58 protein-coding genes and 1 pseudogene (2 of these 59 running past the window's edge) are annotated in these 54,837 nt (G+C 64.8%); 33 read left to right on the forward strand and 26 right to left on the reverse strand.

The genetic code is table 11. The annotated features are described in order from the left end of the window. The 6 genes from U873_RS0128300 to U873_RS0128325 form a co-directional block, all read left to right on the forward strand. Positions 1–121, forward strand: the end of a protein-coding gene (locus U873_RS0128300; RefSeq protein WP_025131448.1) for an aldehyde dehydrogenase family protein. 1,331 nt of this gene lie to the left of the window's left edge; only the last 121 of its 1,452 coding nucleotides appear in the window; its start codon lies beyond the left edge, outside the window; the stop codon is at positions 119–121. Next, a complete protein-coding gene (locus tag U873_RS0128305) occupies positions 118–1,167 on the forward strand; it encodes a membrane dipeptidase (protein WP_025131449.1) in 1,050 nt (349 codons plus the stop codon). Before U873_RS0128300 ends, U873_RS0128305 begins: the two co-directional genes overlap by 4 nt. Before the next feature lie 122 nt (positions 1,168–1,289). Continuing rightward, positions 1,290–2,849 carry a BCCT family transporter gene (locus U873_RS0128310; RefSeq protein WP_025131450.1) on the forward strand — a complete coding sequence of 520 codons (1,560 nt, stop codon included), beginning with the start codon at positions 1,290–1,292 and terminating at the stop codon, positions 2,847–2,849. Then, on the forward strand, positions 2,850–4,544 hold the full coding sequence (locus U873_RS0128315; protein ID WP_025131451.1) for a hypothetical protein: 1,695 nt from the start codon (positions 2,850–2,852) through the stop codon (positions 4,542–4,544). It abuts the gene before it with no gap. Further along, positions 4,525–5,178: a DUF3726 domain-containing protein gene (locus U873_RS0128320; protein WP_025131452.1), complete on the forward strand. Its 654-nt coding sequence runs from the start codon at positions 4,525–4,527 to the stop codon at positions 5,176–5,178. Before U873_RS0128315 ends, U873_RS0128320 begins: the two co-directional genes overlap by 20 nt. A 31-nt stretch (positions 5,179–5,209) precedes the next feature. Continuing rightward, positions 5,210–5,569 carry a RidA family protein gene (locus tag U873_RS0128325; protein WP_025131453.1) on the forward strand — a complete coding sequence of 120 codons (360 nt, stop codon included), beginning with the start codon at positions 5,210–5,212 and terminating at the stop codon, positions 5,567–5,569. 1 nt (position 5,570) lies between these two features. Here U873_RS0128325 and U873_RS0128330 read toward each other — a convergent pair whose 3' ends face one another. The 3 genes from U873_RS0128330 to U873_RS0128340 form a co-directional block, all read right to left on the reverse strand. After that, complete coding sequence (locus tag U873_RS0128330; RefSeq protein WP_025131454.1) at positions 5,571–6,050, reverse strand: GNAT family N-acetyltransferase; 480 nt, start codon at positions 6,048–6,050, stop codon at positions 5,571–5,573. Between the two features lie 70 nt (positions 6,051–6,120). Continuing rightward, positions 6,121–7,761: a glycosyltransferase family 39 protein gene (locus U873_RS0128335; protein ID WP_025131455.1), complete on the reverse strand. Its 1,641-nt coding sequence runs from the start codon at positions 7,759–7,761 to the stop codon at positions 6,121–6,123. Between the two features lie 201 nt (positions 7,762–7,962). Further along, positions 7,963–8,847, reverse strand: a complete 885-nt coding sequence (locus U873_RS0128340; RefSeq protein ID WP_025131456.1) for an EamA family transporter — start codon at positions 8,845–8,847, stop codon at positions 7,963–7,965. Between the two features lie 115 nt (positions 8,848–8,962). On the opposite strand from U873_RS0128340, the gene U873_RS0128345 reads away from it, so the two are divergent. After that, the gene (locus U873_RS0128345) at positions 8,963–9,745 is read left to right on the forward strand and encodes a helix-turn-helix domain-containing protein (RefSeq protein ID WP_025131457.1); all 783 of its coding nucleotides are present in this window, start codon (positions 8,963–8,965) and stop codon (positions 9,743–9,745) included. 26 nt (positions 9,746–9,771) lie between these two features. Here the strand turns inward: U873_RS0128345 and U873_RS0128350 are convergent, their stop codons facing one another. Both U873_RS0128350 and U873_RS37020 read right to left on the reverse strand, forming a co-directional pair. Further along, positions 9,772–10,089 carry a hypothetical protein gene (locus U873_RS0128350; protein WP_011059155.1) on the reverse strand — a complete coding sequence of 106 codons (318 nt, stop codon included), beginning with the start codon at positions 10,087–10,089 and terminating at the stop codon, positions 9,772–9,774. A gap of 5 nt (positions 10,090–10,094) precedes the next feature. Continuing rightward, entirely contained in the window at positions 10,095–10,256 is a 162-nt protein-coding gene (locus U873_RS37020; RefSeq protein WP_177330324.1) for a hypothetical protein, read from the reverse strand. A 197-nt stretch (positions 10,257–10,453) separates the two neighbouring features. Between U873_RS37020 and U873_RS0128360 the strand changes: the two genes are divergently transcribed. Together U873_RS0128360 and U873_RS0128365 are read left to right on the forward strand one after the other, a co-directional pair. Beyond that, positions 10,454–10,924, forward strand: coding sequence for a hypothetical protein (locus U873_RS0128360; RefSeq protein WP_029978717.1), 471 nt, complete (start codon positions 10,454–10,456; stop codon positions 10,922–10,924). 85 nt (positions 10,925–11,009) lie between these two features. Next, positions 11,010–11,492, forward strand: coding sequence for a hypothetical protein (locus U873_RS0128365; protein WP_029978720.1), 483 nt, complete (start codon positions 11,010–11,012; stop codon positions 11,490–11,492). A 173-nt stretch (positions 11,493–11,665) separates the two neighbouring features. Here the strand turns inward: U873_RS0128365 and U873_RS0128370 are convergent, their stop codons facing one another. Further along, positions 11,666–12,700, reverse strand: a complete 1,035-nt coding sequence (locus U873_RS0128370) for a zinc-binding alcohol dehydrogenase family protein (protein WP_025131459.1) — start codon at positions 12,698–12,700, stop codon at positions 11,666–11,668. A gap of 106 nt (positions 12,701–12,806) precedes the next feature. On the opposite strand from U873_RS0128370, the gene U873_RS0128375 reads away from it, so the two are divergent. From U873_RS0128375 to U873_RS0128385, 3 genes are all read left to right on the forward strand, one after another. Continuing rightward, positions 12,807–13,160, forward strand: a complete 354-nt coding sequence (locus U873_RS0128375; protein WP_025131460.1) for a helix-turn-helix domain-containing protein — start codon at positions 12,807–12,809, stop codon at positions 13,158–13,160. 31 nt (positions 13,161–13,191) lie between these two features. Continuing rightward, positions 13,192–13,557 carry a hypothetical protein gene (locus tag U873_RS0128380; protein ID WP_177330325.1) on the forward strand — a complete coding sequence of 122 codons (366 nt, stop codon included), beginning with the start codon at positions 13,192–13,194 and terminating at the stop codon, positions 13,555–13,557. A 131-nt stretch (positions 13,558–13,688) separates the two neighbouring features. Beyond that, positions 13,689–15,155, forward strand: coding sequence for a glycosyltransferase family 39 protein (locus U873_RS0128385; RefSeq protein WP_025131462.1), 1,467 nt, complete (start codon positions 13,689–13,691; stop codon positions 15,153–15,155). A 76-nt stretch (positions 15,156–15,231) separates the two neighbouring features. On the opposite strand, the gene U873_RS0128390 is transcribed toward U873_RS0128385, so the two are convergent. Beyond that, on the reverse strand, positions 15,232–15,567 hold the full coding sequence (locus U873_RS0128390; protein ID WP_025131463.1) for a hypothetical protein: 336 nt from the start codon (positions 15,565–15,567) through the stop codon (positions 15,232–15,234). Between the two features lie 180 nt (positions 15,568–15,747). Between U873_RS0128390 and U873_RS0128395 the strand changes: the two genes are divergently transcribed. Further along, on the forward strand, positions 15,748–16,392 hold the full coding sequence (locus tag U873_RS0128395) for a hypothetical protein (protein ID WP_177330326.1): 645 nt from the start codon (positions 15,748–15,750) through the stop codon (positions 16,390–16,392). Positions 16,393–16,439: 47 nt separating this feature from the next. Here the strand turns inward: U873_RS0128395 and U873_RS0128400 are convergent, their stop codons facing one another. Continuing rightward, positions 16,440–16,997, reverse strand: a complete 558-nt coding sequence (locus tag U873_RS0128400) for a pesticin C-terminus-like muramidase (protein WP_025131465.1) — start codon at positions 16,995–16,997, stop codon at positions 16,440–16,442. 168 nt (positions 16,998–17,165) lie between these two features. Here U873_RS0128400 and U873_RS0128405 point away from each other — a divergent pair, with 168 nt between their 5' ends. From U873_RS0128405 to U873_RS0128415, 3 genes are all read left to right on the forward strand, one after another. Then, positions 17,166–17,549, forward strand: a complete 384-nt coding sequence (locus U873_RS0128405; protein WP_025131466.1) for a hypothetical protein — start codon at positions 17,166–17,168, stop codon at positions 17,547–17,549. 82 nt (positions 17,550–17,631) lie between these two features. Continuing rightward, positions 17,632–18,291 carry a DUF2589 domain-containing protein gene (locus U873_RS0128410; RefSeq protein WP_025131467.1) on the forward strand — a complete coding sequence of 220 codons (660 nt, stop codon included), beginning with the start codon at positions 17,632–17,634 and terminating at the stop codon, positions 18,289–18,291. An 81-nt stretch (positions 18,292–18,372) separates the two neighbouring features. Next, complete coding sequence (locus U873_RS0128415; protein WP_025131468.1) at positions 18,373–18,957, forward strand: DUF2589 domain-containing protein; 585 nt, start codon at positions 18,373–18,375, stop codon at positions 18,955–18,957. Positions 18,958–19,017: 60 nt separating this feature from the next. Here the strand turns inward: U873_RS0128415 and U873_RS0128420 are convergent, their stop codons facing one another. Beyond that, positions 19,018–19,653 (reverse strand): histidine phosphatase family protein, encoded by a 636-nt coding sequence (locus tag U873_RS0128420; RefSeq protein WP_051586118.1) that lies wholly within the window; start codon positions 19,651–19,653, stop codon positions 19,018–19,020. A 78-nt stretch (positions 19,654–19,731) separates the two neighbouring features. Here U873_RS0128420 and U873_RS36800 point away from each other — a divergent pair, with 78 nt between their 5' ends. From U873_RS36800 to U873_RS0128430, 4 genes and pseudogenes are all read left to right on the forward strand, one after another. Continuing rightward, positions 19,732–20,064 (forward strand): hypothetical protein, encoded by a 333-nt coding sequence (locus U873_RS36800; RefSeq protein WP_157838129.1) that lies wholly within the window; start codon positions 19,732–19,734, stop codon positions 20,062–20,064. A gap of 127 nt (positions 20,065–20,191) precedes the next feature. Then, a pseudogene (locus U873_RS37745) lies at positions 20,192–21,070 on the forward strand (methyl-accepting chemotaxis protein); the annotation flags it as partial. Positions 21,071–21,271: 201 nt separating this feature from the next. After that, positions 21,272–21,976, forward strand: a complete 705-nt coding sequence (locus U873_RS37750) for a methyl-accepting chemotaxis protein (RefSeq protein ID WP_371261360.1) — start codon at positions 21,272–21,274, stop codon at positions 21,974–21,976. 294 nt (positions 21,977–22,270) lie between these two features. Further along, entirely contained in the window at positions 22,271–23,299 is a 1,029-nt protein-coding gene (locus U873_RS0128430) for an AraC family transcriptional regulator (RefSeq protein WP_025131471.1), read from the forward strand. 6 nt (positions 23,300–23,305) lie between these two features. Here the strand turns inward: U873_RS0128430 and U873_RS0128435 are convergent, their stop codons facing one another. From U873_RS0128435 to U873_RS0128470, 8 genes are all read right to left on the reverse strand, one after another. Beyond that, entirely contained in the window at positions 23,306–23,674 is a 369-nt protein-coding gene (locus U873_RS0128435) for a glyoxalase superfamily protein (RefSeq protein ID WP_025131472.1), read from the reverse strand. Positions 23,675–23,790: 116 nt separating this feature from the next. Then, complete coding sequence (locus U873_RS0128440) at positions 23,791–25,257, reverse strand: amidohydrolase family protein (protein ID WP_025131473.1); 1,467 nt, start codon at positions 25,255–25,257, stop codon at positions 23,791–23,793. A gap of 1 nt (position 25,258) precedes the next feature. Continuing rightward, positions 25,259–26,119 carry a MurR/RpiR family transcriptional regulator gene (locus U873_RS0128445; protein WP_025131474.1) on the reverse strand — a complete coding sequence of 287 codons (861 nt, stop codon included), beginning with the start codon at positions 26,117–26,119 and terminating at the stop codon, positions 25,259–25,261. Then, positions 26,120–27,469 (reverse strand): gluconate:H+ symporter, encoded by a 1,350-nt coding sequence (locus tag U873_RS0128450; RefSeq protein ID WP_025131475.1) that lies wholly within the window; start codon positions 27,467–27,469, stop codon positions 26,120–26,122. It lies immediately after the preceding gene. Between the two features lie 204 nt (positions 27,470–27,673). Then, positions 27,674–29,119: a SulP family inorganic anion transporter gene (locus U873_RS0128455; protein ID WP_025131476.1), complete on the reverse strand. Its 1,446-nt coding sequence runs from the start codon at positions 29,117–29,119 to the stop codon at positions 27,674–27,676. Positions 29,120–29,382: 263 nt separating this feature from the next. After that, positions 29,383–31,050, reverse strand: coding sequence for a gamma-glutamyltransferase (gene ggt / locus U873_RS0128460; protein WP_025131477.1), 1,668 nt, complete (start codon positions 31,048–31,050; stop codon positions 29,383–29,385). 621 nt (positions 31,051–31,671) lie between these two features. Then, entirely contained in the window at positions 31,672–32,583 is a 912-nt protein-coding gene (locus U873_RS0128465; protein ID WP_025131478.1) for a LysR family transcriptional regulator, read from the reverse strand. 169 nt (positions 32,584–32,752) lie between these two features. Further along, a complete protein-coding gene (locus tag U873_RS0128470; RefSeq protein WP_025131479.1) occupies positions 32,753–33,343 on the reverse strand; it encodes an NAD(P)H-dependent oxidoreductase in 591 nt (196 codons plus the stop codon). A 204-nt stretch (positions 33,344–33,547) separates the two neighbouring features. Between U873_RS0128470 and U873_RS0128475 the strand changes: the two genes are divergently transcribed. Then, positions 33,548–33,862, forward strand: coding sequence for a putative quinol monooxygenase (locus U873_RS0128475; RefSeq protein WP_025131480.1), 315 nt, complete (start codon positions 33,548–33,550; stop codon positions 33,860–33,862). On the opposite strand, the gene U873_RS0128480 is transcribed toward U873_RS0128475, so the two are convergent. Next, on the reverse strand, positions 33,852–34,616 hold the full coding sequence (locus tag U873_RS0128480) for a sulfite exporter TauE/SafE family protein (RefSeq protein WP_025131481.1): 765 nt from the start codon (positions 34,614–34,616) through the stop codon (positions 33,852–33,854). The genes U873_RS0128475 and U873_RS0128480 overlap by 11 nt on opposite strands. Positions 34,617–34,830: 214 nt before the next feature. On the opposite strand from U873_RS0128480, the gene U873_RS0128485 reads away from it, so the two are divergent. The 3 genes from U873_RS0128485 (at position 34,831) to U873_RS0128495 (ending at position 36,785) form a co-directional block, all read left to right on the forward strand. After that, entirely contained in the window at positions 34,831–35,712 is an 882-nt protein-coding gene (locus U873_RS0128485) for a LysR substrate-binding domain-containing protein (RefSeq protein WP_025131482.1), read from the forward strand. A 56-nt stretch (positions 35,713–35,768) separates the two neighbouring features. Continuing rightward, positions 35,769–36,344: an NAD(P)H-dependent oxidoreductase gene (locus U873_RS0128490; protein WP_025131483.1), complete on the forward strand. Its 576-nt coding sequence runs from the start codon at positions 35,769–35,771 to the stop codon at positions 36,342–36,344. 69 nt (positions 36,345–36,413) lie between these two features. Beyond that, positions 36,414–36,785: a MerR family transcriptional regulator gene (locus U873_RS0128495; protein ID WP_025131484.1), complete on the forward strand. Its 372-nt coding sequence runs from the start codon at positions 36,414–36,416 to the stop codon at positions 36,783–36,785. A 21-nt stretch (positions 36,786–36,806) separates the two neighbouring features. Here U873_RS0128495 and U873_RS0128500 read toward each other — a convergent pair whose 3' ends face one another. Continuing rightward, complete coding sequence (locus U873_RS0128500; RefSeq protein ID WP_371261359.1) at positions 36,807–38,261, reverse strand: amino acid permease; 1,455 nt, start codon at positions 38,259–38,261, stop codon at positions 36,807–36,809. Positions 38,262–38,334: 73 nt separating this feature from the next. Then, positions 38,335–39,585 (reverse strand): kynureninase, encoded by a 1,251-nt coding sequence (gene kynU, locus U873_RS0128505; RefSeq protein ID WP_025131486.1) that lies wholly within the window; start codon positions 39,583–39,585, stop codon positions 38,335–38,337. A gap of 188 nt (positions 39,586–39,773) precedes the next feature. Here kynU and U873_RS0128510 point away from each other — a divergent pair, with 188 nt between their 5' ends. Beyond that, complete coding sequence (locus U873_RS0128510) at positions 39,774–40,247, forward strand: Lrp/AsnC family transcriptional regulator (protein ID WP_025131487.1); 474 nt, start codon at positions 39,774–39,776, stop codon at positions 40,245–40,247. A 16-nt stretch (positions 40,248–40,263) separates the two neighbouring features. Here U873_RS0128510 and U873_RS0128515 read toward each other — a convergent pair whose 3' ends face one another. Next, the gene (locus tag U873_RS0128515) at positions 40,264–41,277 is read right to left on the reverse strand and encodes an AraC family transcriptional regulator (protein WP_025131488.1); all 1,014 of its coding nucleotides are present in this window, start codon (positions 41,275–41,277) and stop codon (positions 40,264–40,266) included. A gap of 369 nt (positions 41,278–41,646) precedes the next feature. On the opposite strand from U873_RS0128515, the gene antA reads away from it, so the two are divergent. The 5 genes from antA (at position 41,647) to U873_RS0128540 (ending at position 47,443) form a co-directional block, all read left to right on the forward strand. Then, positions 41,647–43,035 (forward strand): anthranilate 1,2-dioxygenase large subunit, encoded by a 1,389-nt coding sequence (gene antA, locus U873_RS0128520; protein ID WP_025131489.1) that lies wholly within the window; start codon positions 41,647–41,649, stop codon positions 43,033–43,035. Positions 43,036–43,037: 2 nt separating this feature from the next. Beyond that, the gene (gene antB, locus U873_RS0128525; RefSeq protein ID WP_025131490.1) at positions 43,038–43,529 is read left to right on the forward strand and encodes an anthranilate 1,2-dioxygenase small subunit; all 492 of its coding nucleotides are present in this window, start codon (positions 43,038–43,040) and stop codon (positions 43,527–43,529) included. A 17-nt stretch (positions 43,530–43,546) separates the two neighbouring features. Further along, the gene (gene antC, locus U873_RS0128530) at positions 43,547–44,569 is read left to right on the forward strand and encodes an anthranilate 1,2-dioxygenase electron transfer component AntC (RefSeq protein WP_025131491.1); all 1,023 of its coding nucleotides are present in this window, start codon (positions 43,547–43,549) and stop codon (positions 44,567–44,569) included. A gap of 78 nt (positions 44,570–44,647) precedes the next feature. Continuing rightward, complete coding sequence (locus U873_RS0128535; RefSeq protein ID WP_025131492.1) at positions 44,648–46,048, forward strand: amino acid permease; 1,401 nt, start codon at positions 44,648–44,650, stop codon at positions 46,046–46,048. 186 nt (positions 46,049–46,234) lie between these two features. Continuing rightward, entirely contained in the window at positions 46,235–47,443 is a 1,209-nt protein-coding gene (locus U873_RS0128540; RefSeq protein ID WP_025131493.1) for a benzoate/H(+) symporter BenE family transporter, read from the forward strand. 47 nt (positions 47,444–47,490) lie between these two features. Here U873_RS0128540 and U873_RS0128545 read toward each other — a convergent pair whose 3' ends face one another. From U873_RS0128545 to kynB, 3 genes are all read right to left on the reverse strand, one after another. Further along, the gene (locus tag U873_RS0128545; RefSeq protein ID WP_025131494.1) at positions 47,491–48,990 is read right to left on the reverse strand and encodes a PLP-dependent aminotransferase family protein; all 1,500 of its coding nucleotides are present in this window, start codon (positions 48,988–48,990) and stop codon (positions 47,491–47,493) included. Between the two features lie 248 nt (positions 48,991–49,238). Further along, positions 49,239–50,090 carry a tryptophan 2,3-dioxygenase gene (kynA, locus tag U873_RS0128550; protein WP_025131495.1) on the reverse strand — a complete coding sequence of 284 codons (852 nt, stop codon included), beginning with the start codon at positions 50,088–50,090 and terminating at the stop codon, positions 49,239–49,241. Between the two features lie 105 nt (positions 50,091–50,195). Further along, on the reverse strand, positions 50,196–50,837 hold the full coding sequence (gene kynB, locus U873_RS0128555) for an arylformamidase (RefSeq protein WP_029978724.1): 642 nt from the start codon (positions 50,835–50,837) through the stop codon (positions 50,196–50,198). 297 nt (positions 50,838–51,134) lie between these two features. On the opposite strand from kynB, the gene U873_RS0128560 reads away from it, so the two are divergent. From U873_RS0128560 to U873_RS0128570, 3 genes are all read left to right on the forward strand, one after another. After that, positions 51,135–51,479, forward strand: coding sequence for a cupin domain-containing protein (locus tag U873_RS0128560; RefSeq protein ID WP_011059115.1), 345 nt, complete (start codon positions 51,135–51,137; stop codon positions 51,477–51,479). 125 nt (positions 51,480–51,604) lie between these two features. After that, positions 51,605–52,090: an antitoxin Xre/MbcA/ParS toxin-binding domain-containing protein gene (locus U873_RS0128565; protein ID WP_025131496.1), complete on the forward strand. Its 486-nt coding sequence runs from the start codon at positions 51,605–51,607 to the stop codon at positions 52,088–52,090. Then, positions 52,087–52,605 carry an RES family NAD+ phosphorylase gene (locus tag U873_RS0128570; RefSeq protein ID WP_025131497.1) on the forward strand — a complete coding sequence of 173 codons (519 nt, stop codon included), beginning with the start codon at positions 52,087–52,089 and terminating at the stop codon, positions 52,603–52,605. Before U873_RS0128565 ends, U873_RS0128570 begins: the two co-directional genes overlap by 4 nt. Positions 52,606–52,841: 236 nt before the next feature. On the opposite strand, the gene mmsB is transcribed toward U873_RS0128570, so the two are convergent. Together mmsB and U873_RS0128580 are read right to left on the reverse strand one after the other, a co-directional pair. Beyond that, positions 52,842–53,729: a 3-hydroxyisobutyrate dehydrogenase gene (gene mmsB / locus U873_RS0128575; protein ID WP_025131498.1), complete on the reverse strand. Its 888-nt coding sequence runs from the start codon at positions 53,727–53,729 to the stop codon at positions 52,842–52,844. Between the two features lie 10 nt (positions 53,730–53,739). After that, positions 53,740–54,837: the 3' portion of a CoA-acylating methylmalonate-semialdehyde dehydrogenase gene (locus tag U873_RS0128580; protein ID WP_025131499.1), read on the reverse strand. The gene runs 429 nt beyond the window's last position; only the last 1,098 of its 1,527 coding nucleotides appear in the window; its start codon lies off the right edge, out of view — the gene reads right to left on this strand; the stop codon is at positions 53,740–53,742.

Here is a 54,837-nt window from a genome sequence, read left to right on the forward strand (position 1 = left end):
CCACGTGCCCTTCGGCGGTCGTGGCGACTCCAGCTACGGCCCGCGCGAGCAAGGACGCTCGGCGGTAGAGTTCTACACCCATGTGAAGACCGGCTACATCGCCGCCGGGGCACCGCTATGAGCCTGCCCCAGACCTTCGCCGGCCGCGGCCCGCGCATCGACGCCATGCAGTACGACAACTGGTCGGAAAAGGTCTTCCAGCAGATGCGCGAAGGCGGCGTCGATGCGGTGCACGTGACCATCGCCTACCACGAGACCTTCCGCGAAATGGTGGCCAATATCGAAGCCTGGAACCGCAGGTTCCAGCGCTACTCGCACCTGATCCTGCACGGCAAGTGGGCCAGCGATATCGCCCTGGCGCGGCAGACCGGGCGCACCGCGATCTTCTTCGGTTTCCAGAACCCCTCGCCCATCGAGGACGACATCGGCCTGGTGGAAGTGGTGCACAGCCTCGGCGCGCGCTTCATGCAGCTGACCTACAACAACCAGTCGCTGCTGGCCACCGGTTGCTATGAACAGGAAGACCCGGGGCTGACCCGCATGGGCAAGCAGGTGGTGCGGGAGATGAACCGGGTCGGCCTGGTGGTGGACATGTCCCACTCCGCCGAGCGCTCGACCCTGGAGGCCATCGAGCACTCCGAACGCCCGATCGCCATCACCCACGCCAACCCGGCGTTCTGGCACGCGGCGCTGCGCAACAAATCGAACACCGTGCTCAAGGCCCTGGGCCAGAGCGGCGGCATGTTCGGTTTCTCGCTGTACCCGCACCACCTCAAGGACAAGAGCGCCTGCAGCGTGCAGAGCTTCTGCGACATGATCGCGCGCACCGCCGAGCTGATGGGCGTCGAGCACCTGGGCCTGGGGTCCGACCTGTGCCAGGACCAGCCCAACAGCGTGGTGGACTGGATGCGCGTCGGCCGCTGGACCCTGGACGTCGACTACGGCGAAGGCTCCAAGGCGCAGCCGGGCTTCCCCGACCAACCGACCTGGTTCCGCGACAACCGCGACTTCCACAACATCGAGTCGGGCCTGCACAGCGTGGGTTTCAGCGCCCAGGAAGTCGGCGCCATCATGGGCGGCAACTGGCTGCGCTTCTTCGAGAACAACTTCATCCCGGCCAAGGCCCAGGCAGGTGCCGCCGTCCACCCTCACGAGATCGCGGTCTGAGGCCCCCGACTGTTTCCTGATTGTCCTGACGTCCGGCCTGAACAGGGTCATCGCCATGCACTAACAACAACAAATGCGCCCATAACAATTATTAGCGATCGACAACGCAACACGGAGGCACCATGGAAATTCCAGGCGAAATCAAAGCGGGGATCGACACCCGCTCGCTGCACAGCCGCGCCGATGGAACCCTCGACTGGTCGATTTTCTGGATCAGCGGAGGTTTCTTCCTGCTGTTCCTGGTCATTGCCCTGATAGACCTGAACACCCTTTCCAGCCTGATCGGCCACGCCTTCACCTGGAGCACCCACTACTTCGGGCTGTACTGGCAGGTGCTGATGCTGGCGACCTTCGGCGCCAGCCTGTACATCGGCTTCACCCGCCTGGGCCGGGTACGCCTGGGCGGCGTCGGGTCCAAGCCCAGCATCAGCACCTTCAACTGGGTGTCGATGATCATGTGCGCCCTGCTGGCCGGAGGCGGCGCCTTCTGGGCCGCCGCCGAACCGATGATGCATTTCATCGCCCCACCGCCGTACTTCGGCGCCGTAGCCAAGACCGACGCCGCCGGCGTGGCGGCGCTGTCCCAGTCGTTCCTGCACTGGGGCTTCATGGCCTGGGCAGTGCTCGGCAGCCTGCTGACCGTGGTCTACATGTACCTGCACCACGAAAAGAACCTGCCGCTGATGCCGCGCACCCTGCTCTATCCGCTGCTGGGCGAGCGCGCCCTCAAGGGCCCGATCGCGGTGTTCGCCGATGCCTCGGCGATCATCGCGGTGGTGGCCGGCACCATTGGCCCGGTGGGCTTTCTCGGCCTGCAGATTGCCTTTGTCCTGCACTCGGTGTGGGGCGTGCCCAACACCATCATGGTCCAGGCCATGGTGATTCTCTCGGTGACGGTGATCTACACCCTGTCCTGCGTGGTGGGCCTGGGCGGCCTGCGCCTGGTGAGCAAGGTCCACGTATGGCTGATGCTGGGCCTGGCGGCGTTCCTGTTCATCTTCGGCCCCACCCTGTTCCTCAGCGAAACCCTGGCCCAGAGCCTGGCGGTGCACGTCACCAGCTTCTTCCAGACCGCCCTGTACCGCGACGACAACGCCTGGCTCAACAGCTGGACCCTGTTCTACTGGGGCTGGTTCATCGGCTACGCGCCGATGATGGGCATCTACGTGGCCAAAGTCTCCCGCGGGCGCAGCATCCGCGAAGTGATCACCCTGATGTCGGTGGCCGCACCGCTGATCACCATGCTCTGGTTCACCCTGGTGGGCGGCACCGGGATCGGTATCGAATTGCAGTCGCCGGGCAGTGTGATCAGCCACGGCGTGCAGCCTGAAGCGCTGCTGCTCGGGGTGGCCCAGTCGATGCCGCTGCCCAACCTGATTTCGGCGCTGTTCCTGTTCCTCAGCTTCTTTTCGGTGGTCACCAGCGCCGGCTCCATGTCCTACACCGTGGCCATGGCCATCAGCAGCAACCACGACGAATCCCCGGCCTGGCTGCGGGTGTTCTGGGGTGCCGGCATGGGCCTGGTGGGGGCGACCCTGATCACCCTCGGTGAGGGCGGCATCAGTGCCTTGCAGTCGTTTATCGTGATCACGGCGGTGCCGGTGTCGCTGCTGATCCTCCCGGCCGTCTGGGACGCGATCCGCATCGCCCGGCAAATGGCCCGCGAACAGGGGGTGCTCTGAATGAACCTGCGACCACCCGCCAGCGTGATGAAGGCGGCGCGCCTGGGGGCCTTCCACCAGTCCCGGCTGTCGTTCATGCGCCAATTGCTGCGCCGCCTCAAGGCGGAAAACTGGCAGTTCCAGCGCCCGCTGTGGACCCTCGACAGCCAGGGCGTGGGCCGCGCGGTGTACACCGCCACCGGCCCCGAGCGCAGCTACAGCCTGGTGGCCTTCGCCCATGACCTGGACCCGGCACTGCGCTCGGACCGGGTGATTGCCACCGCCTGGGACGCCACCTTCGCCCTGTTCGACGGCATCCCCGATGCCGCCGACCTGGACCGCCTGGAGGCCAATGTGCCGAAGCAGGAAGCCGGGCGCATTTCCTCCCGCGAGCTGTGCATGGCCCGGGCCAACCGCTCGGTGCGGCTGTTCGAACATGTGATCGAGGCCCTGGCCGCCGGCCACCAGCCGCAGCGCGAATTCATCGACGAAGTCGGCTACCTGATGCGCACCACCGCGGTCTACGGCAGCGGCAAGTTCGGCGCCGCCGACCGCGAAAGCATTGCCGATCGCGCCGAACTGGCGGCGCCCTTCCAGGCGGAAATGCTCACCGTGTTCCTGATCCGCGCCTTCACCCTAGACCTGGTGGAACACCTGGCCCAGGCCCGGGCGCCCCAGCAGGCGGTGACCCTGGAGCCGGAGTTGCGCCGGCGCCTGGGCATCGGCAACTCCACGGGCCTGGGCATGGCGCCGTTCCTGCTCAACCATCCGGTGCTGCTGAACAACTGGGTGCAGGCCCGGGAAACGGCTCTGCAACGGGTGCGCGCCGTGCGCCAGCCAACGGCCGGAGAACGTCAGCTGTTCGTCGAGTTCCTCGCCCGGGCCCAGGCCGGCATCGGCCACTGGCATTCCGAACACGAACTGCAACACGGCCGCATCCTGCAACTGCAAGGCGACCTGCAACGCCTGCAGCAACGCATCGCCAGCGGCGTCCTGGAACAGGACTCCCCCTGGGACCAACTCTATCGCTGGGCCGAGGGCGCGCTGTCGCTGGAAGCCCAGGAGTGCCTGGTGTCGCTGCTGCTGGAACCCTACGGGCACCTGGTGGATGAGCTGGGCGCCGGCATGCAGGCCGATGAGCAAGCCAGCTTCAGCCTCGACGGCAGCATGAGCATCGGCCGCCTGCGGCAGATACTCGACGAACACTATGCCTGGGTCGCGGCCATCGACTTTTCCAGCGAAGCCAGCCGGGCGCTGTTCTGGTACGTCTCCGAGGAAAAACTCGAACCGCGGATCGGCCAGCGCTTTGCCGAGCCCGGGCAGGACCTGGAACAGCCCCTGGCAGTGGCCCGGGACATCGCCCAGTTGCAGGCCGCCCTGCCGGGCTGGAGCGACTCGCAAAGCGTCGCCAGCTTCCTCCTGCGGCATCCGGAACACCGCCACAGCCTGCGCCGGGTGCAACTGGCGCCAGCGTTCCCCTACGCCGACATCCAGGACAACCTGATCGACCAGGCGCTGCTGCCCATCGACCTGCTGCGCTGCAAGCTGTCGTTCTTCGGCGCCACCCACTTCGACCCGCGCTCGGATCGCTGGGTGCGCATCACCCTCTACCAGAACGCGCCCTTCCCCCATGAACTGGGGCGGGTGGCGGCAGACGACTGGTCCTACCCCAACCTCGACAGCCAGGAGCAGCGCCGTGCATGCCTCGTTGAATGAAATCGAAAGCCTGTGCAAGAAAGCCGCCCGCGGTGCCGGGCTGTCCTGGGGCCTGGCGGAGGAAGCCGGCAAGGCCGCGCGCTGGCTCTCGGCCCACGGCCTCGACGGCCCGGGGCTGCTGGCCACGCAGTTGCAGCAGAATGACGGCTGTGCCTACCAGCAACTGGCCCCCGATGTCAGCGCCGAGCCCTGGCAGGTGCCAGGGCATGCCCTGTGCCCGCTGATCGCCGGGGCGACCCTGAGCGATCACGCCCACCTGCTGCGCAGCAACGGTCGCATCGAGCTCCGGCAGGTGGCGCACCCGCAATTGCTGCTGCCCTTTGCCAGCGCCACCGCGCGCCAGCTCGGCCTGTGGCTGGAACTGTCCTGGGACGGCTGCAGCCTGAAGTTTTCCCCCACGGGCGAAGCCTGGCTGATGCACCCGCAGAACCTTGGCGCCGCCACCGCCGCCCGGGTGCGCTGCGCCTGTGTGGCTCCTGCTGGCGCCCTCGGCAAGCCTCTGGCGGGCAGCATTCCGGACCTGGGCGACAGCCCCCAGCACGACCTCGACCACCTCGCCGCCCGCACCTACGTGCCGGCCTCCGACGCCTCGCGCCTGCTGGGCGCCGGTGCCGGCCTGAGCGACAACAACTGACCTTTCCACCCTTGAACCCATGGACCTCGACATGACCTCACCCATCCAGCGAATCGGCACCACACCACGCTTCAGCGAAGCCGTGATCCACAACCAGACCGTCTACCTGGCCGGCCAGGTTTCGCAATTGATCGAAGGGGATATCCGCGCCCAGACCCAGGACGTGCTGCAACAGATCGACGCCGTGCTGGCCAGGGCCGGCACCGACAAGGGCCACCTGCTCAGCGCGCAGATCTGGCTCAAGGACATGGCCGATTACCCGGCCATGAATCAGCTCTGGGATGCCTGGCTGGAAGGCGTCCAGGCACCGGTGCGGGCCTGCGTGCAGGCGCCGATGGCCAAGCCCCACTACCGCATCGAAGTGTTGGTGATTGCGGCGCAAAAGGCCTGAATCAGGCCGACCCTGGCCCGGTCGCTGCGGCCACCAGGGTCCGCTCCATGATCAGCGTCAGCTCCTCGCCTTCGTAGTGCTCGCGTACCCGGACAAAGCCCAGGCGCGCATAAAAGCCTTCGGCGGTGACCGACGAGGGCACCACCAGCGAGGTCAAGCCCGAATCCAGCGCCGCCTGCTCGACCGCCGCCATCAGTTGTCGGCCCAGGCCATGGCCGTGGTGCGCCGGGTCGACAAACACCGAACGCACCGCACGTCCATCGAGGCTGGCGGTGCCCAGCAATTCCCCGCCCACCAGGACGACGAACATCTGCCGGCGCTGCATCAGCTGGCGCACGGCATCCGCGGTGAAACTGGCCTTGACCCGCTCGATCACACTGGCGGGGTAATCCTGGGCATTGCTGGTGAGCAGGGCCGCCAGGATCACCTGGCTGACCCGTGCAGCATCGGCCGCTACGGCCGGACGAACCTGACACTCCATGACCACTCCCTGGTTTTCGCGCTGATGACAGTGGCCAAAAATACGGCCCGCCTCGCTCGCTGCCAAGGACTTACTGCAACTGGAACACCAGGCAGGGATTGTCATTGAGCCGCCCTTCGAACACTGGCAGCTGGTTCTCCAGGGAGGTGTTATCCAGCAGCCCCCGATCCTTGCGCGCGATGATCACCCAGGAATCATGGGGCAGCGCATCCAGGTGCCCGGGGTCGTCGCCGCTGACGAACAGCGGCTGCTCGTCGTGGTCCAGGTTCATCATGTAGCGCACCGCCCAGGTGTCCTGGCCGAGGTTGAAGAACACCAGCGGCCCGGGGCTCGCCTGGCGCAACTGCTCCACCTGGGAGACGAAGGCCCTGGTGTCGAACTGCAGGTCCTTGGCCGGGTCCACCACTGCCACCAGCAGCGTCCATTGCGCTGCCAGGGCCAGAGCGCTGAGCAGCACCAGGCGCCGCCCGAAACTGCCCAGGGTCTTGCGCCAGCCATACAGCGCCAGCAGCTGCAGCACGACAAAGATTGCGATCAGCAACGGCATGGACACCGGCGGCCAGTAACCATGCTTGTGCCAGCTGTGGCGCAAGACGAACAGCACCAGGATGCACAGCCCCGGCAGCAATCCCACCAGCCACAGGTAGGCGCTGCGCACCTTGCCCAGCCAACCCCGCCCCAAGAGCAAACCATAGGCCGCCACCGCAGCGAACATCGGCACCATGGGCAGGATGTAATAGGCCCGCTTGAAGTGCGGCACCGACAGCCCCAGCAGGATCATCAGGCCACAAGCCCCCAACCGCAGCACCAGGCGCAGTTGCGGGTTCACATGGCGTTGCGCCCACTGCCGGCGCAATACCCAGAGCGTCGCCAGGGCCAGGGGCACCACCGGGAAGTAGCGGTACAGCGCCAGCTGGAAGTAGAAGTAGAACGGCTCGCCGCTTTCATCCAGGCGCCCGACCACCTGCATGTTGTAGACCTGGCGGACGAAATCGTCGCCACCGCTGATGTAGGCCAGTTGCATCAGCAGCCACCAGCAGCCGGCCAGCAATATCAGGCCACTGGCGCCATAGGCGAGCACCCGTTTGATCAGGGTCCGGCGTGCCTCACGGGTGCGGCTGTCCCCCAGCAGCCAGTAGGTGCAGGCCACCCCGCAGACTTCCACCAGCCCCAGGGGCCCGCGAATGGCAAAGGCCAGCACCAGCAGTGGCAGCACCGCCCACAGCCGCCACCGGGCGCCCGACTGTTCACCGCTGTGCAGCAGGTAGAAGGTACCCAGGCACAGCAAGGACACCATCTGGTCCAGGCACACCGAGCGGGACTTGTCCAACAGCTGGCTGGTCAGCGCCGTGAGCAATACCGCGAGCAACGCCCAGGTCCGCCCCGAAGGCGCCAGCAGGCGATACAGCAAGGCCAGCACCCCTGCCGAGGCCAACGCGGTGGGCAGGATATTGGCCAGGTGATTGGGGGCACCAAAGGCCTGGGCGAACAGGTAGCTGAAGAAGGTCGCGGTGCCCGGGTAGTCCGGGTAGGGCTGGCCGTAGGTGGTGGGAAACAGGCTGGCACCGTGGCGGAACATCTCCTGCAGAAACAGCGCCCAGCGACCGTCGAAGCCTTGGGGCTGCTCGTCCCAGATGCCAAAGGTGAACAGCAGCAGGGCCACCAGGTAAATGCCCCAGGCCTCAATCCCGAAACGCGTTTCTCGAACCATCTTCGCCCCACCAGAAAGCGCCGCACCCAAGGCGAGGCATAAGGCTGAACATGTTGCGCGCGCAGCCCCTGAACGGTGCCTGAACAGGGATAAAAAACCCGCACCGCGCAGCCGACTGTCGTCGCTGCCGAGCCCGCAAGGCTGGGCAAAGGCCCGCATGGCCTTGCCTGGCGGCCACAAGATCCCTGCCTGCGGCAGCGGCTACAGGGCACCACGACGCGGGAAAGGAAAACGGCGCCAGTCGAACTGCCCCACCGCCAGTGCCAGCAGGATCAGGCCCATGGAAATGCCATCCTCCACACTCACCCGCTGCCCCAGGATCAGCACCGAACCGGCCATGCCGAACACCGGGATCAGCAGCGACAGGGGCGCCACCCGAGAGACCGGATACTCACGCAGCAACAGGTTCCAGCCCCAGTAACAGAAGTGCGTTGCGGCATAGACCTGAAACATCAGCGACAAGCCCGCGCTGGCGGACACTTGCCCGGCCAGTTGCAGAAACGGCGCCGCACCATGGCTTATCCAGGTCAATGCCAGCAGGGGCAACGGCGCAAACAGGCTGGCCCAGACCACGAAGGCGAACACCTGCCGCACCCCGCAGCGCTTGATGATGATGTTGCCCACACTCCAGCTGAACGCACTCACCAGCAGCAGGGCGTAACCCAGGCTGGTGGCGTGCCCGGGGCTGTCGCCGATGATCCGCAGCAGACCCCACAGGGCGATGGCCGTGGCCAGCACCTGTTGCAGGCGCAGGCGCTCGCCGAACAGCAGCACGCCCCAGCCCAGGGAGAAAAAGGCGCTGAACTGAATCAACAACGCCGCCGTACCCGGCGCCACACCCTGATCGATCCCGAGGTTGATCAGCGCCCACATGGCCACGCCGAAAATCAGCCCGTAGGCCGCCAGCCAGCCGAACGCCACCGGCGGGCGCGGCACCAGGAACACCCAGGGCAGCGCCGCCAGGGTGAAACGCAGGGCGGTGAGCAGCAACGGATCGATACTGGCCAGGCCGAGTTTGGTGATGGGAAAGTTCAAGCCCCACAAGGCCGTCACCAGCAAGGCCAGGAACAGGTGTTTTTTCTGCATGTCGCGCGGTCCAGGACAGGCGGCCACGGGCAAATCCCCGGCCGGGGCCGAACTATCGCCCCAGCGGGGCATGGCCCGCTTGCAGTATCAGGTCAACTATCAGTAGATTCGGGCCATGCAGCCTATCGATATCGATCCTTACGAAAATACCCCCCGGGATGTGGTGGTCACCGCCGTCGACTACCCCGACGGCCTGTACTTCGCCGAGCACCAGCACCGGCGCGGGCAATTCGCCTATGCGGCCACCGGGGTGATCAGCGTCTTCAGCGACCAGGGCAACTGGGTGGTGCCGCCGCAGCGGGCCATCTGGGTGCCGGCCGAAGTGCCCCATGCCATGCACATGAGCGGGCCGGTGACCATGCTCAACACCTATGTGCGGCCCCGGGCGGCCAAGCGCCTGGGCCTGCCGGAGCACTGCCAGGTGCAGGAGGTGTCCGAGCTGCTGCGCCAGTTGCTGCTGCGGGCCACGACCATTCCGGCGCTCTACGCTCCGGACAGCGTGCAGGGCCAGGTGATGAACCTGCTGCTGCATGAAGTCGCCGCCATGCCGGCCCTGGCCCTCAATGCTCCACTACCGGACGAGCCACGGCTGGCCAGGGCCTGCCGCGAGGCGCTGGAGCAACCGTCGCTGGAGTTGGGAATCGATGAAATGGCCGAGCGCGCCGGCATGAGCCGCCGCACCTTCACCCGGCTGTTCCGCCAGCACACCGGCATCAGCTTCGTCGAATGGCGCCAGCAGGCCTGCCTGTTGGCGGCGGTGGTGCGCCTGGGTCATGGCGAGGCCGTGACCCGGGTCGCCAGCGACCTCGGCTACAGCAGCCCGAGTGCATTCAGCAGTGTGTTTCGCAAGGTATTGGGCGAGACGCCCAGCCGCTACTTTGCCCGGGCCCGGGCCTGAAGGACCCGAGCCTGAGCGAGGCCGTGCTAGAGGAACACGGCGGACAACATCCCCAGCGCACCGAGGCAGAAGCCGATCAAGGCACCGCGCCCGGGCGCCTGCTGGAACAGCGCCCAGATCACCAGCGGCTCCAGGAGCAGCAGCGACGTCACCGAGACCACGGTAATGATCCAGATGTCACCCACCGCCACATAGCCCAGCCAGTAGGCCGCCAGCAGGCAGATACCGCCCAGGCACATGATCAGCACCGGCAACGCCAGTTCGGCACCCGAGGTGTTGCCGGAATGGGCCAGCCGCGCCACCACCACTTCACTGTAGATGGCGCAGAACTCGCCCAGCACCATCAGCCCTACAGCAGAAACTCCGAGTAATTCTTTGGACATGTGACAAACCCCTTGGTATTGAGAGCCCGATTTTTCAGCTCCCAGGCATTGATCGCTCCGCTGACGGAGCCTGAATCACGATGCGCAGGGGTATGAGGCAACTCGGTCATAGTCAGGAACTTGAACATGTCCATCTCCTTCTGGGTGGGGGTGCAAACAGGGCCCGTGGACTGCCGATGGGCCGCAGCCTGTATAAGGGATTTCCTGTCACGGCGTCATCCCCCCTGAATACTCACCGCGAAAAAACCACGCAAACTCCACAATCAAACAGCCTGCCTGCCGATAGCCTGGGCCCGGTCATCCTCAGCTAGAAGCCATTGCCACCATGTCCCAGCCGTCCACACCTCTTCGTACCGTTCAGCCCGCTGACTGGGTCGCCACCTATTTCATCAGCGTCGCGACGCTGGCCGTGGTCCTGACGCTGTTGATCAACCTGATAGTGCAGCTCAGCAGCCGGGACCCGTGGAGCGAGCTGGCCAGCGCGCTGACTTTCAGCGTGGTGGTGCTGTTAGTGAGCGTGGTGGTCATAGGCGTCGTTGCCGCCCTGCCCTGCATCCTGTTCTTCTGGCTGGCCCAGCGTTTCACCTGGCGCCACCTGTGGATCTACCTGGTGGGCGGAGCCCTGGCGGCCCTGCCCGCCATTCCCATGGTGGTGAGCCTGTCTCCCGGCTTTTTCAACCTCCCGCACGGCGTCAACATCCTTGAGCGCTATTTGCCGCTGGCCCACTTGTTCGCTGGTTGCGGGGCCTTTCTGGGAGCGATGTTCTGGTGGCTCAGCGGGCGGCACCTGCGCTGACTCCCTCCTGTAGGAACCGGCTTGCCGGCGAAGCAAGCGCCCACGATCCCAGCCTTGTCACTCACCTCAAGAAGCGATGTCTCCCATGCCCGCAAAAACTCCAGCCCTTCGCACCGTGCAACCTAAAGACTGGTTTGCCGCCTACTTCATTGGCGCCACGGCCCTGGCCATGGTCCTGGCGGTACTGCTGATGCTGGGGATGCTGACCAGCGCCGGGGCGCTGCGCTGGGCCATCGTCCCCCAGGTGCTGTTCGTGGGCCTGGTGACCCTGATCGCAAGTGGTGTGCTGATCGGCATTGTCACGGCGCTGCCCTGTGCCCTGTTCTTCTGGCTGGCCCAGCGCTTTGCCTGGCGTAATGTGCTGATCTATCTGTTCTGCGGTGCACTGGCGGCGATGCCGACCATTCCCGTGGTGGCAAGCCTGGCCCCGTCGAGCTTCTATTCCGATCCAGCCGAGGAAGAACCCGAAGGGCTGTCGCGCTACTTGCCGCTGGCGCCATTGTTCGGCTGCTCGGGGGCCTTTCTGGGAGGTATCTTCTGGTGGCGCAGCGGGCGCCACTTGCGCTGATCAGCCCTCCCTGCCACCCCTGACGTCGGCGCCGGCTTGCCGGCGAAGAGGCCCGCCGGCCCGGTGCCAGACGGGATGACGCCTTCGCTGGCAAGCCAGCTCCTACCAAGCCAGCTGCTACCCAGCCTGCGCCCACCAAGCCAGCACCCAATCAATGCCGACCCAGCCAGCGCTTACAAGGAGGCGCTGGGCTGGTCGGCGCGGGCCACTACCACCTTGCCCAGCAAACCGCCCTGCTCGACGCGAGCATGGGCCCGGTGCAGGTTGTCGACAGTGAAGGGGCTGAACACCTCGCTCAAGGTGCTGCGAATCAGGCCCTGGTCCAGCAACTGCGCCAGCCGGTTGAGGATGTGGTGCTGCTCGATCATGTCCGGGGTCTGGAACAGCGCGCGGGTGAATACCATCTCCCAGTGCAGGGACACGCTCTTGGCCTTGAGCGGCACCGCATCGAAGCAGTCGTGATCGTCGATCAGCGCGATATGGCCATGGGGCACGATGATCTGGGCCTGCTCGGCATAGTGCCGTTCGGTGTGGCTCAGGGCGGCAATGTGGGTCACCGGCGGCAGGTCGAGGGCGGCCAGTTGTTCCACCAGCGAACGGGAATGGTCCAGCACCTGATGGGCCCCCAGGTCCAGGCACCACTGGCGGCTGTCCGGCCGCGAAGCTGTGGCGATGACGGTCATGCCGGTCAGCCTGCGGGCCAGCTGGATCAGCACCGAGCCCACGCCACCGGCACCGCCGACAACCAACAGCGTGCCTTGTTCAGAGAGCTCACCAGGCACCCGGCCCAGGCGCTCGAAGAGCAATTGCCAGGCAGTCAGTGAGGTCAGGGGCATGGCGGCCGCCTGGGCGAAGGACAGGCTGGCCGGCTTGTGCCCCACCAGGCGCTCGTCCACCCGGTGCAGCTCGGCATTGGCGCCATCCCGGGTGAAGGTGCCGGCATAGAACACTGCATCCCCGGGGGCGAACAGGGTCACCGCGCTGCCCACCGCGCGAACCACGCCACTGGCGTCCCAGCCCAGGCTCCGCACGCCGTCGGGCACCGCCACCTTGCCGGCGCGGACCTTGGTGTCCAGAGGGTTGACCGACACCGCCTCGACCGCCACCAGCAGGTCATGCGGTTCCAGTGGCGGCGGCTCCAGTTGCACTTCGCAGAGGGCGTGAGGATCAGACAGGTGCAAACCTTTGAGGTAGACGATGGCCTTCATTGCAGAGCTTCCTTGACGAGGCAAAGCGCACACTTAAATCCCTCATGCCCTGCCCGCACAAGTAGGGTACTTTTGCGTACCAGCTACGCAAAAGGGTCGTCAGGCAATGAAGAACAAGCACTATCAGGACATTCCAGGCTGCCCGGTGGAGGTGACCCTGGACCTGATCGACGGCCGCTGGAAAGGCGTGATCCTGCATCAGTTGCTGGCCAACGAGTTCCTGCGTTTCAACGAGTTGCAACGCCGCCTGCCGGGGATCTCACAACGCCTTTTGACCAAGCAACTGCGAGACCTGGAAGCCGCCGGCCTGGTGTCGCGCACGGTGTACGCCGAGGTGCCGCCGCGGGTGGAATATCGCCTGACCGCAGAAGGGCGATCGCTGCAACCGGTGATCGAGGCGCTGTCCGCCTGGGGCCGCGGGCGCATCAGCCGACGCCAGCAGGAAAGCGCCCTCGGCTAGCCCTCCCTTCCCCGCCACCACAGGTCGCCCCATGCCAACTCATCCGGATGCTCGCCCAAGGTTCAAGGTGTATCAGGGCTCGACCCTGCTCGGCTGGTCGGCCCTGGAATCGGCCGACCCGCCCATGGGCGTGGCCTTCGGCCAATTCATCCCTGCAGCGGCCTATGCTGCGCTCCAGGAGCGGGTGCGGGCACTGACGGCAGCGGCCCAGGTCGAGTTGCAACTACAGGTCCATCACCTCGACCAGCCCGTTCCGGCCATGGGCGTGAGCATTCAGGACTACAGTGCCGAGTGCGGCGCCGACGCCATCGAGATCACCGTGCTGGGCATCGGCTATCCCCTCTATGAGCAGTTGTTCCCGCACGCGGTGGCCGCCTATCAGCAGGCAATGGGCTAACTTCGGCGTCCGGGGAAAATCCTCACTCTTTCCCCCTGCTTGTTCACAATTCGTTAAGACTTGCCTCCGTATACTTTCGGGCTTGCCCGCGGCCTTCCGGCTGCGCCCATCGATCTGCCGGCGCACAACTCATGTCACGACCCGCTCCGCTGCTGTTCCTGCTGACCTGCCTGCTGTTCTTCTTCGCCCTGGGCAATCATCAGTTGCAAGGCTCCACCGAGGCTCGGGTCGCCGGGATCGCCATGCAAATGCACCTGGACGATGACTGGGTCACGCCACGGCTGTTCGGCACGCCGTTCCTGGAAAAACCACCGCTGAGCCTGTGGCTCGACGCCGGGGCCATCCGCGCCTTCGGCGGCACGCCCCTGGCGGTGCGCCTGGCTTCGGCCTTTGCCGGGCTGTTCAGTGTGCTGCTGCTGTACGCCATGCTCCGGCGCTTTGGCCGTCCCGCCACCCTCGCCGCGGTCGCCGGGCTGATGCTGGCGACCATGGCCAGCTACTGGAGCAACGTGCGCGGCGTGGGTGAAGACGCGCTACTGAGCCTGGGGGTGACCCTGGCCCTGCTGGCGTTCTTCCAGGCCCAACGGCGCCAGGCCGAACAGCAACCGGCGCTGCTGGCCTGGCTGGCGTTCGCCGTCGGGATCGCCATCGCGACCCTGAGCAAGGGCGTGCTGGGCCTGGCCATGCCCGGAGTGGTGATCTTCGCCTACCTGCTGGCCGACAGCCTGATCGAAAAGCGCTTCACCCTGGGTCACTGGTTGCGTCCCGGGCTCCTGACCCTGCTGGGCCTGGTGCCCCTGGCGATCTGGCTGGCCGTGCTCTACCAGCGCGGCGGCCTGCAGGCCCTGGGCGAAGTACTGTGGACCAACAGCGTCGGGCGCTTCGATGGCTCGTTTGTCGAAGCCGGGCACTACGAACCTTTCTATTACTACCTGGCCAAGTTGCCCCAGGCCTTCCTGCCCTGGAACATCCTGGTCTACCTGGGCCTGTGGCATTTCCGTAAAAGCCTGGTGAAGAACCGCTACCTGCTGTTTTTCAGCCTCTGGCTGGTGGCGCAATTCACCCTGCTGTGCCTGGCCTCGAGCAAGCGCACGGTGTACCTGATGTCGCTGACCCCGGCCGCCGCGGTGCTGGCGGCGGAGTACGGCGCGGTGCTCTATCAGCGCCTCGCCGAGCGGGCAGCGGGCTCCGGGTTCTGGAGCGCCGTCGGGCGTCAGCGCAAGGGGCTGGTGATTACCATCATGGGCCTGGTGATCTGCGGGTACCTGGCGAACGCCCAATGGGTCGCGCCGAAAGCGGACCGCGAACTGTCGTTCGTGCCGGTCACCGACCAGATCATGACGTTGCAGGCCAGCGGTCATCAGTTAGCCCTGTATCAGGCCAACGAGCGGATTGGCGGTGCCAGCGTGTTCTACATCCAGAGCCTGCTCAAGGACCTGCAGACCGAGGCGCAGCTACAAGCCTTTCTCGCCGAGTCGCCACAGCACATGGCGGTGCTCGGCGGAGCCGAGGCCCCCAAGCCGCCCCTGCAGGTGCAGAAGGTGATAATGGTCGGTCGCCAGGCCTACTACTTCGTCAACCTGGCACCCGCCGGCTGAAGGCAAAAAAAACGGCCGCTGAATCAACGGCCGCTTGCATCGCCGGGGCCAGCACCAGGCCCCACCCGGTATCGGGTTACTGCGGGTTCTTCAGCTTGACCACATCACCGGAAACCTTGGTGGTGTAGCCGTTCAGGACCCAGGCCCAGAACCAGCTTTCCTGGACCTGGGTGTTGATCAGGGCGTCACCGCCCTTGGCCTCGATCGCCGCAGTCTGGGCGCGGACGAAACGGTTGTTCTGCTGGATCGGGAACATGCCCAGCAGCATGATGCCGGTGGCGCTGCCTTCACTGTGACCGATGACGGTGTACTGGCTGCTATCCAACTGCTGGGTTTTCATCGGGGTGCCGGTGCAGCCCGCAAGGACCAGGCCGAGGCAGGCAGAGGCAACCACTTTGCTGATGTGCTTCACGACGTAACTCCATGGAAAAAGCGCCCGGGATTCATTTCTCGGGCGCCGGCACTTTACTTGCGCACACTAAAAATGCCCATCCCCAATGCCCCTTGAACCCTTTCCCGCTGATACCCGTCCACCGCACTTGAAACCATGACTCCTGCCCAACGACGGGCATTCCTCTAAAAGGAGTCAGGCATGACCATCACCGCTACCACCTCCCCCTTGGGCCAGGCCGTCGCCCGGAAGCGCTTCGACGATGCCGGCCGCCACCTGCGCCAGCCGGACCTGAGCAGCGTTCCGACATTCCTCGCACTGTTCGCCAGCAACCGGGCCGAGCGCTCGTCACCGGCCCGGGTGCTGCTGCACGAACTGGGGCGCACCTGTTTGACTCTGCGTTCATTGATCATCGGCCTGAGCCTGTTTACCAGTGCCGCGCAGGCCCTGGAAACCACCAGGACCGCCCCCGAAACCCTGAAGGCCTACGCCGTTACCCTGGAGAAATCCGCCGGCAGCAACCAATGGCAGCAACTGTGGAAACGCTCTCGCGAGAGTGGGGCATTTATCCAGCAGGGCAACCAACCGCGCTTCACCGTCAGCCAGGACAAACTGCCGGACATGGTCCGTACCACACTGGGCAACGCCACCAGCGTTCAAGCACAGGCCACTACCCAGGCGCTGTACCGCTATGAGTTCGCCGGGCCCATCGGCAGTGTCGCCAACCAATCGGTCAAGGCCCTGTGCCTGCTGGTGGACTGGCGCACCCTGCCCAGCACCAGCCCCACCAATGACCCAGGCCCCATGGGCAGTGTCAGCCTACTGCTCGCCCAGCCCTGCACCTGAGCCCGAACCGGCCGCCCGGGCCAATGCAATGCCCCGGGCGGCGCTGTTCATCCCTTGACCTGCGAGCTCAGCAGGTCAGCCTCCTTGCGCCGGCGGGTGCCGTAGCTGTCACCAAAGTTGCGCAGGTTGGCCAGGGCACTCTTCCAGTCGCGGGCCACCACCTGGGCCCAGAACTTCGGCGTGCGGCTGGCCAGGTTGCCGTACTGAAAGGCCACCGAGGCGATCACGGTCTGCATCGGCGCCGGCAACTGGGCGAAATCCACCCCGCTGGCCTGGACATAGTCAGCTGCCAGGCGATTGACGAAGGGCGTCTTGTACGCCTCGTCGATCAACTCGGCCTCAGCGGCGCAGATGCTCAAGGGTTGTTCAACGAGGCGGTCCAGGGCCTTGGTCCCGGTCAGGCCCAGGTAGGGGCTCAAGCGCCGCACCAGATCCGCGGGCAGATTGAGCGCCTGCAAGTCCGTGAGCCTGCGCTGTCCCAGATCGAAACCGGTGCCCACCGTGACCCCGCTCTTGCTGTTCTGGGCATCGGGCACATACCCCTTTGTCATGGCACCACCTTCAAGGGCCGCGATGAAATTGAAATCAATCGAATAGCGTGACATGGGAATTTCCTCATCCAGTTGAAGAAAAACCAGTGCAACACCCGCGACCGATACAACATCAGGCTGTAATAGTTCCCCTTAACAAGGGGCATATTTCCCACTGAACAAGGGACGAAACATCTCCTTAGGATCAAACCAGCCGTATCCATAATTCCAAGGAGGTAACAAATGGACGTGAACGACCTCAGTCTTATCGATGTACGCCAACTGCCCCACTCGCTCCAGGCCCTCATCGACTGCATCGGCCTGGAGAATGCCTACCACCTCACCCGCGAATATGGCGGCCGCCCCAAATACATTCCCAAGCACGCCGAACGCACTTCCCTGGCCCTGATCCTGCCTCCCGATGCCCTCAAGGCCCTGATCGAGCGCTTCGCCGGACTGGCCCTGGAGATCCCCAAGGCCGACCACTTCTGCCGGCAGATCCGCAACCAGCACATCCAGCTGGAAAGCCTGGGGGGCATTTCCCGCAGCGTGCTGGCCGACAAATACGGCCTGAGCCTGCGACAGATCGGCAACATCCGCCGCCTGGAAGCCAACACTCCCCGGTAATCGATTCCCGCTGAACAGCTCGCAACGGTTTTCCTAATGTGCAGGGGCGCATCTCGCGCAACGAAGAACAAGGAGAAAGACCATGCCAGATATCGATAAGGGCTTGATCGGCGGTGTGATTGCCGCCCTGCCCCTGGACAAGATGATCACCGGCCCACTGATGGCAATGATCCAGGCGCAGGTCGCCGCGAGCAGAGCCTACGCGGACTTCCTGATGGGCGTGTGCATCCAGAACGGCCAGGCGGTTTCGGTGCAGTTCGACTACGACGAAACCCTGGTGGATGAGCAGGGCGTCTACAAGGGCACGGTGAAGAAGTCGATGCGCATCCCGCTGCTGGCGGCCATCAGTCACCCCAACATCACCATCGAGGAAGGTTCGATCGAGTTCGAGCTGACCATCAGCCAGATGGCCGAGGACACCAGCAGCACCGAAGCCTCCGGCAGTTTCGAAGCGAAGATGGGCTGGGGCCCGTTCAGCGTCTCGGTCAAGGGCGCGGCGAGCCACAAATCGACCCAGACCCGCAAGACCGACACCCGCGCACGCTACGCCATCAGCACCAAGATCGTCCGCCAGGACCCACCGGAAGCCCTGATGCGGGTCATCGACTTCCTCACCGACGCCGCCACCAAGCCTGTGCGGCTGCCTGGCACGCAACCGACCGACACCGACAAGCTGCCGACTGCCAACGCGCTGAAAATGCCTGATGCCGCGGCCGAGAAGAAAGACGGCACCAACGGTTGATCACCACGGCCCCCTAGCCCCCTCCAGCCCGCCCCGCCTTCACGGCGGGGCACTCCAGCCACCGAACAAGGAGCGTGATCCATGGCTTTTTTTTCCCGCAGCAAGGAGCCCATGTCCGCCAGCGACCTGAGCCACATCACCCGTGGCATGCACCAGGCCGCCGCGGCCACTCACAACCTGATCGCCCAGCAGTACATCAAGTTGTTCGACCAGTTCTTCGACTACAACGTCGACGACCTGGGCACGCCGATGAAGGCCAAGATGGTCGAGGTGGCACTCAACGATGACCACATCATCAATGTGCCGCTGATCGCCCTGGTCTCGCCCAAGGGCCTGGCCCTGCACAAGATGACCGTCGACCTGTCGGTGCGCATGCAAGCCACCGAATTGCAGAAGGCCAGCCACGACCTGGAGAACGGCGAGCTGCAGAGCGAGAAGTTTTTCGTCACCTTCGGCAACGGCAAGCGCGAAGGCCACGAGCGCGACCCCGACGAAGTGCAGATCAGCATGGAGTTTCGCGACTGCCAGCCGCCGGAGGCGATCCAGCGCCTGATCGAGGAATTCACCAACCTGATCAGCCCACAGCGGATCAACGAAGGGCCTGCCCCTGCGACGTTCGCGCCGGCCGGCAATCCGCCCGGCGACCCCGACCTGCTGGCGCCCTGAGCTGCGGGGCATGACCCGCCCGGCTGACCGCGACGGCCAGCCCGGAGCGCCGGACAGGGTTCAAGGCTTGAGATTGACCGAGCGCCAGTCGCTGGCCTCGATCATGCCGAGCATCTTCGGCGCGCCATTGAGGGTATCGGTGGAAACGAACAGAGCAGCGCCGTACCCCAGGGTCGGCGTCGCCAGTTTCAGTTCCTTCTCCAGCGCGTCCATGCACTCACTGTGGGTCACCAGTACCAGGTTGCGCCCGGCCACCTTATGCGCCAGTGCGTCACGCAGCATGCTGCCCTTGCAGTTGTACAGCCAGCCATCGCCGCTGCTGACCTTGCTGAACATATAGCTTGCGGTCTGCGCGGTCCGGGTCAGCGGGCTGTTGTAGATATCGGCACGGTCCAGGCCCAGTTGCTCGAACTGCGCACCCAGGCCCACCGCCACCTCCCGGGCACGGTCGGTAATGCCATCGGCAGGGCCCAGGCAGGCAGCCTTGGAACGATCGCAACGCTCCACATGACGCACCAGGACGATGATGTCGCCCTTGGCCCAGCCGGCCCGCAACGCCTGGACCCCAGCCAGGTTACCGTGGGCCAGGTCGGGCACCGCCGCCGGCCGGAACAGCCACAGGCTCAGGGGAATCAGCAGCACACCGCCCAGCAACAGTGCCAGGAAACGCTTGTAACGCTTCAGGCCGCTCGTCATCGACGAGCGTTTGACCAGCGTGGAAACCAGTGGTGTGGTCACAGTGCCGCAGCCCCTTGTTGAGATTGATCCGGTGAAATGAGCCGCTCTGATCCAGGCTACAGAAACCTGATGACAATCGAGCGCTGTCCGATGCCTTGGGCATCGACCGGGCAGACTCTAGGAGCACGGACGTGGGGCGCCGGTGAAATGAATGTGAAAAAAAGCTCAACGGTGCGGTGGCCCATCCCGCAAAATAGCCGTCAAAGCCTGAAACATTGTCTTGGCGCAATGCCGACGAAATCGTTTCAGCTATGGCACATCCCGCCGATACCCCCCCTACAAAACACCTTGCTGGGCACCAACAACAACAATCTTCCAGCCAACTTAGATCAAGAAGCGCTACGTTCCTGGAGGAATTTCAATGAATAGTTGGTTTGCCAACATAAGCGTCAACCTCAAGCTGGGCCTGGGTTTCGGCCTGGTCCTGGCCCTGACCACCGTCCTTGCACTGACCGGCTGGACCAGCCTGGGCGGCCTGATTGACCGCAGCAACTGGATGAGCGACATCACCCAGCTCAACAGCGGCCTGACCAAGCTGCGGGTCACCCGCCTGCAGTACATGCTGGCCAACGGCGACGAAACCGCCGCCCAAGGCGTGCAGAACACCCTGGACGATTTCAGCGCCCAGCAGAAAAAGCTCCTGGCCTCGTTCCAGAGCCCGGAAAACATCAAGCTTCTGCAAGGCCTGGGCGCGACCATCAGCGCCTATCAGGACTCGCTGAACAAGATGCGCAACGCCTACCGCACCGGTGACGCTGCGCGCCTGGCGATGAACCAGAACGCCGAACGCGCCAATGACCTGATCAACGGGATCAACTCCTGGGTCAAGCAGTTGCCCCTGAGCGACGAGCGCTTCGAGCAGTTCCAGGCCATCACCCAGGCCAAGGAAGCCTTCCAGCTGGCGCGCTATGAAGTGCGCGGCTACGTCACCACCAACAACCCGGACACCGAACTGAAAGCCGTCACCCAGCTCAACGCTGCGATTGCCGAAATGGATCAGCTCAAGTCCCATTTCAGCAGCACCCAGCGCGATGCCCTGCAACAGCTGGAAACCGCCCTGAGCGGCTACCGCAGCTCGCTGCAGGCCTTCAAGGTCGCCTTCACCAGCGCCCTAGAGGCGCGCAAGGAAATGACCGACCAGGGCGCCGACATCGTCAACCGCAGTGACGCCCTGTACCAGATCCAGCTGGACCGCCGCGACATCGAGAGCACCCAGGCCCGCAGCCTGCAGATGATCAGCACCCTGCTGGCGCTGCTGGTGGGCGTCCTGGCCGCGGTGATCATCACCCGGCAGATCACCCGTCCGTTGCGTGAAACCCTGGCCGTGGTCGAGCGCATCGCCTCCGGCGACCTGACCCAGGACCTGCGGGTCACCCGCCGCGATGAACTGGGCGTGCTGCAACAAGGCATCGCACGCATGGGCGTGACCCTGCGCGAGCTGATCAGCGGCATCCGTGATGGCGTGACCCAGATCGCCAGCGCCGCCGAAGAACTGTCCGCCGTGACCGAAGAAACCAGCGCCGGGGTCAACAGCCAGAAAGTCGAGACCGACCAGGTGGCCACCGCCATGCACGAGATGACCGCCACCGTGCAGGAAGTCGCGCGCAACGCCGAAGAAGCCTCCCAGGCTGCGGCCGCCGCCGACGGCGAAGCCCGCCAGGGCGACAAGGTGGTGGCCCAGGCCATCGAACAGATCGAGCGCCTGGCCAGCGAGGTGGTACGTTCCACCGACGCCATGACCGTGCTGCAACAGGAAAGCGACAAGATCGGCAGCGTCATGGACGTGATCAAGGCCGTGGCCGAACAGACCAACCTGCTGGCCTTGAACGCCGCCATCGAAGCCGCCCGTGCCGGTGAAGCCGGCCGTGGTTTTGCCGTGGTTGCCGACGAAGTGCGAGCCCTGGCCCAGCGCACCCAGAAGTCCACCGAAGAGATCGAAGTACTGGTGGCCGGCCTGCAGAACGGCACCCAGCAAGTGGCCACGGTGATGAACAACAGCCGCAGCCTGACCGACAGCAGTGTCGACCTGACCCGCAAGGCCGGTGCCTCGCTGGAAAGCATCACCCGCACCGTGTCCAACATCCAGTCGATGAACCAGCAGATCGCCGCCGCTGCCGAGCAGCAGAGCGCCGTGGCCGAAGAGATCAGCCGCAGCATCATCAACGTGCGCGACGTGTCCGAACAGACCGCCGCCGCCAGCGATGAAACCGCCGCCGCCAGCGTCGAGCTGGCCCGCCTGGGCGGCCAGTTGCAGATGATGGTCAGCCACTTCCGCGTCTGATTTGCAGCGTGCCCTTCGCCGGCAAGCCGGCTCCTACAGGGTTCCGTAGGAGCTGGCTTGCCAGCGAAAGGCGCTACGCGGTCCGCCTCCCTCCGGCTTGCCAGCACAAAGTAGCCTACCAATACGACTGCTGCGCAGTCCTGCGGGAGCAAGCGATTGCTTTTCCGCCCGGTCCAGCGTTTGCCTCAATAGCCCTACGGGCAACGGCGAAGCATTTACAGGACTCAAGGTTTGCCCTTACCTTTCCCGGTCTCCGTCCTGCTGTCCGAAGGATTAGTCACCAGGAACCCGTTCATGCCCAGCCTCGGTTTTACTTCGCTCCCGCCCCTGCTCAAGTATCTGCTCTACGCCGAGCAACTGGGTATTGCCACCGCTCCGGCGCTGGCGGCCGCCGGGATTGAACCCGAACAGCTCAACGACACCAGCCTGCGCCTGCCGATGGAAGTCCACGAACGCTTGCTGGACTACTTCTGCCTGCACTCCGGCGACCCGTTGTTCGGCCTCAATTCAGCGCGCTTCGTCAAACCCAGCTCCTGGAACGTGCTGGGCTACATCACCATGAACTGCGCAACCCTGGGCGAAGCCATGGGCCGCATCATGCCGTTCGAAAAACTGGTGGGCGACATGGGCACCAGCCGTGCCGAACTGCTGGAAGGGGAAGTGCGACTGATCTGGAGCTGTCGCCACCAGCGCCCGGACATTCGCCGGCACCTGGTGGAAAACGTGCTCGCTTCCTGGCTGCTGTATGCCCGCTGGATCGCCGACTCAGCCATGTCCCCCCGTGCAGTCTGGTTCGAACACCCCTTGCCGCCGAACACTCAGGTGGCCCAGTACGAGGCCCTGTTCGGCTGCCCGGTGCTGTTCCAGCAGCCCTGCTCGGCCCTGGTGGCCCCGCTGGAGTACCTGCAACTGCCGCTGCGACAGGCCGATGCCCGCCTGCTCAGGACCCTGGAAGATCATGCCCAGACGATGATGGCCTCGCTGGCCGATGCGCCCCTGGCGCTGCAGGTGCACAACGTATTGCGCCAGTTGCTCAAGGACGGCCTGCCGCGCAAGGAACAGGTGGCGGAGCACCTGTCGCTGTCGGTACGCACCCTGCAACGCCAGTTGCAGCAGGCCGGCACCTCGTATCAACAGATCCTCGATGACCTGCGCCAGGAACTCGCCGAGCACCATCTGCGGCACAGCGAACTGTCGATCCAGGGGATTTCCGATTGCCTGGGGTTTACCGAGCCGCGCTCATTTCACCGCAGCTTCAAGAGTCGCACCGGGCTGACTCCGGGGCAGTTCCGCCAGGCCGCCCAGGCCTCTGGCAAGGCCTGAAACCCGTCAGACGCTGATTGCGTTGGTGAACACCAGCCGATTGCCGAACGGGTCGCTGATGGTCATGTCCTGGCTGCCCCAGGGCATGGCCTGGATCTGCGGGTGGGAAAAACGGTACTGCTGGGCCAGCAATTGCTGCTGGAAGGCTTCCAGTTCATCGGTTTCGATACGCAGCGCAGCCCCTGGCGAGCAATCGCCATGATGCTCCGAAAGGTGCAGCACGCACTCGCCCCGTGACACTTGCATGTACAGCGGGAAATCGGCTTCGAAGCGATGCTCCCAGTCCAGGGAGAAGCCCAGGAAATCGAGGTAAAACTCCCGAGCCTTGGCTTCATCGAAAATCCGCAGGATGGGGGTGGTTTTGCCAAAGCTCATGGGGCGACTCCCTGACTGGAAAAGGCCGACTTTAACGGCCATTGATGTCAGCACTTCGGCGCCAGCCCGGGATTCTTTAATGTCAATACGCCACTATCGTGACCCAGATCACGCCTTCAGTGGGCCCTGGCAAACCCCTGGCGCAGATCCCCCTCACGGGCAAGAAAGCGGCCCCGGCGCTGACCGTTGGCCTGCCCCGCGGCATAACTGCACACACCGTTGACCCAGACCCCGTCGATTCCTTCCGCGGCCTGTTGCGGGGCCTTGAAGTCCGCCACGTCACGCACCCGAGCCGGGTCGAACAGCACCAGGTCGGCCCAGTGCCCTTCACGGATCTCGCCCCGTTGCTGCAGGCCGAAGCGTGCGGCTGAAAGCCCGGTCATCTTGTGCACCGCGGTGTGCAGCGGGAACAGGCCCAGGTCGCGGCTGAAATGCCCCAGCACCCGGGGGAAGGCGCCCCACAAACGAGGATGGGGGAAGGGGTCTTCCGGCAGGCCATCGGAGCCGATCATCGACAGCGGATGGGCGAGGATGCGGCGCACATCGTTCTCATCCATGCCGTAGTACACCGCCCCTGCCGGTTGCAGGCGCTCGGCGGCGGCCAGCAGGCTGACGCCCCAATCGGCGGCGATCTCGCTCAAGTCGCGACCACCCTGCTCGGGGTGCGGCGTGGACCAGGTCACGGTGATGCGGTAGGCATCGGTGACCTGCTTGAGGTCCAGGGTCGAGGAACTGGCGGCGTAGGGATAGCAGTCGCAGCCTACCGGGTGATCCTGCGCCGCCTGCTCCAGGGCCGCCAGCAGCTGTGGGCTGCGCCCCCAGTTGCCGGCACCGGCGCACTTGAGGTGCGAGACGATCACCGGCGCACGAGCCGAACGCCCGATCAGAAAGGCTTCGTCCATGGCCTCCAGCACCGGTTCGAACTCGCTGCGCAAGTGGGTGGTGTACACCGCGCCAAAGGCCGTCAGCTCCTGGGCCAGTTGCAGCACTTCATCGGTTTCGGCCGAGAAGGCGCTGGCGTAGGCCAGCCCGGTGGACAGGCCCAGGGCACCGTCTTCCAGGCTCTCGCGCAGTTGTTCGCGCATGGCCGCGATCTCCTCGGTACGGGCGGTGCGGTACAGATCCACCAGGTGATTGCTGCGCAGCGCCGTGTGCCCCACCAACGCCGCCACATTCACTGCCGGGCGGGCCGCCTCTACCGCCGCGCGGTAATCGCGAAAGCGCGGGTAGGCGAACATCGATCGCTCGCCCAGCAGGTTCATCGGGTCCGGGGGATCGCCCTTGAGGGTCACCGGCGAGGCGCTGATCCCGCAGTTGCCGACGATCACCGTGGTCACCCCCTGGCTGAGCTTGGGCAGCATCTGCGGTTGGCGAATCACCACGGTGTCGTCATGGGTGTGCACATCGATGAAGCCCGGGGCCAGGACTCGCTCGCGCCCATCGATCTGTTCCCGGGCCGTGGCGTCGGACAGGTCGCCGATGCGCTGGATACGGCCATCGTCGATGGCCAGGTCGGCGAGGTAGCCCGGGCGGTCGCTGCCATCGATGATCAAGGCGTTGCGGATCAGCGTGTCGTAGCGCATATCAGTCTCCCAGGGGCAGGCAGTCGTCACCGCCACGGTAATGGTCCAGGGCCAGCTTGATGCGGCGCAGGCGCTCCTGGTTGTCGTCCGGCAGGGCCAGGGCCAGCTCGGTGGCCAGGACGTCGATGGCCAGCAGCATGCCGTAGCGCGCAGCGGTGGGTTTGTAGATGAACGAGGTCTCGGCGCTGTGCAGCGGCAACACCACGTCCGCCAGTTGCGCCAGGGGCGAATCCGGCAGGGTGATGGCCAGGATCCCGGCGCCGTAGCTGCGGGCCAGGGTCACGGCCTCCAGCAGCTCGGGGGTAATCCCGGTCAGGGAACAGGCGATCAGCGCATGCTGCGGCCCCAGTGCGGCAGCGGTCACCCGCATCATCACCGGGTCGTGGCAGGCGGCGATGGAATAACCCAGACGCACCAGGCGCACTTGCAGCTCATCGCTGCACAGGGTCGAGCAGCCGCCGGTGCCGAAGGCATGGATCATCCGCGCCCGGCCCAGCAGGCGCACCGCATCGGCGAACTGCGTCTCGTGGAAACCGGCCAGATGCTGGTGCAGGGCCGACTCGATATCGCCGACGATCTGCCGGTAGAAGCCGGACTGCTCGGGGGCCCCGGCCGGGTCGAGAAAACGGCTGCCCACCCCGCTGGCCTGGGCCAGTTGCAGGCGCAGTTGGCGCAGGTCACGACAGCCGACGCTGCGGGCGAAGCGCGACAGGGTGGCGGCGCTGACATCGGCCCGCTGGGCCAACTCGTCGAGGCTGGCGGAGGCGGCGAACCCCACGTCGTCCAGCATCAGCCGGGCGATCCGCCCCTCCCCGGCACTCAGGGAGTCCAGGCACGAGCGGATCTGGTACAGGATGTCCATTTACAAAAACTCCGCGAGGACCAGGGTCAGGCCGAAGGCGATCACCGAGATCAGGGTCTCCAGCACGGTCCAGGTCTTGAAGGTTTGAATGACCGTCATATTGAAGTATTCCTTCACCAGCCAGAAGCCGCCGTCGTTGACGTGGGACAAAATCACCGAGCCGGCGCCGGTGGCGATCACCAGCAGCTCCGGATGGGGATAACCCAGGCCCACGGCCACCGGCGCCACCACCCCCGAGGCGGTGGTCAGGGCCACGGTGGCCGAACCGGTGGCAACCCGCATCAGCACCGCGAACAACCAGCCCATCCACAGCGGCGACAGCTGGAACTCATGGGCCAGGCCGACGATCTGCTCGGTCACCCCGGAGTCGATGAGGATCCGGTTGAGGCCGCCGCCGGCCCCCACCAGCAGGGTGATGCTGGCGGTGGGCGCCAGGCACTCGTTGGTGAACTTGAGGATCGACTCGCGGTTCATGCCCTGGGCCAGGCCCAAAGTCCAGAAGCTCACCAGGGTGGCCACCAGCAGGGCGATCACCGAGTTGCCGATAAACAGCAGGAACTGATTGAGGCCGGTGCCGGGCTCGGCCAGCAGGTTGGCCCAGCCGCCGATCAGCATCAGCACCACCGGCAGCAGGATGGTGGCCATGGTCAGGCGGAAACTCGGCAGGCGCAGGCGCGGCTCACGGGCGATGAACTGTTTCTCCAGCGGGTTCTCTGCCGGCAGGTGGATGTGCGGCACGATAAACCGCGCATACACCGGCCCGGCGATGATCGCCGTGGGCACGCCAATCAGGATCGCGTACAGCAGGGTCTGCCCCACCGATGCCTGATAGGCCTGCACCGCCAGCATCGCCCCGGGGTGCGGCGGCACCAGGGCATGCACCACCGACAGCCCGGCGACCATCGGCAGGCCCACCATCAGCAGTGACACCCCAACCCGCCGGGCCACGGTGAAGGCGATTGGCACCAGCAACACGAAGCCCACCTCGAAGAACAGCGGCAGCCCCACCAGGAAGGCGATGCAGACCATGGCCCAATGGGCGTTGCGCTCGCCGAAGCGGTCGATCAGGGTGCGCGCCACCTGCTCGGCACCGCCGGATTCGGCCATGAGTTTGCCGAGCATGGTGCCCAGGGCCACCACCAGGGCGATATGCCCCAGGGTCTTGCCAACCCCCGCCTCGTAGGCGCCGACCACCCCGGAAGGCGGCATGCCGGCCATCAGCGCCAGGCCCACCGACACCAGGGTGATGACGATAAAGGGGTTGAGCCGGTACCGAGCGATCAACACGATCAGCGCGATGATGGCGACTGCGGCGTAGCCCAGCAGCCAGTAACCCGTTGCGGGAGCCATGGCGTCCTCCTTGAAAACAGCGTCACTTTCGAATGGTTGTGAAATTCATTAATCACTTAACAGAGTGATGTTCAAACCAAGTGAAACTAATTTTCGTAACGAGGCAGGCGATGTCGCAAACAGCTAAGAAACCGCTCGGCTTATGAAAATCGGTAGGGCGTATTTTCATCCACGGCCGCCCAAGGGCGGCCGACCCCATAGCCTTCAGTCGTGCTGTACCCGGGCACGCTTGAGCAACGTTTTGCAGCGCTCCGACAGGTGCAGCACCCGCAGTTGCTTGCCGGCCTTGGCGTAGCGCTCACGCAGGGTCTTCAGGGCGGCGATGGCCGAGTAGTCGACAAAGCTCAGGTGCCGGCAGTCGACGGTTACCCGTTGCGGGTCGCCGGCCGGGTCGAACTGGTTGAGAAACGCCGTGGTGGAGGCAAAGAACAGGGTGCCGTGCAGCAGATAGTGCTTACTGCCGTTGGCCTCCAGGTGGCTGTCGGCGTACAGCTCCCGCGCCTGCTGCCAGGCGAAGTTGAGGGCGGCGATGACGATGCCGCAGAGCACCGCGGTGGCCAGGTCGGTGAACACGGTGATCGCGGTGACCGCCAGGATCACCAGCACATCGCTGCGCGGCACCTTGTTGATCACCCGCAAGGACGCCCAGGCGAAGGTCTGCTGGGAGACCACGAACATCACCCCCACCAGCGCCGCCAGGGGAATGTGCTCGATCAGCGGCGACAGGAACAGGACGAACAGCAGGATCAGCCCACCGGCCACCACTCCCGACAAACGCCCACGGCCGCCGGAACTGAGGTTGATCACGGTCTGGCCGATCATCGCGCAGCCGCCCATGCCGCCAAAGGCGCCCGAGACCATGTTGGCCGCGCCCAGGGCCACGCATTCGCGGTCCGGGTAGCCACGGCGCTCGGTGATCTCATCGGTGAGGTTGAGGGTCAGCAGGGTTTCCAGCAGGCCAACCATCGCCATCAGGAACGCATAGGGAGCGATGATGCCGAGGGTTTCCAGGGTCCAGGGCAGGTCCGGCAGGGACAAGCTTGGCAGCCCACCGGCGATATGGGCCATGTCCCCCAGGATGCGGGTCGGCAGGCCCAGCAGGTACACCAGCAGGCCCACCCCGAGGATCGCCACCAAGGCCGGTGGCACCGTCCGGGTCAGCCGCGGCAACAGATAGACGATGGCCATGGTCAGCAACACCAGGCCACCCATCAGGTACAGCGGCTGGCCGCTGAGCCAGTGCTCGCCACTCTTGAAATGCTTCAGCTGGGCCAAGGCAATGATAATCGCCAGGCCGTTGACGAAGCCCAGCATCACCGGGTGCGGCACCATGCGCACCAGCTTGCCCAGGCGCAACAGGCCAAAGGCGACCATGATCAGCCCCCCCAGCAATACGGTAGCCAGCAAGTACTGCACCCCGTGCTGCACCACCAGGGCGACGATCACCACCGCCATCGAGCCGGCGGCCCCGGAAATCATCCCCGGGCGGCCACCGAACAGGGCGGTCAGGGTGCAGATGAAGAAGGCGCCGTACAGGCCCATCAGCGGATTGAGGTGGGCCACCAGGGCAAAGGCGATGCACTCGGGAAGCAAGGCGAAGGAGGTGGTGAGCCCGGCCAGGACATCGGCTCGCAGACGTTTTGCGTTCATGAGTGACCTACTACGCGGACCGGCAGGAGCGGTCGCAGGGGATGGCAAAAAAACAGGCGGCGCATGGTACGGAATCGGGCTGGTGACGGCCAGTGTCGACTGATGGAGGGTTGTGGAAGCGCGGGCTGGGTAAACGTCGGGGGGAGGTAAATGGCGGCGTGCGGGCCAGATCGGTTTAGGGAGTGCCGTGCACTCCGGCGGGAGCAAGCTCCCTCGCCACGCAAGAATCTGGGCGAGGGGCTGCTGTGTGCTGCGTCAGAAGCTTACTTGACCACTTGGCCGACACCCCGACCGCGAGGGTCGGAAGCGGTTTCCAGCTGCGTGCCGTTGACTCGGATCGCCTGGATATCGCCCATTTCCCAGCCCTGGTCTTCCAGGGTGTAGCCCATGGTTTTCAACTGGTCGGCGACTTTGCCGGTGAGCGGCGCGTAGGCGTCGTAGTAAATCGTGTCCTTGGGCAGCAACTGATGGTGCACGCGCTGCGCGGCCACGGCCTTTTCCAGAGGCAGCTGGTAGTCGTAGAGGTTGTTCAGCACCTGGAAGATCGAGGTGAAGATCCGCGAACCACCCGGCGTACCCAGCACCAGGGTGACCTTGCCGTCACGGGTGACCAGGCTCGGGCTCATGGACGACAGCATGCGCTTGCCCGGGGCGATGGCATTGGCGTCCCCGCCCACCACGCCAAAGGCATTGGCCACGCCGGGCTTGGCGCTGAAGTCGTCCATCTCGTCGTTGAGCAGGAAGCCCGCCCCCTTGACCACCACGCCACTGCCGTAGTCCCAATTCAGGGTGTAGGTGTTGCTCACGGCGTTGCCCTGGGCATCGACGATGGAAAAGTGGGTGGTCTGGTGCCGCTCAAGCCCCGGGCGCACATTTTCGGTGGGCGAGATGGCATTCGGATTGACCTCGGCGGCGCGTTTTTTCAGGTACGCGGGGTCGGTCAGTTGCTGGACCGGCACTTCGGAAAACGCCGGATCGCCCAGGTAGTCGGCGCGGTCGGCGAACACGCGCTTTTCGATTTCCGCCAGCAGGTGGATGTACTTGGCCGAGTTCAGTTCAACGCCCTTGAAGTCGGCGGCGCGCGCTTCCTTGATGCTGATCAACTGCGCCAGGGCGACCCCGCCGGAGCTGGGCGGCGGCGCGGTGTACAGGGTGTTGCCCCGGAATGTCACCTGCAGCGGCTGGCGCCACTGGACCTTGTAGTCCTGCAGGTCCTGCTTGGTGATCAGGCCCTTGTCGGCCTGCATCTGGGCCACCAGCAGGTCGGCGGTCTTGCCGCTGTAGAACTCCTTGGCGCCCTGGTCGGCGATGCGCTCCAGGGTCGCCGCCAACTCAGGCTGGCGGAAGGTTTCGCCGGGTTTCATGCTGCCGAAGTAGTCACCGAAGTTGGTGGTGCCGTTGAACAGCTTCAGCGCATCTTCGCGGTACTGGTACTGCTTGTCGGCGACCTTGAAACCGTTCTTCGCATAACCCACCGCCGGGGTGATCAACTCACTCCATGGCAGCTTGCCGAACTTCTGGTGAGCCTCCCACAGGCCCATCACCGTCCCCGGCACGCCGGCGGCGCGAGCGCCCACCAGGCTCAGGTTCTCGATCACCTCGCCCTTCTCGTTCAGGTACATGTCGCGGGTCGCGGCCTTGGGCGCGGTTTCCCGGTAGTCGAGGAAGTACGGCTTGCCGTCGATGAACATGGTCATGAAACCGCCACCGCCGATATTCCCGGCCTCGGGGTAGGTCACGGCCAGGGCGAAAGCCGTGGCCACTGCGGCGTCCACCGCATTACCGCCTTTCTTGAGGATCTGCGCCGCGACCTCGGCGCCGTACTGGTTGGGTGCCGCCACCGCCCCGCCTTCCAGGGTCACGGCGAAGGCCGAACTGCTGGCGGCGATGGCGGCCGTCAGGGCCAGGGTCTTGAATAACAGGATGCGCATGAGGTCCTTCCTTTTCTTGTTATTGAACGGCAAGAACATAGGCCCGGAACCTGGGTTTGAGCAATCACCAAACGCAGTACACCCGTCCCAACCCACCAACATGGATGACCGTAGGAGCTGGCTTGCCAGCGAAGGCGATCTCGGGACTTGCGCAAAACTCGGGGGCCTCTTCGCCGGCAAGCCGGCTCCTACAAAGGATCGGTCGCCAAAGAGATCCGCTGCATGCGGCCACCGAAACCGTAGGAGCTGGCTTGCCAGCGAAGGCGATTTCGGGACTTGCGCAAAACTCGGGGGCCTCTTCGCCGGCAAGCCGGCTCCTACAAGACATCGGTTGCCAGAGGGATCCGCTGCGTGCGACCACCGAAATCGTAGGAGCTGGCTTGCCAGCGAAGGCGATTTCGGGACTTGCGCAAAACTCGGGGGCCTCTTCGCCGGCAAGCCGGCTCCTACGAGGGATCGGTTGCCAGAAAGATCCGCTGCATGCGACCACCGTAGGAGCTGGCTTGCCAGCGAAGGCGATTTCGGGACCTGCACAAAACCCGGGGGCCTCTTCGCCGGCAAGCCGGCTCCTACAAGGCATCGGTTGCCAGAGGGGACCGAGGCCGGCGGGGACCGGGGTCTTCAGCCCTGGAACTCGGGGCTGGCGTAGTCCGCCAGCTTGGCCTGGATGAAATCCAGGAAGCACTGAATGCGCAGGGCCAGTTGCGAGTTGCGGTAGTACACCGCGTTGATCGGTTGGCGATAGCCGCTGTTGAACGAGGCCAGCAGCGGTTGCAGGCGCCCGGCGCGAATGTCGTCGACGGTCATGAAATGCGACAGGCAGGCAATGCCCTGCCCTTCCAGCGCCAGGTGACGCAGGGTTTCGCCACTGGACGCGCTGATGCCCGGCTGGATCTGCCAGCGATCACCATGCACATGCCGCAACGGCCAATGGTTGAGCGTCTCGGTCTGGGTGAACCCCAGCAGGGTGTGGCCGGCCAGTTCCGCCACGCTGTGCGGCGTGCCATGGCGGGCCAGGTAGGCCGGGCTGGCCAGGATATGCAGGGGGCTGCAACCCAGGGAGCGGGCGTGCAGGGTCGAGTCCGCCAGCACACCAATGCGGATCGCGATGTCGGTACTCTGCTCCAGCAGGTCGATGATCAGGTCGTTGCTGTTGAGTTCCAGTTGGATATCCGGGTACAGGCTGCGGAACTCGGCCACGTAGGGAACGATGGCATGCAGCATGAAGGGCGACGCCGCGTTGATTCGCAGGCGGCCCGCGGGGTTGCGCTGGCGCGAGGACAAGCGCTCTTCCAGTTCGTCCATCTGGTCGAGGATCAGCTTGGCCTGCTCGAAGAAATAGCGCCCCTCTTCAGTCAGGTCCATGCGCCGCGTGGTGCGGTTGATCAGCGTAGTGTCGAGCTTGGCTTCCAGCCGCGACAAGGTGCGGCTGACGGCCGAAGGGGTCTGGGCCAACTGCTCGGCGGCGGCGGAGATCGAACCGCACTCGATGACGCAGACAAAGACCTGCAGTTCGTCGGATCTGGCTTTCACATGAGTCCTCTCATCAGCGGTGCATGGCTGTGGCGTGGGCGCTGCGCCCAAACCTGCCGGCACGCTGTCCGCGGCCGGACAGCTCTGCAGGCAACGCGGCTGACGCGAGGCGGGAGCCATCCCGCGCTCTGGCCACACCTGGTTTGAAGGCACTCAATAGTAGCCGGATTCAGCCCTTGAGATTGAACACCGCCTTCAGGTGTTCCTCGTAACGCTGCACATCGCCCTCGATGTTCGGGCGTTTCATCACGTCGACACAGAGGAAGGTCGGCAGACCGGTCATGCCGAGGAACTGGTTGGCCTTGTGGAAGGGGAAGTACACCGCGTCCACGCCCTTGGCCTCGAAGAAGTCGCTGGGGTCGTCGAACGCTTGCTGCGGGGCATTCCAGGTCAGCGAGAGCATGTACTGCTTGCCCTGGATCAGGCCGCCGCTGCCGTACTTCTGCGAGGCGTCGGAACGGGTCCGGCCGTCGCTGGCGTAGAGGCTGCCATGGCCTTCGGTGAAGACTTCGTCGATGTACTTCTTGACGATCCACGGGGCGCCCATCCACCAGCCGGGCATCTGGTAGATGATCACGTCGGCCCAGAGGAACTTGGCCACTTCTTCCTTGATGTCATAACCCTCATCGATAGAGGTGACCTTGACCTCCACGCCGCCACGGTCGAATACCGCCAGGGCGGTGTCATGCAGGGTGGCGTTGTAGCGGCCATCGGAGTGGGCGAACTGTTTCGCGCCATTGAGCAGCAATACTTTTTTCATGATCCAGCCTCATCGGGTAGGACCTGCCGGCACCCAGGCCTTGGCGGGTCGCAAAGATTGAAAACGATGGCGGCAGGTTAACGATGGACGGCCTCGGGAATAAGCCCGGGTTGTTCAAAATACATTTGACTCAAACGCACGAATCGATCACGGATTGTTGCCTTAGAATTTTCGCCTCTTATTGCCACCACGAGCATTCGCCCCATGACCACGCCCCAGGCCTTCATCCTCCACGCCAAGACCCGCCCCGAGCGCGCCGAAGCCTTCGAAGCGTTGTTTCTCGGCCATGTGGCGGCCAGCCGCGCCGAAGCCGGTTGCATCGAATACCACATGCTGCGCGACCGCCAGGACCCGAGCCTGTTCATCTTCTATGAGGTCTGGGCCTCCCAGGCCGCCCTGGACCAGCACTCCAGCCTGCCGCACATGCGGCAGTTCCTCGACTCCCGCATGGACTACCTGGAGCAGGACTTCGAGATCCGCCAGATCGACATGCTCAGCCCTTCTGCGGCTAGCCGCTGATCAGCAAGTGCCCGCCCAGCAGGCCCAGGCCGACAAAGAACACCCGCTTGAACAGCAGGGCGCTGATGCGCTGGCGCAGCCATTGCCCCAGCCACATGCCCAGCAGCGCCGGGGCCAGGGTCAGCAGTGAAGCCCCCAGCTCGGCCCCGCCCAGGGCGCCGCGCCACAGCAGGCCGGCCGCCAGGGCCAGGGTCGAGACGGTGAACGACAGCCCCAGGGCCTGCACCAGCTGATCCCTGTTCAGGCCCAGGGCCTGCAGGTAGGGCACCGCCGGGATCACGAAGACGCCGGTGGCCGAAGTGATCACCCCGGTAACCAGGCCGCACAGCGGCGCCAGCCAGCGTTCCCGGGACGGCGCCAGCCGCAGGGTCGGCAGCCACAGGCCGCTCAAGGCGTACAACAGCAACGCCGCCCCCAACGCCCGCACCACCCACTGCCCGCCCTCGATCCCCAGCCACAGGGAACCGGCGCCGGTGCCCACGAAAATCGCCAGCAGCATCGGCCACAGGCGCTTGAGCAAGGCTGGCAAATGCCCGCCAAAGGCCAGTTGCCAGAGGTTGGTCAGGGTCGCCGGGATAATCAGCAAGGCCGCAGCCTGCGCCGGCGCCATAGCCAGGCCCAGCAAGCCCATGGCAATGGTGGGCAGGCCAAGGCCGATCACCCCCTTGACCATGCCGGCCAGCAGGAAGGTGCCAATCACCAGCAGGGACAGGGCGGACCCTAGGTTCTGATAAAACGCGAGTGAGCTGTTCATGGGCCTATGCTGCACCCCGGGCGAGACCCTGAAAATCTGCCATATACTGAGCCAGCCTCTTGCCCAGCAATAGGCTCATACGAAAACCTGTTGCCCATAACCTCCGTAGGAGCTGGCTTGCCAGCGAAGGCGTTTCTAGGACCTGTGCAAAACTCCCGGGCCCCTTCGCCGGCAAGCCGGCTCCTACGGCAGACCATTCCCCGGGGGATGTCCCATGCACTTTGACCTGATCGACCTGCGGCTGTACCTGAACATTCTCGAGGCCGGCAACATCACCGCCGGGGCCGCTCGCAGCCACCTGTCCCTGGCCGCCGCCAGCGCACGGATCAGGGCCATGGAAGCGTCCCTGGGCATCGAGTTCCTCGAGCGCGGGCGTCGCGGCATCCGCCCGACCGCCGCCGGCAAGGCCCTGGCCCAGCACGCCCGGACCCTGCTGCGGTATGCCGAGCACCTGCAACAGGACCTCGGCGAATACGCCAAGGGGGTCAAGGGTCAGGTGCGCCTGCTGTGCAACACCACGGCCCTGAGCGAATACCTGCCGGAGTTGCTGGCGGACTTCCTGCAAGGCCACCCCCATGTGGATATCGAACTGCAGGAGCTGCCCAGCCAGCGCATCACCCACGCCTTGCGCCAGGGCGCGGCGGACCTGGGCATCGTGTCCGACGCGGTGGACACCCAGGGCCTGGCGACACGCGCCTTTCGCGACGATCCCCTGGTGCTGGCGATGCCTGCGGATCATCCCCTGAGTGCGCAGCCGGCACCGAGCTTCAACGACAGCCTGGCCCACGACTTTGTCGGCCTGGCCAGCCACAGCGCCCTGGCGGTGTACCTGGAAGAACAGGCGCTGCACCTGGGCCGGCGCATGCAACTGCGCATTCGTGCCGAAGGTTTCGACGCGGTGCTGCGCATGGTGGCCCGGGGGGCCGGGCTGGCGGTGGTGCCCCTGGCCGCCCTGCAGCGCCAGCCTGACCTGGCGCTGCAGTCGCGCCCCTTGAGCGAGGCCTGGGCCCGGCGCCGGCTGCTACTGTGCGCCCGTGACTTCGACAGCCTGCCGCTGTATGCCCAGGGCCTGTGCCGTGCATTGCTGGCGCCTTGACTCTCCCCCTAGGGGCAGACTTTAGCCTTGGACTTTATGTCCCAAGGACCAAGGCAATGAGCAAACGCATCCTGGTGATTCTCGGTCACCCTTCCCAACACAGCCTGTGCGCGGCGCTCAGCGAGCGCTATGTAGTGGCGGCGCAACAGCTCGGCCATGAGGTACGCCAGTTGAAACTCGGCGACCTGCGCTTCGACCCGGTGCTGCATGAGGGCTATCGGCAGGTCCAACCCCTGGAGAGCGACCTGCAGAAAGCCCAGGCCGACATTCTCTGGGCCGAGCATCTGGTCTGGGTTTTTCCTATCTGGTGGGGCGGGATCCCGGCGCTGCTGAAGGGTTTTCTCGACCGCGTGCTGCTGCCCGGCTTCGCCTTCAAGTACCGCCCCGGCAAGGCCTTTCCCGAGCAGTTGCTCAAGGGCCGCACCGCCCACCTGCTGGTGACCATGGACACCCCGCCCTGGTACTACCGGTGGTTCTACCGCATGCCCGGACTGCAGCAGATGCGCCGCACCACCCTGGCCTTCTGCGGCATCCGCTCGCTGCGCACCCTGACCTTCGGCCCGGTGCTCGGCGCCAGCGAGGGACGCAAGGCGGACTGGCTGCTGCAGGCGCAACACCTTGCCCGGCTCTGAATCTGCCGGATAATGCCCAACGCCGCCCCTGACCGGCGACACAACTGCGGTACTGAAAAAGGAGCCTTCATGTACATCGGCCAAGCCGCGCATCTGTCCGGAACCACGATCAAGAGCATCCGCCACTACGAAGCCATCGGCCTGCTGCCGGCCCCACAACGCCAGGGCCGCTACCGGCTCTATGACCAGCAGAGCGTCGAGCAGTTGCTGTTCATCAAGTGCGCGCAGCAGCTGGGTTTCAAGCTCAGGGAGTTGCAGCAAGTGTTCGCCACTCATCAGGGACAGGGATTTCCCTGGGACCTGGCCCAGGCCGCCGTGGCAGCAAAAAGGCACGAGCTGAACCTGCAGATCAGTGCCCTGCAGCAGTTGCAGGCGCGGCTCGGCAGCTTTGAAGCCGACCTCCAACAGGCCCGCGAGGAGTGCCCCCTGGGCAGCCTGTAGGGCTGCCCGGGAAGCGGCGCATCAAACCTCGGAAAGCGCGGCGACCGCCCTGGGCTTCCTGAAGCACAGGTAATAGACCAGGGTCAGCAACAGCAGGAACGGCACCCCGAACACCAGGGTCATCTTGAACGCCTCGGTGAAGAAGGTGGTGATCATCACCGCCCCCATCAGCACCAGCCCCAGCAACGTGCTGTAGGGAAACAGGCGCATGCGGAACGACAACTGCTGCTCGCCGTGGCGCTGGTGATAGCGGCGGAAGCAGTAGTGGGTGAGGAAGATCATGAACCAGGTGAAGATCGCCCCGAACATCGAGATCGCCATCATCAGGGCAAAAGAGCTTTCCGGGTACAGCACGTTGATCAGGGTCGCCAGGGCGATGCCGGAGCTGGACAGCAGCAGGGCATTGAGCGGGATCCCGCTCTTGCTCAGGGCGCCCATGGACTTGGGCGCATAACCGCCGCGGGACAGGCTGAACATCATCCGCGTGGTGATGTAGAGCTGGCTGTTCATCGCCGACAAGGCGGCAATCAGGATCACGAAGTTCATCACCCCGGTGGCCCCGGGAATGCCGATGGTCTGCATCACCGTGACGAACGGGCTCTGGGCCTTGCCCGCCTGGACCCAGGGCACGATGGCCAGCATCAGCGCCAGGGTCAGCAGGTAGAACACCACCAGGCGCACGATGGTGGCGCGAAACGCCTGTTTCACCGCCCGTTGCGGATCCTCGGCCTCGCCGGCCGCCACCGCAATCATCTCCACGCTCAGGTAGCTGAAGATCGACACGATCACGGCAACCCACATGCCCTGCAGACCATTGGGGAAGAAGCCGCCGTGAGCCCTGTAGTTGTGCAGCCCGTAGTCGGGGTTGCCGGAGCCGAACACCACGTACACCGCCAGCAGGATGAAGCCGACGATGGCGGCGATCTTGATGGTGGAGAACCAGTATTCGAAGTTGCCGAAGGTCTTCACGCTGATGGCGTTGAGGAGGATCAGCATGCTGGAGAACGAAATGATCCACACCCATTCCGGGACGTTGGCGAACCAGTACTTCATGTACATGGCAATGGCCGTGACCTCGGCGCCCACCGCCAGCACGATGGCCGCCCAGTAGGCATAGCGCACCAGGAAACCGGCCAGGGGGCTGATGTAGAACTCGGCGTAGGCGCCGAAGGAGCCGGAAGTGGAATGGGCCACGGTCATCTCTGCCAGGCAGCCCATCAGCAGCAGGGTGATCAGGGCGCCGATGGCGTAGCTCAGCAGCACGCTGGGCCCGGCGTAGCCGATCGCGTAGGCGCTGCCCATGAACAGCCCGGTGCCGATTGCCCCGCCGATGGCGATCATGCTCATCTGGCCTGCGGTGAGCTGGCGCCTGAGGCCCTGCTCACGATTGGAAATCGCTTCGAAACCCTTGTTGGTGGTGGTCAAGTTCAGTGCCTCTTTATTGTTGTGTGCACGCGTCGTTCGAGGTGGCGGCATGTCCTTGCGCCGCGCCTGGCGGGTTGTTGCCGTCCATCAGCCGCCACCGGCGGCTGGATGGTCCGGCGGCGTCTCAGGTCACGCTGTGGCGCACCTGGAACTGCGCCTGGGCCCAGGTTTCTTGATCCAGGATTTCACCGAGGATCTGCACCGCGTCCCAGACCTCGCTGAAGCGGGTGTACAGCGGGGTGAAGCCAAAACGCATGATCCGCGGCTCGCGGTAGTCGCCGATCACGCCCCGGGCGATCAGGGCCTGGATCACCGCGTAGCCCTCGGGGTGTTCGAAGCTCACATGGCTGCCGCGCTTGGCGTGATCGCGGGGCGTGACCAGCTTCAGGTCGTGACCGGCACAGCGCTGTTCCACCAGCTCGATGAACAGGTCGGTGAGGGCCAGGGACTTGCGGCGCAGGCTCTGCATGTCGGTCTGCTCGAAGATTTCCAGGCCGCACTCGACCATCGCCAGGGAGGTGATCGGCTGAGTGCCGCACAGGTAGCGGGCGATGCCACTGCTGGGCTCATAGCGGGTGGCCATATCGAACTGCCGGGCATGGCCGAACCAGCCGGACAGCGGCTGGGTGACCAGGTCGCAAAGCGCCGGCGCGACCCAGGCGAAGGCCTGGGAGCCGGGGCCGCCATTGAGGTATTTGTAGGTGCAGCCGATGGCGTAGTCGGCCCCGGAGTCGTTGAGCGCCACCGGCACTGCGCCGGCGGAGTGGGCCAGGTCCCAGATGCTCAGGGCACCGGCTTCATGGATCAGCCCGGTCAGCGCCTGCATGTCGTGCATGTAGCCGGTCTTGTAGTTGACGTGGGTCAGCAGGACCACCGCGGTGTCCTGGTCGATGGCCGCCGGAATCTGCTCCGGGCTGTCCACCAGGCGCAGGGAATAGCCGCGCTGCAACAGCTGCGTCAGGCCTTCGACGATGTACAGGTCGGTCGGGAAGTTGCTGCTTTCAGAAACGATCACCCGGCGCTGCGGGGCGCGCTCGGCCTGCACCTGCACCGCGGCGCTAAGGACCTTGAACAGGTTGATCGAGGTGGTGTCGGTGATCACCACTTCGCCGGCCCCGGCTCCGATCAGCGGCGCCAGGCGATCTCCCAGGCGCTGGGGCAGGTCACGCCAGCCGGCGCTGTTCCAACTGCGGATCAGGCCATCGCCCCACTCCTGCTCGATCACTTGCCGGGCCCGCTCCAGGGAAGCCAGGGGCCGAGCGCCGAGGGAGTTGCCATCGAGGTAGATCACCCCGTCGGGCAGGGCAAACTGTTGGCGCAACGGCGCCAGGGGGTCCTGTTCATCGAGCGTCAGGCAGTGGTTTTTATTGATCATTGGAGGTCCTGTCTTGGTCAATGTCATGCCCGCCTTGCAGGGGGTGGGCACGGGGTCTGGGCAACCCGGAAACTCAGGAAATAATGAACGAAGCCGTAGAGAATTTTCGTGCAAAGTGCGGCGCGTTCCCGTACTAATCTCGAATAAAATTCTAATCCTCCAATAAAAAACGCGGATTTATGCCAGCCATGACCCTCGACTCCACCGACCTGCGCCTCCTGCACTTTTTGCAACAGGACGGGCGCATCAGCAACCAGGAACTGGCGGAAAAGGTCGCCCTCTCGCCGTCGGCCTGCCTGCGTCGGCTGCGCATGCTCGAAGCCGAGGGGATCATCAGCGGCTACCGCGCCCAGCTCAACGCCGAGCGCCTGGGCATCGAGCTGGAAGCCATCGTCCATGTGTCCCTGCGCCAGGACGTGGAAGGCTGGCACGAGACCTTCATCAGCAAGGTCCAGCAGTGGCCGGAAGTGGTGGCCGCCTACGTGATCACCGGTGCCAGCAACTACGTGCTGCGGATCCAGGCACGCAACCTCAAGCACTTCTCGGATTTCATCGTCAATCACCTGAACCGCGCCAGCGGGGTCACCGACATCCGTTCGGAAATCGTCCTGCAGAAGATCAAGGAACAGGACGGCCTGCTGGACCTGGTGCTGCGCAAGTAGCCACTGCGCCTGCGGCCTAGAAACCCGCCGGGCGTCGTGCCGGATGGCGCTGGGCGGTGGCGCTCGGCGCTTCGTCGAAGAGCTTGCGGTACTCGGCGGAAAACCGTCCCAGGTGGGTGAAGCCCCAGCCCAGGGCGATCTCGGAGATGCTGCGGGCCGCGCCCTGTTCGAGAATCTCCTGGCGCGCGCCGTTCAACCGATGGCGCTTGAGATAGGCCATGGGCGACAGGGCGAAATACTTGCGAAACGCCTCGAACAGCTTGAAGCGCGAAACCCCGGCGGCAGCCTCCAGATCCTCCAGGTGCAAGGCCTCGCGAGCGTGCTCATGCAGGTACTGGCGGGCCCGCACCAGGTAATGGGGCAGCTTGACCCCGAGCATCGTGCGCAATTCTTCGGAGTAGTTGTTGGGCTGGGCCAGGATCAGGCCCTTGATCAGCGAGCTTTCGATTTCCCGGGTAAAGGCCAGTTGCTCATACAGCTCGTTGCCCTGGGCCAGTTCGCCAATGAAGTGCTGGGCCATGCGCCACCAGGCGGCGGCGGCACCGTGCAACGCATCCATCCCGGGCTCGAAGCGCAGCGGCTGTTGCACCGGGCGCTGCAGCAGGGCCTCCAGAGCCTCGCCCATGGCCGGCCGGGAAATCACCACCTGGAGCTTGCGGCAATCACCGGAAATGGCCAGCACCTGGCTTTCGTTGGGGGCGATGATCACCCCCAGGTCGCGGTCCGAACGCAGCCGGCGCCCGTCCTTGTTCAGTTCCTGCTCGCCACACAACGGCAGGCTCAGGCTGTAGCTGCTGAAGCGCTCGGGGTCTTCGATGTCTACCCGAACATCGGTGCCGTACTCGATGATGCCCAGGGTCGTGGAGCGGGACCTGAGCACATTGGCACTGTGGTGGAAACGGATCCGCTCCGGGTTCGCGGTCACCAGGCGGTGAGGCCCGCAAATGCCCGCCATCCAACTGCGAGCCCCTTCCAGGTCATAGCGATCGATACGAATTTCGCGCAACAGCCCATCAGCCTTGCTATTCATCACGGCGCACCCACGGCAATTTTTATTCAGCGCGCTCTGACGGCGCGTCCGGTGTGACAGGGCAAGTTTTGCGCCAGCCGGCGATGCTGCCAACCCAGTGGATAGCAATCGCCGACTAAGTGGATAACCAGGCCCTGTCGTCCTCACTGGCTGTGCTCACACTAGCCCATCAGCGCACCGCCGTGCAGCCACCGCTGGGCCGCCCGCCCGATTCTGGGTAGATGCTACCCAACGCCGCCCTTTCCCTGCGGGGCCGCTCCCCCGGCAATTTTATGGATGGCCTTGGCCGACTAAGCGGATAGCCACCCAAGGCCTCCACTCTCTCTAATGAATGCACCCGATTGGCCTGAACAAGAAAGGTACCGACCCATGAGTGGTGCAAGAAACCTCGAACAATGGAAAAGCTTCATCGACAGTTGCCTGGACTTTCGCCCCGCCGAGGGCGTGTTCCGCATCGCCCGGGAGATGTTCACCGAACCCGAGCTGTTCGACCTGGAGATGGAGCTGATCTTCGAAAAGAACTGGATCTACGCCTGTCACGAAAGCGAGCTGGCGAACCCTCACGACTTCATCACCCTGCGCGCCGGGCGCCAGCCGATGATCATCACCCGCGACGGCGAGGGCCGGCTCAACGCCCTGATCAATGCCTGCCAGCACCGCGGTACCACCCTGACCCGGGTCGGCAAGGGCAACCAGTCGACCTTCACCTGCCCCTTCCACGCCTGGTGCTACAAGAGCGACGGGCGCCTGGTGAAGGTCAAGGCTCCCGGGGAATACGACGAGGGTTTCGACAAGGCGACCCGCGGCCTGAAGAAGGCACGCATCGAGAGCTACAAGGGCTTTGTGTTCATCAGCCTGGACGTGGCCGCCGACAACTCCCTGGAAGACTTCCTCGGCGATGCCAAGGTGTTCTTCGACATGATGAACGCCCAGTCCCCCAGCGGTGAACTGGAGGTGCTGCCGGGCAAGTCCGCCTACACCTACGACGGCAACTGGAAGCTGCAGAACGAGAACGGCCTGGACGGTTATCACGTCAGCACCGTGCACTACAACTACGTGGCCACGGTGCAACACCGCCAGCAGGTCAACAGCGACGCCGGCACCGGCAGCAGCGCGACCCTGGACTACAGCAAGCTCGGCGCCGGCGACGCCAACACCGACGACGGCTGGTTCGCCTTCGAGAACGGCCACAGCGTGCTGTTCAGCGAGATGCCCAACCCGGCGGTGCGCTCCGGCTACGCCAGCATCATGCCGCGCCTGGTGGAGGAATACGGCCAGCCCAGGGCCGAGTGGATGATGCACCGCCTGCGCAACCTGAACATCTACCCGAGCCTGTTCTTCCTCGACCAGATCAGCTCGCAGCTGCGGATCATCCGTCCCATCGCCTGGAACAAGACCGAAATCATCAGCCAGTGCATCGGGGTCAAGGGCGAGAGCGACGCCGACCGGGAAAACCGCATCCGCCAGTTCGAGGACTTCTTCAACGTTTCCGGCATGGGCACACCCGACGACCTAGTGGAGTTTCGCGAAGCCCAGCGCGGCTTCCAGGGGCGCCTGGAGCGCTGGAGCGATATCTCCCGCGGCCAGCACCGCTGGGTTACCGGCCCCACCGCCAACAGCGAAAACCTGGGCATCCAGCCGGCCATGACCGGCACCGAGATCACCCACGAGGGGCTGTACGTCAACCAGCACCAGAACTGGCAGAAATTCCTCCTCGAGGGCCTGCAGCGCCAGCCCCTGAAACTGCGTGAGGTATGAGCATGAATGCGCAATTGCAGTACCAGATCGAGCAATTCTTCTACCGCAAGTCCGAGCTGTGCGATGCCCAGGACTGGGACGCCTACCTGGCGCTGTTCGCCGTGGACAGCGAGTTCCACCTGCCGCAATGGGACTCCGAGCACGTCTACACCCAGGACCCGAAACGCGAGATGTCACTGATCTACTACGCCAACCGCTCAGGCCTGGAGGACCGGGTGTTCCGCCTGCGCACCGGCAAGGCGGCCTCGACCATCCCGATGCCGCGCACCCTGCACCTGGTGAACAACCTGCGGATCACCGAGGGCGAGCACGGCCACCTGCAGGTGCGCCTGAACTGGCACACGCTGTTCTATCGCCTGGCCACTTCCGAAGACTTCTACGGCCACGCCACCTACGACCTCAAGCCCCACGGCGACAGCTGGCTGATCCAGCGCAAGCATGTGCTGCTGCTCAACGACACGATCAACTCGGTGCTCGATTTCTACCACCTCTGAACCACGGGGATTCACCCATGACGCACAAGGTCGCGTTCAGCTTTGCCGACGGCAAGACCCTGTTCTTCCCGGTGCAAGCCAATGAAATACTGCTCGACGCCGCCCTGCGCAACGGCATCAAGATCCCCCTGGACTGCCGCGAAGGGGTCTGCGGCACGTGCCAGGGCCGCTGCGAGTCGGGCCAGTACAGCCAGGACTATGTGGACGAGGAAGCCTTGTCCGCCCAGGACCTGGAGCAGCGCAAGATGCTCAGTTGCCAGACTCGGGTGCAGTCGGATGCGGCGTTCTATTTCGATTTCGATTCCAGCCTGTGCCACAGCGCCGACCCGGTGCAGTTGCAGGGCTCGGTGATCGACGTGCGCCAGGTGTCGGACAGCACCGCGATCCTGCACCTGGACCTGGGCAGCCGTCAGGCGCCACTGGATTTCCTCCCGGGCCAGTACGCCCGCCTGAGCATCCCCGGCACCAGCAGCAGCCGCGCCTACTCCTTCGCCAACCGGCCGGCAGCGGACAATCAGTTGCAGTTCCTGATCCGCCTGCTGCCCGACGGGGTGATGAGCAACTACATCCGCGAGCGTTGCCAGGTGGGCGACGTCATCGAGCTGGAAGCGCCCCTGGGCGCCTTCTATCTGCGCCAGATCAGCCGCCCGCTGATCCTGGTGGCAGGCGGCACCGGGCTGTCCGCCCTGCTGGCGATGCTCGAACAGATCGTCGAGCAGGACTGCCGGCAACCGGTGCACCTGTACTACGGCGTGCGCAGCAGCCGCGACCTGTGCGAACTGCAACGCATCCAGGCCTACGGCGAGCGCCTGCCGGCGTTCCGCTTCACCCCGGTGGTCAGCGATGCTGACCCGGAATGGCCGGGCAAGCGCGGCTACATCAACGAGCACTTCGACAGCAGCGAGTTGCGCGATACCGACACCGACCTGTATGTCTGCGGGCCGCCGCCGATGGTCGATTCAATCCGGATCTGGCTGCAAGAACAGCAACTTAACCGCGTTCAGCTGTATTACGAGCGGTTCACCGAGAGTAATATCTGATCCCGTCAACCTATGGCCGCGACCGGTCCCGCAAACGACGGGATCGCTCCTGATAACAACTAGAAGAGAGCGCAATTAGTGGATCAAACCTTGAAGCAGGGTGAACTCAAGCGTGGCTTGAAGAATCGCCATATTCAGTTGATTGCCCTGGGCGGGGCGATCGGCACCGGACTCTTCCTCGGCTCGGCCGGGGTGCTCAAATCCGCCGGCCCCTCGATGATCCTCGGCTACGCGATTGCCGGTTTCATCGCCTTCCTGATCATGCGCCAGCTGGGAGAAATGATTGTCGAAGAGCCGGTGGCCGGTTCCTTCAGCCACTTCGCCCACAAGTACTGGGGCGGCTACTTCGGCTTCCTCGCCGGCTGGAACTACTGGGTGCTGTATGTCCTGGTGGGCATGGCCGAGCTCACCGCGGTGGGCAAGTACGTGCAGTTCTGGTGGCCGGAGATCCCCACCTGGGTCAGCGCCGCGGTGTTCTTCGTGCTGGTCAACCTGATCAACATGATGAACGTGAAGTTCTTCGGCGAGGCCGAGTTCTGGTTCGCCATCATCAAGGTGGTGGCCATCGTTGGCATGATCGTCCTTGGCTGCTACATGCTGTTCAGCGGCAGCGGCGGCTCCCAGGCCTCGATCAGCAACCTCTGGTCCCACGGCGGCTTCTTCCCCAACGGCGGCAGCGGCCTGCTGATGGCCATGGCCTTCATCATGTTCTCCTTCGGTGGCCTGGAGCTGGTGGGCATCACTGCCGCCGAGGCCAGCGAGCCACGCAAGGTGATCCCCAAGGCCATCAACCAGGTGGTCTACCGGGTGCTGATCTTCTACGTCGGCGCCCTGGCCGTACTGCTCTCGCTGTACCCGTGGGACGACTTGCTGGTGAGCCTCAACGCCGGCGGCGATGCCTACAGCAGCAGCCCGTTCGTGAAAATCTTCTCGCTGATCGGCAGCGATGCGGCAGCGCAGATCCTCAACTTCGTGGTGCTGACCGCGGCGCTGTCGGTGTACAACAGCGGCGTGTACTGCAACAGCCGCATGCTCTACGGCCTGGCCGAACAGGGCGACGCGCCCAAAGCGCTGATGAAGCTCAACAAGCAGGGCGTGCCAGTCCTGGCCCTGGGCATCTCCGCACTGATCACCCTGCTCTGCGTGCTGGTCAACTACCTGGCGCCCCATGAGGCCCTGGAGTTGCTGTTCGCCCTGGTGGTGGCGGCGCTGATGATCAACTGGGCGCTGATCAGCCTGACCCACCTGCGCTTTCGCAAGGCCATGGCCGAGCAGGGCGTGGTCCCTGGGTTCAAGGCCTTCTGGTCGCCGTTGAGCAACTACCTGTGCCTGGCGTTCATGGTCATGATCGTCGGCGTGATGTGGATGATTCCCGGGATCCGCGCCTCGGTGTACGCGATCCCGGTGTGGGTCCTGGTGATTGGAGGCTTCTACCTCCTGAGCCGGTCGAAGAAGACGCAACAACCCGCCCTGCGCTAAACCAGCAGGTTCGCGCCAGCGCTCAAAGCCCGGCCTTTTCCAAGGCCGGGCTTTTTTGTCGGCGCCACTAAAGTGGTCTGCCAGAAAGCAGTAAGGCGGCCTGAAACAATAGTCCACCCGCTACCTAGAATCGAGCCTCTCCCGGCGCTTGGGCCAGGGAGCCTGTTCCTCGATGGAGAGTGGCTTATGAACAGACCCGCGGCAGGCCTTAGAGCGGCCGATGTTTTCTCACCCACCCTGGCAGCACTGATTTCAGTGCTGGTGAACTATGGCGGGACGTTCATCCTGGTGTTCCAGGCCGCTGAACTGGCACGCCTGACACCGGCCCAGACCACCTCCTGGGTCTGGGCCGTGTCGGTGGGCGTGGGCCTCTCCGGCATGTGGCTGAGCCTGCGCTACAAGGCGCCGATCATCACTGCCTGGTCCACACCCGGGGCGGCTTTCCTGGCCACGGTGATGCCCTTCACGCCCTATGCCGAGGTGATCGGCGCCTACCTGGTTTCGGCCCTGGGGTTCATTGTCCTGGGCTGGTCCGGGGCCTTCGACAAACTGGTACGGATGATTCCCAAGGGCATCGCGGCAGGCCTGCTGGCGGGCATCCTGCTGCAATTCGGGATCAATGCCTTTGGCGGTGCCAGCGCCGATCCACTGCTGGTGATAGTGCTGGTGCTCTCCTATGCCGTGCTGCGGCGCTTCACTTCGCGCTTTGCCGTGGTGGGCATTCTATTCATCGGCCTGGCGCTGCTGATCGTCCAGGAGCGGGTCGACTTTTCCACCGTGCACCTGAGCTTCGCCGTCCCGCTGTTCACCGCACCGCAATTCTCCGTGCCGGCCTTGCTCGGCGTGGCCCTGCCACTGTTCGTCATCACCCTGACCGGCCAGTACATGCCGGGCATGCTGGTGCTGCGCAATGACGGCTATCGGACCAGCGCCAACCCGCTGCTCACGGTCACCGGATTGGGCTCGCTGATCATGGCGCCGTTTGGCGCCCACGCCTTCAACGTGGCAGCGATCACCGCGGCCATCTGCACCGGCGAGGATGCCCACCCGGACCCGGGCAAGCGCTACATCGCCGGTATCGCCTGCGGGGTGTTCTACCTGCTGGTGGGGACTTTCGGGGTGACCCTGGCGACCCTGTTCATGGTCTTGCCCAAGGCCTTTATCACCACCCTGGCGGGCCTGGCGCTGCTGGGGGCGATCGGCGGTAGCCTGGCCAACGCCATGGCCGACGCGGCCACCCGGGAAACCGCGCTGATCACCTTCCTCGCCACTGCGGCCAACGTCAGCCTGCTGGGCGTCGGCGGGGCCTTCTGGGGGCTGGTCGCCGGCTTGACCGTGCACTTGGTGATCCTGGGGCCACGCAGCACTCTGAAGGTGGGCCGCGCCAAGCCCTGATGACGCCAGGAAGAGCCGGCTGCGCCAGGACGCCCTTCTGGTCCGGGCTAGGGTTTTCTCAATGCCCGAGCCAGGCGCACCATTGTCGTCTCGATCTCATGGGCGCTCAGGGAGGCATAACCCAATAGCCAGCCCTGCTGTTTCTGTTCCCCCGCGTAAAGCCGGCTGAGCCCCGGCAACTGGATGCCGGCTCTGGCCGCACGTTGCTGGGTCAGCGCCTCGCTCCAGCCGGGCTCCAGCAAGCACGGGATCTGCAACCCGCCCGGTGGTGGCAGGGCCCTGGCGATGCCCTGCAAATGCCGGCCGATGGCCTCCAGCATGGCCTGCCAGCGCCCCGCATACAGTTTGCGCATGGCCCGCACATGGGCATTGTAGTGCCCCTCCTCCATGAAGCGCGCCAAGGTCAGCTGGAGGATCTGCGGCGTGTGCCCGTCCATGATGCTGCGAGCGCCAGCGAAGGCTCCCAGCAGTTCGGCGGGCAGCACCATGTAGCCCATGCGCAGCCCTGGATAGAGGGTCTTGCTGAAGGTGCCGATGTACAGCGTGCGCCGGAACGGGTCCAGGCCCTGGACACAGGCGGTGGGCAAGCCGTCGTAGTGGAACTCGCTGTCGTAGTCGTCCTCGATGATCCACCGGTCATGCTCGGCGGCCCAACGGGTCAGCTCCAGCCGGCGCTCCAGGGACAGGGTGGCGCCAGTTGGGTACTGGTGCGACGGCGTCACATAGACGCACCGGGCGCCACTGCGGTCGGCCCGCAGCAGGTCGGTGCGGATGCCCTGAGCATCGACGTCTATGGGCACGATCCGCGCCTCGGCAGCCTCGAAGGCCTTGCGCGCACCGAAGTAGCCCGGGTTCTCCATCAGGATCGGCTTGCCAGCGTCCACCAGCAGTTGCGCACACAGAAACAGCGCCTGGCGGGTACTGCTCAGCACCAGGACCTGCTCGGGCTGCACCTTGGCCCCGCGCTCCAGATTGAGGTAGGCGGCAATCGCCTTGCGCAGGGGCAGCGCCCCCTGGGGATCGCCATGCAGCAGCACGCTGGCGCGGTAATCCTTCAACGCCTGGCGTTGCAGACGCTCCCAGACCTCCAATGGGAAGCTGCGGGTTTCCGGCAGCCCGGTAGCGAAGGCCGTGACCGCCTGCTGATCGCTGACGCCGCCCCTCTCCAACAGCGCCGCGCCGCGCCGGCTCAGGCCCGCTCCCGGCTCCGGACTCTTGTCCGGTCGCCCCTGCAGGTGCTGGCGCCGGCGGGCCGTGCCACGCAACTGGGCCCCGATGGTTTCGCAGACATAACTGCCCGAGCCTTCGCGGCGCAGGATGAAACCGTCGCGCTGCAACTGCACATAGGCGTTTTCCACGGTGTCCCGGGATACCGCCAGCGACTTGGCCAGGGCCCGGGTCGCCGGCAGCTTCACCCCCGGGCCCAGGGCGCCATCGAGGATCAGCCCGCGCAAGGCGCGCTGGATGCGCTGATGCAGGTCCAGGGGCGCAAACTCCGGGTCGCTGAGTTGCATCTTCAGGGTTTCAAGTTCGAAGGTCTGGGCCATGCGGTCTGCCGTAGGAAGTAAAAATATTACGCCGAAGGCGACCACCTTATCCCCAGAGCGCTACGCTCGCCAACGATCTCTGTAGCCACTGCCGCGGGCTGCAACAAGGTCCGACGGACCTGCCAGGCCTCAAGAGCGCGTCTGCGGCGCAGCCGATCGCCGCCTGTGGCAGCGCCTAGAGTAGGGCGTCAGAGATGCAGAGACCGGCCGGCAAATGAAAACGCCCCGGCTGGCGGGGCGTTTGCTGATCAGAGCGAGGAGCGCACTCGCCACAGCTCGGGGAACAGCACGGTATCGAGCATCTTGCGCAGGTATCCCACGCCCTCGGTGCCGCCGGTGCCCGGCTGGAAGCCGATGATCCGCTCCACCGTGGTCACGTGGCGGAAACGCCACTGGCGGAACGAGTCTTCCAGGTCGATGAATTTCTCCGCCAACTGGTACAGGTCCCAATAGGCCGAAGGGTTGGCGTAGACCTCGCGCCAGGCGGCTTCCACCGAAGGGTCGTGCTGGGTGGGGCTGGTGCTGTTCAACGCCAGCCGCTCGGGATCGATGCTCAGGCCGCTGCGGGCCATCAGGGCAATTGCCTCGTCATACATGGACGGGGTGGCAATCGACTCTTCCAGCGATTGCAGCAGCTCGGGACGATGGGCGTGGGGCCGCAGCAGGGCCGCGCTCTTGTTGCCGAGGATGAATTCGATTTCCCGGTACTGGAACGACTGGAACCCCGAGGACTGGCCCAGGTACGGCCGGATCGACTTGTATTCCGAAGGGGTCATGGTGGCCAGTACCGCCCAGGCATGCACCAGTTGGTCGAAGATCCGCGAAACCCGGGCCAGCATCTTGAACGCCGGGGGCAACTGGCCCTGGCGCACATGTTCACGGGCGGCCTTGAGCTCGTGCAGCATCAGTTTCATCCACAGCTCGGAGGTCTGGTGCTGGATGATGAAGAGCATCTCGTTGTGATCCGGCGACAGCGGATGCTGGGCGCTGAGAATGCGCCCCAGGTCCAGGTAGTCGCCGTAGCTCATGGCGTCGGAAAAATTCAGCTCGGCGTTATGCCATTCCGCCGGGGGGTTGCTTGAATAGGGACATTGGCTCATCGCGTGGGCTCCTCGCCTCAGGCAGCGGTTACCGTGCGCCGGTGTGCTGCCCCGAGCGGGGCGAGCACGGCCGGAGAACGGCCAGCTGTGTATTTATTGTAGGAATCAATCAGCCAAGGGGCGCAGGATCGCCCGCACCGGACTGGCGTCCAGGTGAGCGAAGCGCAGTGGCAGGGCAATCAGTTCGTAGTCGCCTTCGGCAACCTCATCGAGCACCACCCCTTCCAGGATCGCCATGCCATGCCGGGCCACAGCGTTATGAGCATCCATGGTCTTGGACTGCTGGGGGTCGAGGGACGGGGTGTCGATGCCGATCAGGCGTACCCCAAGGCCGGCCAGCAGGTCGACGGTGGCTTGGGCGACGGCGGTGAAGTGCGGATCCCAGGTGCTCAGCGGCGCCTGTTGATAAGTGCGCAGCAGCACCCGCGGGGGCAGGTTGTCCAGGCGCCCGAGCAGATCCTCGGGCTGCACCAGGGCACCGCTGTCCAGGCAATGCAGGACTCGGCATGGCCCCATGTAAAGCTCCAGGGACACTTCGCCGATGGGCAGGCCGTCCGGCCGGTAGTGCAAGGGTGCATCGACGTGGGCACCGGTGTGGGGCGACAGGGTCACCCGGCCGACGTTCACCGGGCACTCGGGCCCGAACTGCCAGACGCGCTCTTCCTGGAACGGCGTATCGCCCGGCCAGGTCGGGGTCGCGGTACTCAAGGGCGGGCTGATATCCCACCAGCGTGGTGTATTTTCCATTCGTGCGGCTCTTAGGTCACTCCGAGCTGAATGATACGAGCGAAACCGGTAAAGATTCTTGCAAAATCACCCGGGCAGCTTCGGATATTTCGCACATCCTGCCAATAAAATGGCCTTTGCCGGATGAATCTTGCAGGCACGATTTCCCCGCCCTGCCCTCCGGCCACCAGCCTGCCCTGGCGGGCGCCACACTGAGCAACTGCGCTTCTGGATACCCCGAGGTCGAGAACAGACAACCCCCTGCCCGCCGGGCGCTATAGGGTGCGGCTTCAGTTCTCTGCCCGCTAGGAGCACAGCATGTCGCAACCCATTACCGTTCTTCGCGATACCCATCCGCTGCCGGTCCTCGACGCCTGCAAATGGGAAAAACTCCAAGGTGATCCGCACACCGTCAACCTCAACGCCTACACCAGCGAGGATGGCAGCAAGATCATGGGCACCTGGATCTGCACCCCCGGCAAATGGCGGGTGGCCTATGAAAAGTGGGAGTACTGCCACTTCCAGGAAGGCTACTGCGTGATCACCCCGGACGGCCGCGACCCTATCCACCTGCGGGCCGGCGATATCTTCGTGGTCGAACCCGGGATGAAAGGCACCTGGGAAGTGGTGGAGACCGTGCGCAAGTACTTCGTCTTCGCCTGAGCCGCGTAGCACCAGCGGGAGCCCGCCTCAGCCGGGCTCCCCTTGCCGTGTTGCGATTCAATTCTGCGCCTCCTGCCAAATGTCTATATAATCCTTGCCAAATGGCAAAGGCAGGAGCAGCACTCATGGTTGCGCTGACAGGCACCGGCATCGCCCTCAAGCGGCGAGGCAAACTGGTATTGAAAGAGCAGTCCTCGGACATCCTCCTGGGTGGCCGGGCACGCTTTGACGACCGTATCTCGATCTATCGCCTGACCGAGGAAGGCATCCCGCTGACGGCGATCATCAAGTTCGTCTCCTCGGTGCCCATGCTCAAGGACGAACAGGTCCTGGCCAAGATCATCGGCCTCTCCGAGCGCACCCTGCATCGGCGCCTGAAAACCCCTGACGAGCCGCTGAACCCGGAACAGAGCGCCCGCGCGGTGCGCTTTGCCCAGGTGCTGGCCAAGGCCGAGGACATCTTCGGCAGCAGTGAAGAGGCCCAGGAATGGATGGCCAAGCCGGTGATGGGCCTGGACGGCCACAAGCCAGTGGACCTGCTGACCAACCCCATCGGCTTCGAACTGGTGGACGAGTTCCTCACCCGCCTGGAATACGGGGTCTATCAGTGATCACGGTGCCGGGCAGCAGCACCCTTCATTTCTGGCGCCTGGACGCCGCCCGGCACGCCGACAGCTGGGACAGCGGCATCGGTGCCGAGCTGTGCGGCGGCCGCTGGAACTCCAAGGGAGTGAAAGCGGTGTACGCCAGCGCCGACCCCGCCACAGCGATTCTCGAAGTGGCGGTGCACAAGGGCTTTTCCGCCCTGGACAGCGTGCCCCACGTACTCACCGGCGCCCTGATCCAGGACCCGTCGGCCATCTACCGGCTCGATGAAAACAGTATTCCCAACCCCAACTGGCTGGTGCCGGGGATTCCCAGCGCCGGCCAGCAGAAGTTCGTCGACCAGTTGCTGGCGGATCACCCGTTCGTGCTAGTGCCCTCGTCGGTGTCCCGGCACAGCTGGAACATCCTGATCAATCCGCTGCTGGCCAAGGGGCTGTACCAGGTGGTGATCCAGGAACGCTTCGGCCTCGACACCCGCCTCAACCCTCCCGCCGTCTCCGCTGCCAGCCGGCCGAACTGAGCCGGGCAAAAAAAGCGGGAACCTGCCCGACGCAGGTTCCCGCAAATGCCCCGTTTGAAGGGGCTGCATTCCATGTGATGTGGCGTGGGTGCTTGCTCCCGGGGGCCTCGGCGCCCAAGAGCAGCTGTCAGGGTGGCCCGCCGGCACAGGTCAATCGGCTGCGACTCTGGGTTTGCTGCGCAAACCAGCGGGAGCAAGCTCCCTCGTCACAGCCGTCGCGGCCGGCAGCCAGCGCATCACTGCGGCTTGCGGTAGCTGTTGACGATGGCCGAGAAGTCCTTGCCACCTTCCCCGCGCTGGCTCATGGCCTGGTACAGCTGCTGGGCCACGGCACCGAGCACCACCGGCTGGTGGGCCTGGCGCGCGGCTTCAGTGGCCAGCCCCAGGTCCTTGAGCATCAGCTCGGCGCCAAAGCCGCCGGTGTAGCCGCGGGACGCCGGAGCGGTCTCGATCACGCCCGGCCAGGGGTTGTAGGTGTCGGAACTCCAGCAACGGCCAGTGGAGCTGTTGATGATCCCGGCCAGCACCTGGGTATCGATGCCCAGGGCATCCCCCAGGGCCATGGCTTCGCTGACGCCGATCATCGAGATCCCCAGCAGCAGGTTGTTGCAGATCTTGGCGATCTGCCCGGTGCCCACTTCGCCACAGTGCACGATGTTGCGGCCCATCTGCGCCAGCACCGGTTGCAGGGTGGCGAACAGTTCGGCGCCGGCGCCGACCATGAAGGTCAGGGTTCCGGCCTGGGCACCGCCGGTGCCACCGGATACCGGCGCATCGGCCATGGCCACGCCCTGCTTGGCGGCGGCGGCGGCCACCTCACGGGCGGTCTGCGGGTCGATGGTGCTGCAATCCACCGCTGGAACGCCGCGGCCAATACCCGCCAGCACCCCGTCTTCACCCAGCCACACACTGCGTACATGAGCCGCAGCCGGAAGCATGGTGATCACCAGTTCGGCGCCTTCGGCGGCGGCCTTGGGCGAGGCAGCGACGCGTCCGCCCAGTTGCGCCAGCTCCGCCAGCACGCTCTGGTTGAGGTCGAACAGGTTCAACTGATGGCCGGCCTTGATCAGGTTGCGGGCCATGGGCGCGCCCATGTTGCCCAGGCCGATAAATGCAATGTTCATGTCAGGCTCCTCAACGCAGGCTGATGGTGGTGTTCACACCGTCGTTGACGCTGTCATCGTCGAACCAGCGGCTGGTGACGGTCTTGGTCTGAGTGTAGAACTGCACCACTTGCTTGCCGTAGGGGCCCAGGTCGCCGAGTTTGGAACCGCGGGAACCGGTGAAGCTGAAGAACGGCACCGGCACCGGAATCGGGATGTTGATGCCCACCTGGCCGACGTCGATCTCGCTCTGGAACTTGCGCGCCGCCGCGCCGCTCTGGGTGAACAGGCCGGTGCCGTTGCCGAAGGGGTTGGCGTTGACCAGGGCAATGGCCTGATCCAGGGTGTCGACCTCCAGCACCACCAGCACCGGGCCGAAGATTTCCTGGGTGTAGATCTGCATCTCGGTGGTCACCCCGGAGAACAGGGTCGGGCCGATGAAGTTGCCCTGCTCGTAGCCCGGGACAGTGATCCCACGGCCGTCCAGCTCCAGCTTGGCGCCTTCTTTCACGCCACTTTCGATCAGCTCCAGAATCCGCGCCTTGGCCCGCTTGGAGACCACCGGGCCGACATCGGTGCCCGGCTCGCTGCCGGCGTTGACCTTGAGTTTCTGCGCCAGGGCCTTGAGGTCTGGCAGCCACTGCTTCGAAGCCCCCACCAGCACCACCACCGAAGTCGCCATGCAGCGCTGGCCGGCCGCACCGAAGCCTGCGCCCACCAGGGCGTTCAGGGTCTGTTCACGGTTGGCGTCGGGCAGGACCACGGCGTGGTTCTTCGCCCCCATCATCGATTGCACGCGTTTGCCGTGCTTGCCCGCCAAGTCATAGACGTGAGTACCGACGGCGGTCGAACCGACGAAGGACACGGCCTTGATGTCCTTGTGGGTGCACAGGGCATCCACCACCTCCTTGCCGCCGTGCACCACGTTGAGCACGCCGGCCGGCACCCCGGCTTCCACCGCCAGTTCCACCAGCAGCATGGTGGACAGCGGATCCTGCTCGGAAGGCTTGAGCACGAAGGTATTGCCGCAGGCGATGGCCATCGGGAACATCCACAGCGGGATCATCGCCGGGAAGTTGAACGGGGTGATCCCGGCGCACACGCCGATCGGCTGGCGCAGGGTGTAGGT

The sequence above is a fragment of the Pseudomonas sp. PH1b genome, from assembly GCF_000633395.1.
In the GTDB taxonomy this organism is placed as follows: Bacteria; Pseudomonadota; Gammaproteobacteria; order Pseudomonadales; family Pseudomonadaceae; genus Aquipseudomonas.

Coding starts and splice junctions, on each gene's coding strand:
- U873_RS0128305 (WP_025131449.1), top strand. CDS start 118: ATGAGCCTGCCCCAGACCTTCGCCGGCCGCGGCCCGCGCATCGACGCC.
- U873_RS0128310 (WP_025131450.1), top strand. CDS start 1,290: ATGGAAATTCCAGGCGAAATCAAAGCGGGGATCGACACCCGCTCGCTG.
- U873_RS0128315 (WP_025131451.1), top strand. CDS start 2,850: ATGAACCTGCGACCACCCGCCAGCGTGATGAAGGCGGCGCGCCTGGGG.
- U873_RS0128325 (WP_025131453.1), top strand. CDS start 5,210: ATGACCTCACCCATCCAGCGAATCGGCACCACACCACGCTTCAGCGAA.
- U873_RS0128330 (WP_025131454.1), bottom strand. CDS start 6,050: ATGGAGTGTCAGGTTCGTCCGGCCGTAGCGGCCGATGCTGCACGGGTC.
- U873_RS0128335 (WP_025131455.1), bottom strand. CDS start 7,761: ATGGTTCGAGAAACGCGTTTCGGGATTGAGGCCTGGGGCATTTACCTG.
- U873_RS0128340 (WP_025131456.1), bottom strand. CDS start 8,847: ATGCAGAAAAAACACCTGTTCCTGGCCTTGCTGGTGACGGCCTTGTGG.
- U873_RS0128345 (WP_025131457.1), top strand. CDS start 8,963: ATGCAGCCTATCGATATCGATCCTTACGAAAATACCCCCCGGGATGTG.
- U873_RS0128350 (WP_011059155.1), bottom strand. CDS start 10,089: ATGGTGCTGGGCGAGTTCTGCGCCATCTACAGTGAAGTGGTGGTGGCG.
- U873_RS37020 (WP_177330324.1), bottom strand. CDS start 10,256: ATGTTCAAGTTCCTGACTATGACCGAGTTGCCTCATACCCCTGCGCAT.
- U873_RS0128360 (WP_029978717.1), top strand. CDS start 10,454: ATGTCCCAGCCGTCCACACCTCTTCGTACCGTTCAGCCCGCTGACTGG.
- U873_RS0128365 (WP_029978720.1), top strand. CDS start 11,010: ATGCCCGCAAAAACTCCAGCCCTTCGCACCGTGCAACCTAAAGACTGG.
- U873_RS0128370 (WP_025131459.1), bottom strand. CDS start 12,700: ATGAAGGCCATCGTCTACCTCAAAGGTTTGCACCTGTCTGATCCTCAC.
- U873_RS0128375 (WP_025131460.1), top strand. CDS start 12,807: ATGAAGAACAAGCACTATCAGGACATTCCAGGCTGCCCGGTGGAGGTG.
- U873_RS0128380 (WP_177330325.1), top strand. CDS start 13,192: ATGCCAACTCATCCGGATGCTCGCCCAAGGTTCAAGGTGTATCAGGGC.
- U873_RS0128385 (WP_025131462.1), top strand. CDS start 13,689: ATGTCACGACCCGCTCCGCTGCTGTTCCTGCTGACCTGCCTGCTGTTC.
- U873_RS0128395 (WP_177330326.1), top strand. CDS start 15,748: ATGACCATCACCGCTACCACCTCCCCCTTGGGCCAGGCCGTCGCCCGG.
- U873_RS0128400 (WP_025131465.1), bottom strand. CDS start 16,997: ATGTCACGCTATTCGATTGATTTCAATTTCATCGCGGCCCTTGAAGGT.
- U873_RS0128405 (WP_025131466.1), top strand. CDS start 17,166: ATGGACGTGAACGACCTCAGTCTTATCGATGTACGCCAACTGCCCCAC.
- U873_RS0128410 (WP_025131467.1), top strand. CDS start 17,632: ATGCCAGATATCGATAAGGGCTTGATCGGCGGTGTGATTGCCGCCCTG.
- U873_RS0128415 (WP_025131468.1), top strand. CDS start 18,373: ATGGCTTTTTTTTCCCGCAGCAAGGAGCCCATGTCCGCCAGCGACCTG.
- U873_RS0128420 (WP_051586118.1), bottom strand. CDS start 19,653: ATGACGAGCGGCCTGAAGCGTTACAAGCGTTTCCTGGCACTGTTGCTG.
- U873_RS36800 (WP_157838129.1), top strand. CDS start 19,732: ATGAGCCGCTCTGATCCAGGCTACAGAAACCTGATGACAATCGAGCGC.
- U873_RS37750 (WP_371261360.1), top strand. CDS start 21,272: ATGACCGCCACCGTGCAGGAAGTCGCGCGCAACGCCGAAGAAGCCTCC.
- U873_RS0128430 (WP_025131471.1), top strand. CDS start 22,271: ATGCCCAGCCTCGGTTTTACTTCGCTCCCGCCCCTGCTCAAGTATCTG.
- U873_RS0128435 (WP_025131472.1), bottom strand. CDS start 23,674: ATGAGCTTTGGCAAAACCACCCCCATCCTGCGGATTTTCGATGAAGCC.
- U873_RS0128440 (WP_025131473.1), bottom strand. CDS start 25,257: ATGCGCTACGACACGCTGATCCGCAACGCCTTGATCATCGATGGCAGC.
- U873_RS0128445 (WP_025131474.1), bottom strand. CDS start 26,119: ATGGACATCCTGTACCAGATCCGCTCGTGCCTGGACTCCCTGAGTGCC.
- U873_RS0128450 (WP_025131475.1), bottom strand. CDS start 27,469: ATGGCTCCCGCAACGGGTTACTGGCTGCTGGGCTACGCCGCAGTCGCC.
- U873_RS0128455 (WP_025131476.1), bottom strand. CDS start 29,119: ATGAACGCAAAACGTCTGCGAGCCGATGTCCTGGCCGGGCTCACCACC.
- ggt (WP_025131477.1), bottom strand. CDS start 31,050: ATGCGCATCCTGTTATTCAAGACCCTGGCCCTGACGGCCGCCATCGCC.
- U873_RS0128470 (WP_025131479.1), bottom strand. CDS start 33,343: ATGAAAAAAGTATTGCTGCTCAATGGCGCGAAACAGTTCGCCCACTCC.
- U873_RS0128475 (WP_025131480.1), top strand. CDS start 33,548: ATGACCACGCCCCAGGCCTTCATCCTCCACGCCAAGACCCGCCCCGAG.
- U873_RS0128480 (WP_025131481.1), bottom strand. CDS start 34,616: ATGAACAGCTCACTCGCGTTTTATCAGAACCTAGGGTCCGCCCTGTCC.
- U873_RS0128485 (WP_025131482.1), top strand. CDS start 34,831: ATGCACTTTGACCTGATCGACCTGCGGCTGTACCTGAACATTCTCGAG.
- U873_RS0128490 (WP_025131483.1), top strand. CDS start 35,769: ATGAGCAAACGCATCCTGGTGATTCTCGGTCACCCTTCCCAACACAGC.
- U873_RS0128495 (WP_025131484.1), top strand. CDS start 36,414: ATGTACATCGGCCAAGCCGCGCATCTGTCCGGAACCACGATCAAGAGC.
- U873_RS0128500 (WP_371261359.1), bottom strand. CDS start 38,261: ATGCCGCCACCTCGAACGACGCGTGCACACAACAATAAAGAGGCACTG.
- kynU (WP_025131486.1), bottom strand. CDS start 39,585: ATGATCAATAAAAACCACTGCCTGACGCTCGATGAACAGGACCCCCTG.
- U873_RS0128510 (WP_025131487.1), top strand. CDS start 39,774: ATGACCCTCGACTCCACCGACCTGCGCCTCCTGCACTTTTTGCAACAG.
- U873_RS0128515 (WP_025131488.1), bottom strand. CDS start 41,277: ATGAATAGCAAGGCTGATGGGCTGTTGCGCGAAATTCGTATCGATCGC.
- antA (WP_025131489.1), top strand. CDS start 41,647: ATGAGTGGTGCAAGAAACCTCGAACAATGGAAAAGCTTCATCGACAGT.
- antB (WP_025131490.1), top strand. CDS start 43,038: ATGAATGCGCAATTGCAGTACCAGATCGAGCAATTCTTCTACCGCAAG.
- antC (WP_025131491.1), top strand. CDS start 43,547: ATGACGCACAAGGTCGCGTTCAGCTTTGCCGACGGCAAGACCCTGTTC.
- U873_RS0128540 (WP_025131493.1), top strand. CDS start 46,235: ATGAACAGACCCGCGGCAGGCCTTAGAGCGGCCGATGTTTTCTCACCC.
- U873_RS0128545 (WP_025131494.1), bottom strand. CDS start 48,990: ATGGCCCAGACCTTCGAACTTGAAACCCTGAAGATGCAACTCAGCGAC.
- kynA (WP_025131495.1), bottom strand. CDS start 50,090: ATGAGCCAATGTCCCTATTCAAGCAACCCCCCGGCGGAATGGCATAAC.
- kynB (WP_029978724.1), bottom strand. CDS start 50,837: ATGGAAAATACACCACGCTGGTGGGATATCAGCCCGCCCTTGAGTACC.
- U873_RS0128560 (WP_011059115.1), top strand. CDS start 51,135: ATGTCGCAACCCATTACCGTTCTTCGCGATACCCATCCGCTGCCGGTC.
- U873_RS0128565 (WP_025131496.1), top strand. CDS start 51,605: ATGGTTGCGCTGACAGGCACCGGCATCGCCCTCAAGCGGCGAGGCAAA.
- mmsB (WP_025131498.1), bottom strand. CDS start 53,729: ATGAACATTGCATTTATCGGCCTGGGCAACATGGGCGCGCCCATGGCC.